The 57,671-nt window shown below is 63.5% G+C and carries 44 protein-coding genes and 1 tRNA gene (2 of these 45 cut by a window edge); 3 read left to right on the top strand and 42 right to left on the bottom strand.

Features of this window, described 5'->3' with window-relative positions; translation table 11 throughout:
* The 13 genes from AOBCEHNH_RS07580 to htpG form a co-directional block, all read right to left on the bottom strand.
* A protein-coding gene (locus tag AOBCEHNH_RS07580; protein ID WP_226803358.1) for a ComF family protein crosses the window boundary here: on the bottom strand, nucleotides 1–336 show its 5' portion. The gene continues 276 nt to the left of window position 1, outside the view; only the first 336 of its 612 coding nucleotides appear in the window; its start codon is at nucleotides 334–336; its stop codon lies beyond the left edge, outside the window.
* A gap of 225 nt (nucleotides 337–561) precedes the next feature.
* Nucleotides 562–2,175 carry a regulatory iron-sulfur-containing complex subunit RicT gene (locus AOBCEHNH_RS07585; protein WP_152063790.1) on the bottom strand — a complete coding sequence of 538 codons (1,614 nt, stop codon included), beginning with the start codon at nucleotides 2,173–2,175 and terminating at the stop codon, nucleotides 562–564.
* Nucleotides 2,166–3,311, bottom strand: a complete 1,146-nt coding sequence (locus AOBCEHNH_RS07590; RefSeq protein ID WP_152063791.1) for a DNA polymerase III subunit — start codon at nucleotides 3,309–3,311, stop codon at nucleotides 2,166–2,168. The genes AOBCEHNH_RS07585 and AOBCEHNH_RS07590 overlap by 10 nt, the downstream gene beginning before the upstream one ends.
* Nucleotides 3,312–3,313: 2 nt before the next feature.
* The gene (gene tmk, locus AOBCEHNH_RS07595; RefSeq protein ID WP_152063792.1) at nucleotides 3,314–3,994 is read right to left on the bottom strand and encodes a dTMP kinase; all 681 of its coding nucleotides are present in this window, start codon (nucleotides 3,992–3,994) and stop codon (nucleotides 3,314–3,316) included.
* 3 nt (nucleotides 3,995–3,997) lie between these two features.
* Entirely contained in the window at nucleotides 3,998–6,610 is a 2,613-nt protein-coding gene (locus AOBCEHNH_RS07600; protein ID WP_152063793.1) for a DNA topoisomerase I, read from the bottom strand.
* Between the two features lie 460 nt (nucleotides 6,611–7,070).
* Nucleotides 7,071–7,865 carry a twin-arginine translocase subunit TatC gene (gene tatC / locus AOBCEHNH_RS07605; RefSeq protein ID WP_193221226.1) on the bottom strand — a complete coding sequence of 265 codons (795 nt, stop codon included), beginning with the start codon at nucleotides 7,863–7,865 and terminating at the stop codon, nucleotides 7,071–7,073.
* Nucleotides 7,865–8,437, bottom strand: a complete 573-nt coding sequence (locus AOBCEHNH_RS07610) for a Sec-independent protein translocase subunit TatA/TatB (RefSeq protein WP_193221227.1) — start codon at nucleotides 8,435–8,437, stop codon at nucleotides 7,865–7,867. The genes tatC and AOBCEHNH_RS07610 overlap by 1 nt, the downstream gene beginning before the upstream one ends.
* Nucleotides 8,438–8,561: 124 nt before the next feature.
* Complete coding sequence (locus AOBCEHNH_RS07615; RefSeq protein WP_039910744.1) at nucleotides 8,562–8,876, bottom strand: STAS domain-containing protein; 315 nt, start codon at nucleotides 8,874–8,876, stop codon at nucleotides 8,562–8,564.
* Between the two features lie 39 nt (nucleotides 8,877–8,915).
* Entirely contained in the window at nucleotides 8,916–9,713 is a 798-nt protein-coding gene (locus tag AOBCEHNH_RS07620) for a tetratricopeptide repeat protein (RefSeq protein ID WP_152063795.1), read from the bottom strand.
* The gene (locus AOBCEHNH_RS07625; RefSeq protein ID WP_152063796.1) at nucleotides 9,714–11,018 is read right to left on the bottom strand and encodes an aspartate aminotransferase type Ic; all 1,305 of its coding nucleotides are present in this window, start codon (nucleotides 11,016–11,018) and stop codon (nucleotides 9,714–9,716) included. It lies immediately after the preceding gene.
* 927 nt (nucleotides 11,019–11,945) lie between these two features.
* Nucleotides 11,946–14,156 (bottom strand): YhgE/Pip domain-containing protein, encoded by a 2,211-nt coding sequence (locus AOBCEHNH_RS07630; RefSeq protein ID WP_152063798.1) that lies wholly within the window; start codon nucleotides 14,154–14,156, stop codon nucleotides 11,946–11,948.
* Nucleotides 14,157–16,718 carry a YhgE/Pip domain-containing protein gene (locus tag AOBCEHNH_RS07635; RefSeq protein ID WP_152063799.1) on the bottom strand — a complete coding sequence of 854 codons (2,562 nt, stop codon included), beginning with the start codon at nucleotides 16,716–16,718 and terminating at the stop codon, nucleotides 14,157–14,159. It abuts the gene before it with no gap.
* 225 nt (nucleotides 16,719–16,943) lie between these two features.
* Nucleotides 16,944–18,968, bottom strand: coding sequence for a molecular chaperone HtpG (gene htpG, locus AOBCEHNH_RS07640; RefSeq protein ID WP_152063800.1), 2,025 nt, complete (start codon nucleotides 18,966–18,968; stop codon nucleotides 16,944–16,946).
* 472 nt (nucleotides 18,969–19,440) lie between these two features.
* Between htpG and AOBCEHNH_RS07645 the strand changes: the two genes are divergently transcribed.
* Nucleotides 19,441–20,406, top strand: a complete 966-nt coding sequence (locus AOBCEHNH_RS07645; RefSeq protein WP_152063801.1) for a putative endonuclease domain-containing protein — start codon at nucleotides 19,441–19,443, stop codon at nucleotides 20,404–20,406.
* 233 nt (nucleotides 20,407–20,639) lie between these two features.
* On the opposite strand, the gene AOBCEHNH_RS07650 is transcribed toward AOBCEHNH_RS07645, so the two are convergent.
* The 8 genes from AOBCEHNH_RS07650 to AOBCEHNH_RS07685 all read right to left on the bottom strand — a co-directional run bounded on the left by AOBCEHNH_RS07650 (nucleotide 20,640) and on the right by AOBCEHNH_RS07685 (nucleotide 28,986).
* A complete protein-coding gene (locus AOBCEHNH_RS07650) occupies nucleotides 20,640–21,581 on the bottom strand; it encodes a transketolase family protein (RefSeq protein ID WP_152063802.1) in 942 nt (313 codons plus the stop codon).
* A gap of 4 nt (nucleotides 21,582–21,585) precedes the next feature.
* A complete protein-coding gene (locus tag AOBCEHNH_RS07655; protein WP_152063803.1) occupies nucleotides 21,586–22,407 on the bottom strand; it encodes a transketolase in 822 nt (273 codons plus the stop codon).
* Nucleotides 22,408–22,599: 192 nt separating this feature from the next.
* On the bottom strand, nucleotides 22,600–23,280 hold the full coding sequence (locus AOBCEHNH_RS07660; RefSeq protein WP_152063804.1) for a transaldolase family protein: 681 nt from the start codon (nucleotides 23,278–23,280) through the stop codon (nucleotides 22,600–22,602).
* A 177-nt stretch (nucleotides 23,281–23,457) separates the two neighbouring features.
* Nucleotides 23,458–24,849: a sensor histidine kinase gene (locus tag AOBCEHNH_RS07665; protein WP_226803359.1), complete on the bottom strand. Its 1,392-nt coding sequence runs from the start codon at nucleotides 24,847–24,849 to the stop codon at nucleotides 23,458–23,460.
* A 32-nt stretch (nucleotides 24,850–24,881) separates the two neighbouring features.
* Entirely contained in the window at nucleotides 24,882–25,595 is a 714-nt protein-coding gene (locus AOBCEHNH_RS07670) for a response regulator transcription factor (protein ID WP_118271855.1), read from the bottom strand.
* Between the two features lie 149 nt (nucleotides 25,596–25,744).
* Complete coding sequence (gene pstB, locus AOBCEHNH_RS07675; RefSeq protein WP_442340105.1) at nucleotides 25,745–26,638, bottom strand: phosphate ABC transporter ATP-binding protein PstB; 894 nt, start codon at nucleotides 26,636–26,638, stop codon at nucleotides 25,745–25,747.
* A gap of 173 nt (nucleotides 26,639–26,811) precedes the next feature.
* Nucleotides 26,812–28,188, bottom strand: coding sequence for a sensor histidine kinase (locus tag AOBCEHNH_RS07680; protein ID WP_118271854.1), 1,377 nt, complete (start codon nucleotides 28,186–28,188; stop codon nucleotides 26,812–26,814).
* Nucleotides 28,189–28,272: 84 nt separating this feature from the next.
* The gene (locus AOBCEHNH_RS07685; protein ID WP_039910684.1) at nucleotides 28,273–28,986 is read right to left on the bottom strand and encodes a response regulator transcription factor; all 714 of its coding nucleotides are present in this window, start codon (nucleotides 28,984–28,986) and stop codon (nucleotides 28,273–28,275) included.
* Between the two features lie 381 nt (nucleotides 28,987–29,367).
* Here AOBCEHNH_RS07685 and AOBCEHNH_RS07690 point away from each other — a divergent pair, with 381 nt between their 5' ends.
* A complete protein-coding gene (locus AOBCEHNH_RS07690; protein ID WP_152063806.1) occupies nucleotides 29,368–30,717 on the top strand; it encodes a D-alanyl-D-alanine carboxypeptidase family protein in 1,350 nt (449 codons plus the stop codon).
* Nucleotides 30,718–30,812: 95 nt separating this feature from the next.
* Here AOBCEHNH_RS07690 and AOBCEHNH_RS07695 read toward each other — a convergent pair whose 3' ends face one another.
* The 19 genes from AOBCEHNH_RS07695 to AOBCEHNH_RS07790 form a co-directional block, all read right to left on the bottom strand.
* The gene (locus tag AOBCEHNH_RS07695; protein ID WP_152063807.1) at nucleotides 30,813–31,172 is read right to left on the bottom strand and encodes a hypothetical protein; all 360 of its coding nucleotides are present in this window, start codon (nucleotides 31,170–31,172) and stop codon (nucleotides 30,813–30,815) included.
* Nucleotides 31,165–32,103 (bottom strand): TatD family hydrolase, encoded by a 939-nt coding sequence (locus AOBCEHNH_RS07700; protein WP_306437548.1) that lies wholly within the window; start codon nucleotides 32,101–32,103, stop codon nucleotides 31,165–31,167. The genes AOBCEHNH_RS07695 and AOBCEHNH_RS07700 overlap by 8 nt, the downstream gene beginning before the upstream one ends.
* A 5-nt stretch (nucleotides 32,104–32,108) precedes the next feature.
* Nucleotides 32,109–32,993: a 16S rRNA (adenine(1518)-N(6)/adenine(1519)-N(6))-dimethyltransferase RsmA gene (gene rsmA / locus AOBCEHNH_RS07705; RefSeq protein WP_152063809.1), complete on the bottom strand. Its 885-nt coding sequence runs from the start codon at nucleotides 32,991–32,993 to the stop codon at nucleotides 32,109–32,111.
* A gap of 142 nt (nucleotides 32,994–33,135) precedes the next feature.
* On the bottom strand, nucleotides 33,136–34,737 hold the full coding sequence (metG, locus tag AOBCEHNH_RS07710) for a methionine--tRNA ligase (protein ID WP_118271848.1): 1,602 nt from the start codon (nucleotides 34,735–34,737) through the stop codon (nucleotides 33,136–33,138).
* An 81-nt stretch (nucleotides 34,738–34,818) separates the two neighbouring features.
* Entirely contained in the window at nucleotides 34,819–35,742 is a 924-nt protein-coding gene (rsmI, locus tag AOBCEHNH_RS07715) for a 16S rRNA (cytidine(1402)-2'-O)-methyltransferase (RefSeq protein ID WP_152063810.1), read from the bottom strand.
* A gap of 3 nt (nucleotides 35,743–35,745) precedes the next feature.
* Nucleotides 35,746–36,810: a glycoside hydrolase family 5 protein gene (locus tag AOBCEHNH_RS07720; protein WP_118271846.1), complete on the bottom strand. Its 1,065-nt coding sequence runs from the start codon at nucleotides 36,808–36,810 to the stop codon at nucleotides 35,746–35,748.
* A 147-nt stretch (nucleotides 36,811–36,957) separates the two neighbouring features.
* Nucleotides 36,958–37,030 (bottom strand) — tRNA-Phe (locus tag AOBCEHNH_RS07725).
* 481 nt (nucleotides 37,031–37,511) lie between these two features.
* On the bottom strand, nucleotides 37,512–38,006 hold the full coding sequence (locus AOBCEHNH_RS07735) for a hypothetical protein (protein ID WP_006723709.1): 495 nt from the start codon (nucleotides 38,004–38,006) through the stop codon (nucleotides 37,512–37,514).
* A complete protein-coding gene (locus AOBCEHNH_RS07740) occupies nucleotides 37,954–40,023 on the bottom strand; it encodes a hypothetical protein (protein ID WP_152063812.1) in 2,070 nt (689 codons plus the stop codon). Before AOBCEHNH_RS07740 ends, AOBCEHNH_RS07735 begins: the two co-directional genes overlap by 53 nt.
* 58 nt (nucleotides 40,024–40,081) lie before the next feature.
* The gene (locus tag AOBCEHNH_RS07745) at nucleotides 40,082–40,579 is read right to left on the bottom strand and encodes a TadE/TadG family type IV pilus assembly protein (RefSeq protein WP_039910749.1); all 498 of its coding nucleotides are present in this window, start codon (nucleotides 40,577–40,579) and stop codon (nucleotides 40,082–40,084) included.
* A 183-nt stretch (nucleotides 40,580–40,762) separates the two neighbouring features.
* Nucleotides 40,763–41,311 carry a hypothetical protein gene (locus AOBCEHNH_RS07750; RefSeq protein WP_152063813.1) on the bottom strand — a complete coding sequence of 183 codons (549 nt, stop codon included), beginning with the start codon at nucleotides 41,309–41,311 and terminating at the stop codon, nucleotides 40,763–40,765.
* Nucleotides 41,312–41,322: 11 nt separating this feature from the next.
* Nucleotides 41,323–41,508, bottom strand: a complete 186-nt coding sequence (locus AOBCEHNH_RS07755) for a Flp family type IVb pilin (protein WP_152063857.1) — start codon at nucleotides 41,506–41,508, stop codon at nucleotides 41,323–41,325.
* A gap of 110 nt (nucleotides 41,509–41,618) precedes the next feature.
* Complete coding sequence (locus tag AOBCEHNH_RS07760) at nucleotides 41,619–42,053, bottom strand: type II secretion system F family protein (protein WP_226803360.1); 435 nt, start codon at nucleotides 42,051–42,053, stop codon at nucleotides 41,619–41,621.
* A 260-nt stretch (nucleotides 42,054–42,313) separates the two neighbouring features.
* Nucleotides 42,314–43,057 carry a type II secretion system F family protein gene (locus tag AOBCEHNH_RS07765; RefSeq protein WP_152063814.1) on the bottom strand — a complete coding sequence of 248 codons (744 nt, stop codon included), beginning with the start codon at nucleotides 43,055–43,057 and terminating at the stop codon, nucleotides 42,314–42,316.
* Nucleotides 43,021–44,388 (bottom strand): TadA family conjugal transfer-associated ATPase, encoded by a 1,368-nt coding sequence (locus AOBCEHNH_RS07770; RefSeq protein WP_039910689.1) that lies wholly within the window; start codon nucleotides 44,386–44,388, stop codon nucleotides 43,021–43,023. The genes AOBCEHNH_RS07765 and AOBCEHNH_RS07770 overlap by 37 nt, the downstream gene beginning before the upstream one ends.
* Entirely contained in the window at nucleotides 44,385–45,866 is a 1,482-nt protein-coding gene (locus AOBCEHNH_RS07775; RefSeq protein WP_193221229.1) for a nucleotide-binding protein, read from the bottom strand. Before AOBCEHNH_RS07775 ends, AOBCEHNH_RS07770 begins: the two co-directional genes overlap by 4 nt.
* 8 nt (nucleotides 45,867–45,874) lie before the next feature.
* Complete coding sequence (locus tag AOBCEHNH_RS07780; RefSeq protein ID WP_152063816.1) at nucleotides 45,875–46,555, bottom strand: SAF domain-containing protein; 681 nt, start codon at nucleotides 46,553–46,555, stop codon at nucleotides 45,875–45,877.
* A 405-nt stretch (nucleotides 46,556–46,960) separates the two neighbouring features.
* Nucleotides 46,961–48,109 carry a ribosome small subunit-dependent GTPase A gene (gene rsgA / locus AOBCEHNH_RS07785; RefSeq protein WP_152063817.1) on the bottom strand — a complete coding sequence of 383 codons (1,149 nt, stop codon included), beginning with the start codon at nucleotides 48,107–48,109 and terminating at the stop codon, nucleotides 46,961–46,963.
* Between the two features lie 3 nt (nucleotides 48,110–48,112).
* Nucleotides 48,113–50,791 (bottom strand): cation-translocating P-type ATPase, encoded by a 2,679-nt coding sequence (locus AOBCEHNH_RS07790; protein WP_006723721.1) that lies wholly within the window; start codon nucleotides 50,789–50,791, stop codon nucleotides 48,113–48,115.
* Nucleotides 50,792–51,122: 331 nt separating this feature from the next.
* Between AOBCEHNH_RS07790 and pyk the strand changes: the two genes are divergently transcribed.
* Complete coding sequence (pyk, locus tag AOBCEHNH_RS07795) at nucleotides 51,123–52,592, top strand: pyruvate kinase (RefSeq protein WP_152063818.1); 1,470 nt, start codon at nucleotides 51,123–51,125, stop codon at nucleotides 52,590–52,592.
* 142 nt (nucleotides 52,593–52,734) lie between these two features.
* Here pyk and AOBCEHNH_RS07800 read toward each other — a convergent pair whose 3' ends face one another.
* The gene (locus AOBCEHNH_RS07800) at nucleotides 52,735–53,592 is read right to left on the bottom strand and encodes a DUF4430 domain-containing protein (protein ID WP_152063819.1); all 858 of its coding nucleotides are present in this window, start codon (nucleotides 53,590–53,592) and stop codon (nucleotides 52,735–52,737) included.
* A gap of 12 nt (nucleotides 53,593–53,604) precedes the next feature.
* Nucleotides 53,605–57,671 carry the 3' portion of an outer membrane protein assembly factor BamB family protein gene (locus AOBCEHNH_RS07805; protein WP_193221230.1) on the bottom strand. 526 nt of this gene lie beyond the right edge of the window, so the window shows 4,067 of its 4,593 coding nt (coding positions 527–4,593); the start codon falls outside the window, past its right edge; its stop codon occupies nucleotides 53,605–53,607.

The raw sequence follows: 57,671 nt of genomic DNA on the forward strand, positions 1-57,671 counted from the left end.
TTCCATGTGGTCGAACCCGCGACGACGGAAGGCCGCAGCCGTGGCGGGGACGAACACCACCGCGTCCGCACGGACAAGCAGCCCTCCATATCGCCCGGGCGCCTCGCGCTGCGCTCGCACGGCCGCGCCGAGCATGATGCGGCCGATCTCGGCGGCCAGGCGGCGCTCGCCCCCGTCCTTGTACGCGCGGACGATGCGACCGACCGGCCCATCGAACACGGCGGCAGCCAAGCAGCGATCGAGATCGGTCTTCGCTCCCGCGCATTCCGTGCACACCATGGCCCCGAAGGGCGCGCCGCAGTGCAGACAGGAGCGAGCAGGGTCTATGATCTGCATGGCATTCTCGCATGCCGAGCAGATGAGTTCTCCCGGTCGCTCGCAGCCGGCGCACCTCGTGGGCGAGATCAATTCGAGGGCGGCCTCAATCAGCGCCCCGACGGAACCGCGACCTGTTTTTTCTGCCCCATTTCCAACCGACGTGAAAAAGCCCCTCCCCGCAGATGCGGGAAGGGGCTCGACGTCCGATGCGGATGCGGCCTGAAAACGAGGCGCGCGCACGGGCTACTCGGCGGACGCGCCGGCGTCTCCGCCGTCCTGCTTGGGTTTGCGGTTGCGACGACGGCGACGCTTCTTGGGAGCGCCCTCGGTATCATCGGAACCGGAACGGGCAGGGCCATCGGTCGCGGGACGCGACTTGGCACCGCCACCGTCACCCGGGCGACGACGCTGGATCTTGACCTCACCCTCGGCGATCTGGTCGGCGACAGAAGGCGTCTCGGGCTTGCGGGGACGGGAACGGCGCTTGCCCTCGCCGGATGCGGCCTCCGTGCCAGAGGGGGTGTGCTTGCGGCGACGGCTCTTCGCCGGCGCGTCTTCGGCAGGAGAAGCAGCCCCATGCGGGGTGCCGGCTGTGGGCGCGGGGGCCGCGCCGGCGCGATGACGGCGGCGGCGCGAGGGCTGCGCGGGCTCGAAGTCCGCATCCGTGCGCGGGGCCTTTGCCTCGGCGGCCTGCGGCACCGCCTGCTCGGCAGCGCCGGCGCGACGACGATGACGACGCGACTGCTGCGGCGCCTGCTCCTCCTCAGCGTCCTGGGAACGGCCCTTGGAGGGAGCGCACTTGCGACTACGACGGCCGGAGCCGCCCTGCTCGAACTTGGCGGCCTCTTCCTCGCGCATGCGCTTGCGGCGCGGCGTGGGACCGGAGGCGACGATGCGATCGGCCGTGTCCAGGCCGTCGCCCACGTCGACGCCGTTCTTGCGGTCGAGCTCCATGAGGGCGAGGGCGAGCTCGGGCGACTCGAGACGCTCGAGGACATCGCGCGTCACGCAGTCGGGACGGCAGGAGCACCCTTGTGCCTCACAGCGCTGCTTGTTCTCCTCGGTGCTCGTCATATCGGCAAGGTCGACGCGGAAGATCTTGCCGTTCTCCAGACGCAGCACCAGCTGCTCGCGCGGGGTGTTGTACTCCACGATGCGGGCCTTGCCCAGCGGCGTGTCGATGAGGGTCTTCTTCTTGGGGGCACGGCTCTTGAAATCCTTGTAGGCCTCAAACTCATAGCGAAGGCAGCACATAAGGCGACCGCACACGCCCGAGATCTTGGCGGAGTTCAGCGGCAGGTCCTGCTCCTTGGCCATGCGGATGGAGACGGGCTCGAACTGCCCGCCGAAACGGGTACAGCACAGCTCCTGGCCGCAGGTGGCGTAGCCGCCCTGCAGGCGGGTCTCGTCGCGCACGCCGATCTGGCGCATGTCCACGCGCACGTGGAAGTGGGCGGACAGGTCCTTGACGAGCTGGCGGAAGTCCACGCGGTCCTCGGCGGCAAAGTAGAAGACGGCCTTCTCCCCGCCGAACAGGTACTCAACGCCCACGGGCTTCATGTCCAGACCGTTCTTCTCCACCAGACGGCGGAAATCGAACATGGCGTCCTCGCCGGCGTCGGCCAGGTCGTCGGCACGATCGAGGTCGGCGTCGGTGGCAATGCGCACGACGGGCTTGAGCGGGGCGGCGAGCTCCTCGGGATGCACCTCGAACGGATCGGCCGTCACGAGGCCGATCTCGGTGCCGCGCTCGGTGGTGCAGATGGCGTGATCGCCGGCGAGGATGTCCAGGTCGCGTGGATCGAACCACAGCTCGTGCGCGGCGAACGCAAATTTGACAGGTACGACTACGGGCATTGCAGTGCCTTCCTGATATCGAACAGCATGACCTCGATGGCCAGCTGGGGTGTGACGTTTCTGGCGATGCGGGCCTCGGCGCTCGAAACGGCATCGAGCGCGCGGGCGACGCCGGTCACCGTGGCGCGGGCGGCGATGCGCTCGACGACGTCGGAAACGTCCTCGTTCACGACGGGCTCCGACTCAGATGCGAGGCGAACCAGGGCATCGCGCAGCAGGGAGCGAACGCTCGCCAGAGCCTCCATGATACCCGAACGCTCACGGGCGTTCAGTTCGCGCTTGTTGCGGTCTTCCAGCTGCTTTAAAGCACCACGGGAGAGATAGTCCTGATTTTGCTCCAGGACCGCCTGCTGGGTCGATTTAACCTCGGCGAGCGGCGCCTTGATCGCACCCATGAGGTCCTTGGCGGCGGCCAGGATGTCGGCCTCGTCGGCATGGGCGAGCAAGTCCACGGCGCGCACCATGGCACGGCGGGCTGCCTGGCGGTCGCCGCTCTTGAGGAACTCGACCGCGCGGGCGGGACTGCCGGCAACCGCGACGGCCATACGGCATTTGCCCGCGGGCAGGCCGGTGGCGTGCTCGACGGCCGTGGCGGCGTCTTCGAGCGAGAGCGGGCGGAACGGCACGCACTGGCAGCGCGACACGATCGTGGGCAACATGACATCGGCACTCGAGCCGAGCAGGATGAACGTCACTCCGGCGGGCGGCTCCTCAAGCGTCTTGAGCAACGCGTTAGCGGTGTTGGCGCGCAGCTGCTCGGCGCGGTCGACGATATAGACCTTAGCCTTGGCACGGATGGGCGCGAGCGCCACATCCTCGAGCAGCTCGCGCGTCTGCGCGATAAGGTAGCCCGTGGCGGATTCGGGTGCGAAGTAATGCACGTCCGGGTGGGTGCGGCGGGCAACACGGCCGCAGTCATCACAGGAGGCGCAGGCACCCGAGACGCCATCTTCGCCGCACAGAAGCGCCTGGGCCAGCGCCCAGGCGGCATCGAGCTTGCCGGAACCCGGCGAGCCGAGGAACAGATAGGCGTGGCTCGCACGGCCGCTCATCACCGCACGAGCGAGGAAGTCGCGCACACGCGGCTGCGTATCGAGCTTGGCGAGCAGGCTGTTGGGGGCGAGGCGGTCGAGCATGGCTAGCACTTCCCCTGACACGTCTGCAGCGCCGCGGCAGCATCATCCTCGGACATGGACAGGCCGGCCGATCGGAGCTCGGCAGCAACACCGGAGAACACCTCGGCAATGGATTCGCCGGCATCGATCAGCTTCACGCGATCTGGCTCATCGGCGGCAACCGCGCGGAAACCCGCGGCAACGCGCTCTTGGAACTCCAGACCCTTGAGTTCGAGGCGGTCCTCGGCTTCACGGCCGGAACGGCGGCGCAGGGCGTCCTCGACCGGCAGGTCGAACACGAGCGTGAGGTCGGGACGGCAACCGTCCACCGCGAGCTCGTTTGCCTGAGACACCATGTTGCGGTCCAAGCCATCGGCAAAGGCCTGGTACGCCGTGGTGGAATCGTAGAAGCGGTCGCAGACCACCGTCTTGCCGGCGGCGAGCGCCGGCCTGATCACCTGATGCACGAGCTGGGCGCGGGCGGCCTCATACAGCAGCAGTTCGCACACATCGCCCATCTCGGCGTTTGCGGGGTCGAGCAGGATGGCACGGATCTGCTCAGAGATCTTGACGCCACCCGGTTCGCGCAGGCGCAAGACGTCGTGGCCCGCAGCCTCGAGCGCCGCCGCGATGAGCCGCGCCTGCGTGGACTTCCCGCAGCCGTCGATCCCCTCAACCGTTATGAACAGGCCTCGAGAACTCATGTTTTACGCCTTCTCGGTCGCGGTCTTCTCGGCGGCAGCCTTCTTCGCCGTCGTCTTCTTCGCAGTCGTCTTCTTCGCAGTCGCCTTCTTGGCAGTCGCCTTCTTGGCAGTGGTCTTCTTGGCCGTCGAAGCCGTCTTCTTCGCGCCCGGCTTCGACGCGGCCTTGCCGCGGACGGGCTTCTTCTCCTTGCCGGGGCAGTCCATATTCACGCAGATGCGCCACGGACCGCGCGCGGTCTCGACCACCACCACGGGAGCGCCGCAGTGCTCGCAGACCTCCCCGGTGGCGGAGAGCTTGCCGCGAGCGGGCAGCGGGTAGCTCACACCGCAGTCGTCGTAGTTGGTGCAACGGATGAAGCGCTTGCCGCTCTTCTCGCTCTTATGCGCAATCAGATCGCCGTGACGGCCCGCCTCCGCGCAGACGCGGCACTCGCCCACCTTGAGGTCGGGTTCGTAGTTGGTGGGGCACTTGGGATTCACGCACTGCTCGTAGGCCTTTTGGCGGAACGGCTGACACTTGATGCGCGGCGCGCCGCACTCGGGGCATACGGCGGCCTCGCCCTCGAGCGGACTCACCTTCACGCCGGAGGGCACGGGATAGGTTACATCGCAGTCGGGCCAACCCATGCAGCCGATAAAGCTGCCGCGCGTCTTGGCGCTCGTCTTCATGACGAGGTCTTTGCCGCACGTGGGGCAGGCGCCCACGCGGGCGTCGGCGGTGACGGCGTCCGAGATCGCCTCACCCAGATCGTCCTTGTGCTCGATGAGCGCGTCGAGCATGCCGGCGAGCAGGGCGCGGGAGTGGTCCACGACGTGCTCCTGCGTGTCGGCGCCCTCGGCGACCTTGGTCATGTCGGCATCGAGCTCGGCGGTCATGTCGGGCGTGGTGACGCGAGGCGCGAACTCCGAGAGCGCATCGATGATGGCGATGCCGAGCTGGCTCGGCTCGATGGGATCGTTCTTGAGGTAGCGCACCGCATAGAGGCGCTCGATGATGCTCGCGCGCGTCGACTTGGTGCCCAGGCCGCGCTTTTCCATCTCCTGGACGAGCTTGCCCTGGCTGTAGCGCGCGGGCGGCTCGGTCTGCTTGGCCTCGAGCTTGATGTCGCGCACGTCGATGACGTCGCCCTCGGCCAGCGCGGGCAGCTGCTCGTCGCGCTTGAGGCCATACGGGTAGGCCTCGCGGAAGCCGGCCTCCACCAGCACATCACCGCTGGCGGCAAACGGCTCGCCGCCGACATCGATGGACAGCTTGGTGTTCTCGATGGTGGCGGGCCCCATGAGCGTCGCCAGGAAACGGCGGGCGATGAGGTTGTAGAGCTTGAGCTGGCCGCCGTCGAGCGTGGTGGGATCGCCCTGGCCGGTGGGATGGATCGGCGGGTGGTCGGTGGTCTCGACCTTGCCGCGCGTAGGTGCGAGCGGGCCGGCGAGGATCTTCTTGCACACGGGCGCGAGCGCCGGGGTGCCGGAGGCCAGGCCACGCACGATGCCCTCGATGTCCAGCGTCTTGGGATACACCGTGTTATCGACACGGGGATAGGAGATGAAACCGCTCATGTAGAGGGACTCGGCGATGCGCATGGTGCGCGCGGGGCTGATGCCCTCGGCCGCCGCTGCCGCCTGCAGCGCGGTGGTGTTGAACGGCACCGGAGGCTGCTGCTTGCGACTGCGCTTGGCCACAGCGGTGACGGTGCCGGTGGTCTCGCCCTCGACGTGCGAGAACGCCGCCTCAGCCGCCGCCTTGTCCGTGAAGCGCGCCGTGGTGTGGGCGACCTTGAACTCTTGGTCGGAAGCCTCGCCAAGCCCTCGGATCTGCCAGTAATCCTCAGGCACAAAGGCCATGCGCTCACGCTCGCGCTCAACCACCAGGGCGAGCGTAGGAGTCTGCACGCGGCCGGCGGAGCGCACGTTGCCAAAGCCGCCGAACTTGGCGAGCGTGAGATAGCGCGTGAGGACCGCGCCCCAAATGAGGTCGATGTACTGGCGGGACTCGCCGGCGTCGGCCAAATCCTGATCGAGCTCGACCAGGTTGGCAAAGGCCTCGGTGACCTCGCCCTTGATGAGGGCGGAGTAGCGGGCGCGGCGCGCGGGCAGCTCAGGGGCCACCTCGCGAATCATGTTGAGGGCGTCAGAACCGATGAGCTCGCCCTCGCGGTCGAAGTCCGTGGCGATGATGACCTCGTCGGCCTTTTTGGCGAGGTTCTTGAGAACGCGGATGATCTCCTTCTCCGCGGGGTTCTTGATGATCGGCGACCACGTGAGGTACGGCAGGCTCTCGACCTTCCAGCCCTTGATGTTGATGCCGTTGGCAAGAAAGGGCTTGCGCTTGGTGTCGTACGGCGGGCGGGCAAGGCCGTCGGGCACGCCGGCGGGCAGGACCTCGCCGTCCTCGGTCAGGCTGTACCAGCCCATCTTCTTATCGAACAGGATCTCGTCGGGAAAATCCGGCGCGAGGATATGGCCGGCCAGGCCCATTGAGACCCAGTCCTCGCCGTCGACCTTGAAACGGTAGACCTGCGTGTTATAGACCTTGTCGTTCTTCGGCGCGCCGGCGTCGGCCAGCAGCTGTGCGATCTTTTGCGCAGCGATGTTCTTCTCTGCAACGACGAGCTTCACAAGGGCTCCTTTTCGTACGGCGCGGGTGCGCCAAACGTATTTATATATAGTGTGGGTCAGTGTACACGAGTTCTACCCTTCACGCTAAAAGCCCATGCTGCGGCAGAGGGATCCACCTCGCACCACTCGCGAACGCCCTCGCTCGGCCGCCTTTGCCTCCATCGGCCGCTTTCGCATTGCTCGGCCGCCCCCGCGTCACCGAGATGCAACCAAAGTCACGATCGAGCACCCGATTTTGTGACTTTGGTTACATTTCGAGCTGTGACTTCGGCTGCATTTCGAACACGGAAAAGAAAGTACCCGGGATCCTCATCCCGGGTACTTGGCATCATTGCGATTGTGCTTCGGTCGAGCTTGTGCTTCGGTCGAGCTTGGACCGTTCGGCTGGGGGCGCGCCACGTGCCCGGGTGCATCCTGCCCATCAGGGCATATGCCACCCGCCTGGGCGTGTGCCGTGCGACTACTCGTCGTCGTCCTCGTCGTCGCCGAAGAGGCCCAGACGGCTCTCGGTGAGGCCGGCCTTGCCGTCGCGCGCCACAACCACAAAGCGTGTGATCATGAGCGAGACCTCGTACAGGGACAGCATGACCGCATACATGAAGATCAGCGTCACGGGCGAGGCATCGGGCGTGATGGACGCGGAGACCACGAGCATGATCACGTAAACGTAGCGCCATGCCGCACGGAAGCTGGCATAGGGCACGATGTGGAACACGGCCAGGTAGAACACGATGAGCGGAAGCTCGAACGAAACGCCAAAGCCGATCATGAGCAGAAGCTCGGTGTTGATGAAATCCTCGAGCTGGGGCATGGCGGCGCCGATGGAGCGGGTCTCCTCGAGCAGCCACTCAAAGGCGGCCGGCGCGATGAAGGCATAGCAGAAGATGACGCCGGCGAAGAACAGCATGGTGGCGACCAACACCGTGGGGACAACCCAGCGGCGCTCATTGGGGCGCAGGGCTGGCAGAAAGAACGCAAGAATCTGCCAGATGATCATGGGCGTGCACATGGCGAGCGCGACCTTGATGGCGATGTTGAACTTGATGGAGAAGCCGCCGAGCGAGGTCATGACGGAGAGCTGCTCGCCGGGCTGCAGGGAACCGTTGATCGGGTCCTTGAGGATGTCAACCAGCGTGGGGGCTGCAAAATACATGAAGACGGTGGCGGCGAGCACCGACACGACGACGATGGTGAGGCGACGGCGCAGCTCACCGAGATGGTCCATGAGCGGCATGCGCGCGGGTCCGATGGGCATTACTGCTCCCCTCCCTTCGACTCATCCTCGACAGGTACGGCCTCGGCCTCCACAGCAGGAGCCGCGGCGCGCTTGCGCGGACGGCGGGCGTACAGGTCCTCGGTGGTCAGCACCTCGGGTTCGGAAGCCTCCTCGGCCACCTGCTCGGACTCGGGCTCAGGCTCGGCAGCGGGAGCATCGTCTGCAGGAGCATCCTCGGCGGGAGCGCTCTTGCCGTCCTCGGCGTCGCCCGCAGTGGCCTCGGCCTCCTTGGCGGCGCGCTCCGCGGCCAGGCGGGCACGGCGCTCGGCAAAGGTCTCCTTGCGCACCGGGGCCTCCTCAGTTGAAGCGGAGCCCTCGGCGTCGGCATCCTCGTCCTCCGCCGCAACGGCCACCTTGGGGGCCTTGGCAGCAGCGGCCATGGGGTCCACAACCTCGGTCTGGACGACGGCGGTCAGCTTCTCCTGCGTCTCACGGAACTGACGCAGGGCACGGCCGATGGTGCGCCCCATCTGCGGCAGCTTGTCGGGACCGAACAGCAAGAAGCCAAAGACCAGGATGATGACCAGCTCGGTCGATCCAATTCCTAGCACGGGATACCTCCCAGTTTCCTCAAATGTCCATGCGGCGCTCCGTGCGCCGTCCAAAGCGGCAATATTCCAAGTATAGCGCCGCCGTACGCCACGCCCCGCGACGAGTCGCCGTACGGATAAAGCCTTACGCTGCGCTGATGCTGATGTCCTTATCGACGCCCAAAAGCTGCGCGACGCGCAGGACGTTCGGCTGGGCGCCCGTGATCGACAGGGCGCGTTCACGCTCAGAGGCGCGGCGGGCGGCGCCGACCAGCACGCCGATGCCCGTGGAATCGATATAGGGAACCTGGGAGAAATCAAGCTCGACGCGCTCAGTGGGCTGCTCAAGGGCCAGATCGATTGCGTTGCGGAGCTTGTCGGCGTTCGAGATGTCGATCTCGCCCTCGACGACGATGAGGTAGCGCTCTGCACTGGGATGCGTGGTGATGGCGAGTTCCATATCCATGCCTTTCGATTGAGTCGCGCTCGGCGCGATCGTTTACTTGCTCAGCGCCTCGAGGCGCTCGCGGGCGTAATCGCCCACACCGTAGGTATCGTCCTCGGCGGCGGTGTCGACGGCCTTGCGATAGGCCTTCTCGGCCTTGTCCGCATCGCCGTGGGATTCGTAGAACATGCCGAGGTTCGCCCATGCGGGCGCGAACGTTGCATCGCGCGCGACGAAAGCCTCGAGGTCCGCGATGGCCTGCTCATGCTCACCGGCGTAGAACACGCAGATGGCGCGATCCACCTCGGCCGCCGGAGAGGCGTTGTTCGCAAGGTACTCGTCGTAGTGGACGATGGCCTGCCTGAAGACGTCCCGGGCCTTCAGCTGGTCCTCCTCGCTCTTGGCGCCGTTCATGGCGGACATGCCCATATCGAAGAAGTTGTTGGCCAGCGTGAGCGGGTCATTTGATACGGGGGCGGCGGAACCGTCGACCACCTTGGCGTTACCCTCATCATCAAGCTCGATGTCGGGATGGCCCTCGGGCATCTCGACCGAAGCATCCTCGGAGGCGGCCTCGGGCTCGCGCGAGCCCAACTCGTTGATGGTCACCGTGGTGCCCACGAGGTAGCCGATCACCACGCCGAGCACCAGCGAGATGCCGGCGATGGCGAGCACCATCCAAAACGGCGGGGACTGACGCTGCGGGCGGGCGGGATCGGAGTTGGCCGGAACGGCGGGCTCGGAAGACGGGCGACGCACATCCGCCTCGGCGACGTTATCGGATGCGGGCTCGGGCACGGACTCCGCCTCAGCCAGCTCGTCGTCGAAGAACTCGTCGAAATCGTCGGTCATTTAGGCACGCTCCTCGAGCGCGAGCTGGGCGCTCACGAGCTTGACGGCCAATATGAGCACCTCGAGCGCGGAAGAAAGATCCTCAACGCTGGGGTAGCTCGGGGCGATGCGGATGTTGGTATCGTGCGGGTCATCGCCATAGGGCCAGGTGGCGCCTGCCGGGGTGAGGGTGACGCCCATCTCGCGGCACAGGGCGCCCACACGCTTGGCGGAGCCCTCGGGGCCGTCGAAACTCACGAAATAGCCGCCGCGCGGATGCGTCCAGGTGGCGCAACCGATGCCGTCCAAGCCCTCATGCAGCTTGGCATCGACGCACTCGAAGCGCGGGCGCATGAACTCGGCATGACGACGCATATGGGCGCGCACGGCGTCCAGGTCGGGCAGGAAGCGCACGTGACGCAGCTGGTTGAGCTTGTCGGCGCTGATAAGACCGGCCTGCAGATGGTGCGCGATCTCCTTGATGACCACGGGAGAGGCGGCAACAAAACCCACGCCAGCACCGGGGAAGGTGATCTTGGAGGTGGAGGCGAAGGCGATCACGCGATCCTCGTTGCCGGCCTCGCGCGCGGCGTCGAAGACGTTAAGGAGCTCGTCGCCCTCGTCATACAGGTCATGCACGCAGTAGGCGTTGTCCCAGAAGATGCGGAAATCGGGGGCGGCCGTCTTCATCGAGGTGAGGCGACGGACCGTCTCGTCGGAGTAGGTGTCGCCCGTGGGGTTGGAGTACTTGGGGACGCACCAGATGCCCTTGATGCCCTCGTCGGCCGCGACGAGGCGCTCAACCTCGTCCATGTCCGGACCGTTCTCGGTCATGCGCACGGGAACGTTCTCGATGCCCAGATCCTCGGTGATGCCGAAGTGGCGATCGTAGCCGGGCGCGGGGCAGAGGAACTTGACGCGCGCGCCGTCGTGCGCGGCGGAGAACTCGGACCACGGGGCATGGCCGCACGTGCCCTTGAGCCAGCACATGGCCACGGAATCATGCTCGATCAGCAAACTGGAGCTACCGAGCACGAGCGTCTGGGACGGATCGACGCCCAAAAACTCCCCGGCGAGCGCACGAGCGGAGGGGATGCCCTCGAAGCAGCCGTAGTTGCTGCAGTCCACGCCGCCGTCGGTAAGGTCGGAGTCAGCGCTGAGCAGGTCGAGCATGGGGCGAGAGATGGCCACCTGCTCGGGCGACGGCTTGCCGCGAGCCATATCGAGCTTGAGCTCGCGCTCCTTGACCTCGGCGACGCGCGCCTCGAGATCGTCGATGGCGGCGGCCAGCTCGGCGTCGTTCATCGTTTGATACATCGTCTGCATGACGGTTCCCTTTCTCATCGCGAAACGAGAGGGGCGTCACCGCGACGACCCCGCTACGCTGCATCGCTTCGCATCGAAACAGTATACGTGGTTTACCAGGCCCCACTCCATAGCCGCACAGAATGTGTAGAGTCTCATGCCCGCCTCAGATGGGGCCAGGGTCTCAAATGGGGCCAGGTACGAATTGGGCACCTTCGATGCCGGGCCGACGGCAGGCCCGGGCAAAGCCTCGGTTTGCACCCATCCCAATTGGAGCGCCTCCCCGTCGCTTCACAATTCCACAACAGGGCTGCCATAGAAGCACCATGGTGAACGGTCGATTTCTTAAGGTGTACGTAAGACGCGACGGAGTCCATGGGGGCCAATTTCCCCATTTATTGCTTTTGACCTCGCATTTCATCGCTCGGGCAAAGTCTCGTAAGACTTTCTTATGCGGATAAGACGGGCCGCACTGGCAATAATGATGACAGCACCCGAGGGCCAGCAGCGAGGCCCAAAGGCGCCCGTACCGGTGGATGACGAGGAGGCCCGAGCATGCCGTCGTTTTACGATGTCCAGCGCGCCCGGACCCCCCGGCCGCAGCTCAGATGTGCGAACCATTTCTCCTTCCCCCCGACACAGAGAAAGGGCCTCCTCGAACCCACCACCCGTACACGGTCGAGCAACCAGCGAGTCAACCTCCTTCGCTCGTACAACGACCTGCTCGACGCCCTCGACGTGCCGCAATTGCAGCAGTCCACGGCATAACCGCAGCACCAACAAACAGACTCGGCGAAAGGGCCTCCGCAAGGAGGCCCTTTCCATGTCGCGATCCGCCGCGATCGTCTTGATCGCCCCACACAAAAGCAGGCGCCCGCCGGCGCATCTGCGCAGACGGGCGCCCGAATCCCAGGGGGGGGCAATTTGTACCTGTCGCCAATTGAGACGCTACATGAGCTTGGTTTCCTCGAGCTTCTCGATGATCCAGCGGTTGGCGCGAATCACCGGGCGGCGAAACACCAGGCCCAGGGCCAAAGACGGGATGAGGTACAGCGAAAGCGTGCCGAGCTCGATCCAGAATTCCATGCCGTACGCCCCCGCCATGGCGGCATGCATGGCGTTGATGGCGTGCGTGAACGGCAGGAACGGGTAAACAGCCTGGAAGAAGTCGGCGGTCATCTCAATCGGGAAGGTACCGCCCGAACCCGCGACCTGCATGACCAGCAGCACGACCGCAATGGCCTTGCCGATATCGCCGAAGCTCACCGTGAGCGTGTAGATCATGTTGCTGAACACGAACCCGGCGAGCCAGCCCACGAGCATGAACTGGAAGGGATGCTCGCACTGGATGCCGAAGAACAGCAGGTCGCCGGCGCACACAAGTGTGGCCTGCGCAAATGCCAACAGCGCGAAGAACGCATAGCGACCGAGGTAGAGCTCGTGCAGGCGCGGGTTGCCAAGGGCCTTGACGTCGGCCTCATCGACATTGGCCTTGAGCATGGCCGCCAAGACGATACCCGCGACCCAAATCGAAAGCGTGGTGTAGAACGGAGCCATCGCGCTGCCGTAGTTCTTGATGTGATACACGGCCTGGCGGTCGAGGGCCACCGGCGCGGCGAGGGCGTCGGCGAGGGCCGCGGGGTCGGAACCGATGAGCTCGCGCACGCGGTCGAGGTCGCCTGAGGTCACTGCGGTGTCCAGGCCCTCCTTCAGACGCTGCAGGTCATCGGCGGCGGACACGAGATCGGCAGACGCATCGGCGAGAACCGCATGGGCCCCGGCCAGGTCATCAGAGAGCGCCGATGCGGCATGGGACAGGTCGGTCACAGTCGCGCCCAGGTCGTCGGCCATATCGGAGCCGCGACGGGCGACATCGGCCACGGCATCGGAAAGGTCGCTGATCTGCTGCTTGAGAGTCGCATTATAGGAATCCTTGACGCCGCCGATGCTCCCCTTCGCCTCGGCGATGCCGTCCTTCACAGCCTGCGCCTTCGCCCGCGCATCGGCGGCTCCCGTCTCGAGCGACGCAGCCGCATCGGAGAGGTGTTTGGCGAGCAACTCTTGCTGGTTGGCGACGTTGCCCACGGTATTGGCGACGATATCGATCTTCTGCACCAGCTCGGCCTTGAGCTTCTCAGGCAGGTTGGACCCCTCGACATCACGCTCGACGGCGAGGATGTTGTCTTGCACGTCACGCATGTCGGAAGCCCGCTTGGCCACGTCCGCGGATGCATCGCGCAGCTGGGTGACAGTCAAAGACACGTGTGCGTCGGCGGCACCAAAGGCCTCGTCGATGGCCTTCGCGGCGGCGTCGTAATCGCCCGCGCCATCCTTAAGGGACTGGTTGATGGCCGCAACCGCGGCATCCAGCGCATCATGCATGCCGCTCAAGCCTGTTTTCGCGTCGCCCACAAGGGCCTCGGCATCCTCGTTCGCCGCACCGGCGCTCGCCAGCAAATCGCTCGTTGAATCGAGCAGGCCGGTGGAGGACTGCAACAGTCCCGCGAACTCGTCCACGCTTCCAGAGGCGTCACGCAAGGTCGTGATGGCACCGGCCAACGTGCCCGACAGGTTGCCGGCGTAGGCCGCGATCTGATCGCCATCCATGAACTCAAGCAAGCTCGAAGTGGTTGCCAGGCCAACATCGCTGATGGTCTTTGCAAAGGTCTCATCGATCTGCTGGCGCACGGTACTCGCAGCCTTATCGGTCACGCGCGGAGCGATCGCATTCGCCTTCTGATTCTCGTAGTACACGATCTCGGCATGCTCCGCATCGCTGGAGAACACGGTCATCATGCGCGAGCTGAAATTCTCGGGGATAACCACCGCGGCGTAGTACTCGCCCGAGCGGACGCCCTCCACGGCGTCGGATTCGCTCACGAACCTCCAGTCCAACTGGTCGTTCTCGCGCAGGGCGGACACCACCGTGTCTCCGATGTTCACGCGCACCGGGATGAGGTCGCTCATGTACCCGTTGTCGGAGTTTGCCACGGCCACCTTGAGGTTGCCGGTGTTGCCGTAGGGGTCCCAGCTGCCGGCGATGTTGAACCACGCGTACAGCGTGGGAACGATCACCAGACCGACCGCCACGATGAGCGCGACCACGCTTCCACGAATGCGGGAGAGATCCCGCTTGAGAATGGCGATGATGTTCCTCATCTACTCCTCGCCTCCTTCCTCATGCACGCAGGGCATGGTACGGCCCAGCTCACGGCGCATCTCATCGGCGGGCAGGCCGCTCATATGCACCTGGTCCCTCAAACTCCGGCGCAGATATTCGACGAAGATCATGTACGCGTCGGCACCGATCACGGCGACGATCCACAGCAGCAGCATCACGAGCTTGCCGTCGATGTCCAAATCGAGCGTTGCCGTAAGGATGAACAGCAGGATGGGCAGGCCGAACACGAGACAGAAACCCGTCTTGATGAGGGTGGGATAGCGACGCTCGAAACGCGCGGCGCGCTCGACCACGTCGCGGCGATACGCCTCGGTATCCAACAGTGCGCGCACGGTGGAGCGGAGCGAGAAGTGCTCGCGCGCCATATCATCGTGCTCGCAGATCATCACGCCCGTACCCGTGAGCTCGCGGTCGAAGAGCAGGTTGAGATTGAGCAGCTTGGGCCTCAGCCACACGCCCACGAACAGGGCGATCAGCAAAAATACACCGAGGGCGACGAGGTTCATCAGGTAATCCATGCCGTACATGCCGCCGATGGTCTCGCGCATCGCGTTAATGCCATACGTAAAAGGCAGCAGAGGATGCAGCGCCTGGAAGAAGCCGGGCATCATCTCGATGGGGTACATGCCCGAGGAACCCGGGATCTGCACGATCACGAGGATGACTCCGATGGCCTTGCCGATATGTTTGAACGAGATGGCCAGGGCGTAAATGATGTTCACGTACACGAACGAGGTGAATACGCCGGCGAGCATGAACAACACCGGATGCTCGCACTGGATGCCGAGGGCAAGATCGCCCGCGCACACGATGATCGACTGGACAAAGCCGAGCAGGACCATGAGCATCCAACGACCGAAGTAGCCCTGGTTCGCCGTGAAGCGACCCAAGCCCTCGTGATCGACCTCGAGCTTGAAGATGGCGATGAGCACGAAGCCGCCAACCCACAGCGCGAGATTGGTGTAGAAGGGCGTTACGCCGGAACCGTAATTGGCAACCGGGTAGACCGGCTCCGTGCGCAACGTCACGGGAGCGGACATGAAATCAGACATGTCCTCCGGATCCATGTCGAGAATGGTGGCGAGATCGGCCGTTGCCTCGGAGCTGCGGAGAGCGGAGAGGTCGGTCGCGACGCTTCCGAGCGTCGTCTGCAAATCGGCCAGGGTCTTATCGGAGCTGGCAAGCGCCTGACGGGTCTGGTCGAGCATGGCGTCGAGCTGGTCGAGCATCGAGATTGACTGGCCGATGGTCGGCGTCAGGCTCCGCACCACGCCGACGAGGTCGCCGGAGACGCTTGAAAACGCATCCAAGCCATCGCTCAGGCGAGGCATGACCTCTTCGTTGATGCGCTTCTGGGTCTTGCCGAGTCCCTCGACGCTTCCCTGAATGGCATCGTTCATGGCACCCGAGGCCTTATCGAAAGCTGCGGCGTCGTTGCCCAGGGCATCGCTTTGGCCCTGCAGGCCGTCTTTGACCTGCTGCAGCCCCTGGTTCTGGCGCTCGAGCTCGCCGATCGCGACATCGAGGTTGCCGCCGTTGCCCAGTTGACCGTTGATCTTGCGCAGCGCCTCGATGGCGCGCGTATTGGCGTCGATCACGGATTGGAAGTCGATAAGGGAGATGTCGATCTTGGTTTTTGCCGAGCTCGCCGCGCCGGCGATCGCGCCCACCGCGCTGTTCGCGTCGGAAGCCGCAGTGCCCAGATGCATGGCACCGTTTGAAAGCGCGCTCGAAAGCGCCGTGTGGAAATCGCGGGCGGCAGAGCGCGTGGTTCCCAACAAGGCGTCGCCACGCTGAAGCGCCTCGACAAGCGAGGGGGCCTCCTCGTCCATGCCGGCGAGGGCCGACTTCGCATCGGCGGCGGCCTTCTTGGCCGCGTCGATCGTGGCGTTCATATCGGACAGGCCCGAACGAACCCGGTCGAGCGCATCCAGCGAATGAGCCACATCGGCCATCACGCCAACGTGCGCGCTCTCCCCCGCCGCATCGATATCCACGCCGAGTTTCTTCGCCTCGGTCACGAGCGTGCTCGTGACCGTGCCCACAAAGGTCTCGTTGAGCTGGGTCTCGATGGTCTCGGCACCGGTATCGGTCACCTTCGGGGCGATGGCGTTTTTCTTCTCGTTCACGTAATACGTGAGTTCGGGCTGCTCGAAATCGCCCGTGAGCATGCTCGTGAGCTTCTCGCTGAAGTCGTGCGGAATCACGATGGCGGCGTAGTAATCACCGCGCCGCACGCCCTCCTCGGCCTTCTTCGCATCCGTGAAGACCCAGCCCAGGTCGTGGTTCTCCTTGAGTTTGTCGATCGTCTGCTCGCCGGCGTTGAGTTTGCCCGTGAGTTCGGTCTCCACGCCCGCATCCTCGTTGGCGACTGCGATCTTGACGCCCTCGGTGCTACCGTAGGGGTCCCAGTTCGCCTCGATGTTGTACCAGGCGTACAGGGACGGAATGATGCACACACCGATGGTGATGACCATCGCCACTGGATTGTGCAACAAGCGGAGCACATCGCGCTTGAAGATCTCCCATGCTTTTCTCACGCTTGTCTCATCCTTTGACCTCGAGATTTATTGTTCGGTGCAGAACTATACTACGCACGTTAGTAAAACAACAGTTGTAACGGTATCTGACGTACGTCTTAATACTTTCTGCAAACTACCAGGAATCCGTTATGAGTCCCCACCATGAAAAAGCCGGGGCGCCCCGTCTGGAGCGCCCCGGCGGATCGGCCGGCATATGGGCCGGCATATCGTTTTCGAGCTCGCCTACATGAGTTCGCAGACGCTCTGGGCGAAGGCAACCGGATCGGCCGGCAGAATGCCCTCGACGAGCAGCGCCTGATCGTAGAGCAAGCCGGCGTACAGCGCGAGCTTGTCCTTGTCGCCGGCATCATGTGCGGCCACGAGCTTGTCGAACACGGCGTGCTTGGCGTTGAGCTCGAGCACGCGCTGGGTCTTGGGCATCTCGCCGCGATCGGCCTCGGGACCGCGGGCGAGGACCTTCTCCATCTCGAGCGACAGCGGGCCCTCGGTGGTAATGCAGGCGGGCGCGTCGGTCAGGCGAGCAGAAACCGCGACTTTCTCGACCTTGTCGCCCAGCGCCTCCTTCATGGCGTCGAACAGGTCGCCATGCTCCTTGGTGGCCTGTTCGGCATCCTTCTTCTCGTCCTCGGTCGCCAGGTCGAGATCGCCGGTCGCCACGTTCTTGAGCTCGAGGAAACGGTCCTCGGTCTCCGGCTCGGCACCATCGGCCACGGCCTTGGCGGCAGCTTCGCGGGCAGCGTCGTCCTCGTAAACCTTAGGGCAGTTCTTGGCGGTGTACCCGCGCATTGCCTGGAAGGTGAACTCATCCACGTCCGTCGTGAGCAACAGCACGTCATAACCGCGATCGAGCACGCCCTTGACCACGGGCATCTTGGCGAGGCGGTCGCGGTCGTCGCCGGCGGCGTAGTAGATGGCCTTCTGACCCTCGGGCATGGCGGCGGCGTACTCGGCCAGCGTCACCATCTTGTTCTCGCGCGCGCTCCAGAACAACAGCAGATCGCCCAGCTCGTCGGCCTTCATGCCGTAGCTGGAGTAGATGCCGAACTTGAGGCCGCGGCCGAAGTTCTCGAAGAAGGTCTCGTAGTTCTCACGATCGTTGTCGCGCATCTTCTCGAGCTCGCTCGTCACGCGCTTCTCGATGCGCTTGGCAATGGCCTTGAGCTGTCGATCGTGCTGCAAGGTCTCGCGGGAGATGTTGAGCGAGACGTCCTGGGAATCCACCACACCGCGCACGAAGTTGTAGTAATCGGGCAGCAGCTCGGCGCACTTGTCCCGGATCAAGACGTTGGAGCTGTAGAGCGCGAGACCCTTCTCGTAATCCTTGCTGTACAGGTCAAAGGGAGCACGGCTGGGGATGAACAGCAACGCGTCATACTCGAGCGTGCCCTCGGCATGGAAGCTCACTGTGCGGGCCGGGTCCTCGAAGTCATGGAAGGTCGACTTGTAGAACTCGTTATAGTCCTCATCGGACACATCAGAGCTGCGCTTCTTCCAAATCGGGGTCATGGAGTTGATGGTATCGAGTTCCTCGTAGTCCTCATACTCCGGCGTATAGTCATCGCCGGCATCCTCGGGGCGCTCCTTCTCACGACTCTTGGTGACCATCATCTGAACCGGGTAGCGCACGTAGTTGCTATAGCGCTTGATGAGGTCCTTCAGGCCCCACTCGGACAGGAAGGTATCGTAATTCTCTCCGGGCTCGCCGTTCTCGCCCTCGATGTTCTCGCGAATGGTGAGGATGACGTCGGTACCATGCTCGGAGCGCTCGCCTTCCTCGATGGTGTAGCCCTCGAGGCCATCGGACTCCCACACGTGTGCGACGTCCTCGCCAAAGGCGCGGCTGACAACGCGAACGCGCGATGCAACCATGAACGCGGAGTAGAAGCCCACGCCGAACTGACCGATGATGTCCACGTCGGAACCCTGGTGCTCGGCGTTGGCCTGCTTGAACTCCTGGCTGCCGGAATGGGCAATGGTGCCGAGATTGTTCTCCAGGTCCTCGGCGGTCATGCCAATGCCGTTGTCAGATACGGTGAGGGTGCGGGCATCGCGATCGAAAGAAACGCGAATGGCGAGGTCCTCGTCGTCCAGCTGAATGCTCGAGTCGGAAAGGCTCTTAAAATTGAGCTTGTCCACCGCGTCTGAAGCGTTGGAGATGAGCTCGCGCAGGAAGATCTCCTTGTTGGTGTAGATCGAGTTGATCATGAGGTCCAGGAGCTTCTTGCTCTCCGTTTTGAATTGCTGCATGCTCGAAATGCCCTTTCTGCCGTTTGCAGGCCGGCTCGCGCCGACCGATACGCCCAAGACCGGCGCATCGCTGTTGAACGTCTTCCATGGTACCCACAATTGCACTCATAAAACCTAAGTCATAATCACTTAGATTCAGATGACACAATTGTTTTTCATGAGTCATTCCACAAGTTGTCGACCGTGCAGACCCGCAAACCCTTCTGCCAACTATTCATTTCGGCGACTTCGGTCAAATAAGTCATTCATACAGTAGTCTGATCTTGTGAAACCTCCTGCGCGCGAGCGCATTCCCCCACGAATCGCAACTCTCGGCAAAACTATGACATCCATGAGCGGCATAAGGCGACTTTCACCCCGATGCGCTCGGCGCGTTTCCCCCTATTCGTCGCTCTAAACACTGTATAAGGCTTCTTTTTGACCACTCTTACAATTATCGGCCAGCATGGCCAAAAGGATGTATCGTCTATGCATGGAAGGAATTGTTTGCGCGTGCGGCGCCTCCGCACTTGAGCTATATCGGTCGAGCAAGCGCCTCATCCCGACGCTGCTCGATAAGCCGAGGACCGGCAAGGTCGCCGGACTCATGGTCCCGCCGCGACAATTTCTGGAAGACGACATGACCGCACGCGGCGTCGCCAAGCAACCCTACCATGTCCTGGTCGATGGCAACCACGGATACAACCCACGACGGGACATCCATGCCGTCGCTTGCTATCACCCGCTTCCGCCTCGATCGCTCATTAAAATCGACAAAGGTTTTTGGGTAACGAGCCCCGAGCTCACCTTCATTCAGATTTGCGCAGATGAAGATCTGAGCGATTTCGACATCATTTGCTTGGGATATGAGCTTTGTGGAACCTACGTTCTCGACGATTCATGGGACGGCCTCACGTGCATCGATGAGCCTCTCACATCAACCGAGAAAATCGGAAGGCTCATCAATTCCATCCATAGAGTCCCCGGAATCAAACGGGCTAGAAACCTGATAAAGCATGTACACGACCTATCGAATTCCCCCATGGAAACCATTCTGGCCATGCTCGTTTCCCTGCCGACCACGAAGGGTGGTCTTAGCCTTGGCCCCATCTCCCTGAACCACCCTGTTGCAACCCCCGTAGGGCAAAGACGCGTCGACATCGGCTTCCCCAGACAGCGTGTCGGACTGGAGTATCAAGGCAAGGAATTCCACTCGATCGAAGCGGTGGGACGCGACGCGCGAAGGCAGAATAAGATCGTCGGATCGGGCTTCACGATACTGAACGTTTGGTATGAAGATCTGATTGATGAGCATCTCTTCCAGCAACTCGTCACCGATCTGTTTCGCGCATTGGGAATCCGGAAGCGCATTCGGGTCACCGGATACCACACGCTTCAAAAGCTACTGCGCATGCAACTCATGCCAGCCATCAAAGCATACGGCAGCAACGAGTTCTAACAATCGTGCAAAAAGCCATCGAGCACCTGGAGTCGGTCGCGCCAAAAGCCCATCGAGAGCCGCTTGTCCCAAGGCCGGCCGTCCCAAAGCCACCGCAACCTCAGCGGCAGGTCCGGCGTGCGGCCGCGAACGCAATGCTTTCACTCGCAATGCTTCCCCCTATGGAAAACGCGGCGTCGCAATCAAAGCGACGCCGCGTTGCATTGCATACCGCGAACAAACTGAAGAAGCCGCTAGGCCAGCACCTCGCGAACGGCGGAGGCGACGCCCTCGGCGTTCAGGCCATACTTGTCCAGCAGCTCGAGCGCGGGACCGGACTCGCCGTACACATCCTGCACGCCCACGCGACGCATGGGGACGGGACTCTTCTCGCACAGAACGGCGGCGCAGGCCTCGCCCAATCCGCCGATAACGGAATGCTCCTCGACCGTGACCACGTGGCCGGTCTTGGCCGCGGAGGCAAGCAGGGTGTCCTCGTCGAGCGGCTTGATGGTGTGCATGTTGATAACCTCGACGGAGATGCCCTCGGCGGCGAGCGCGTCGGCCGCCTCGAGCGCAGCGGAGACCATGAGGCCACAGGCGACGACGGTCGCGTCGGTGCCCTCGCGCATCACGATGGCGCGGCCAAGTTCGAACTCATAGTTCTCGGGGTCGTTGATCACCGGCGCGGCCAAGCGGCCAAGACGCAGGTAGAACGGGCCATCGGTGGCGTAGGCGCAACGCGTCGCAGCACGGGCCTCCACGTCGTCGGCGGGGACGACCACCGTCATGCCGGGGATGGTACGCATGAGCGCGATGTCCTCGTTGCACTGGTGCGTGGCGCCGTCCTCGCCCACGGAAATGCCGGCATGAGTCGCGCCGATCTTCACATTGAGATGCGGATAGCCGATGGAATTACGAATCTGCTCGTAGGCGCGGCCGGCGGCGAACATGGCAAAGGTGCTCGCAAAGGCAACGCGACCGGTGGTGGCGACGCCCGCGGCGAGGCCCATCATGTTGCCCTCGGCGATGCCGGCGTTGTAGAAGCGATCGGGGAAGGCGGCCTTGAACTTGGCCGTCTGGGTCGCAGCCGCGAGGTCGGCATCGAAGACCAGGAAGTCGTCGTGCTCTGCGCCAAGCTCGACCAGGGTCTCGCCGTAGCTCACGCGGGTGGCGATTCTCTTCTCGTCTGCCATAGCTTTAAGCCTCCTTCGCGAGCTCGGCCATGGCCTGCTCGAACTGCTCGTCGTTGGGGGCCTTGCCGTGCCAGCCCACCTGGCCCTCCATGAAGGAGACGCCCTTGCCCTTGACCGTCTCGGCCACGATGCACACCGGCTTGCCGGTGATGGAGCGGGCCTCCTCGAAGGCCGCACGGACCTGAGCCATGTCATTGCCGTCTGCCAGCTCGATCACATGGAACTTGAACGCAGCGAACTTGTCGGCGATGGGCATCGCGGAGTTGACCTCCTCGATGCTGCCGTCGATCTGCAGGCCGTTGTGGTCGACGATCAGGCAGAGGTTGTCCAGCTGCTGGTTGCCCGCGAACATGGCGGCCTCCCAGACCTGGCCCTCCTCGATCTCGCCGTCACCAAGCAGGCAGTAGGTGCGATAGGCATCGCCCCAGTGCTTGGCGGCGAGCGCCATGCCCACGGCAGCCGAGACGCCCTGGCCCAGGGAGCCGGTGGACATGTCGACGCCCGGGGTATCGTTCATGTTGGGGTGGCCCTGAAGGTGGCAGCCGACATGGCGCAGGGACTCGAGGTCCTCCTTGGGGAAGAAGCCACGCTCGGCGAGGGCCGCATACAGCGCGGGAGCGCAGTGGCCCTTGGAGAGCACGAAGCGGTCGCGGTCGGCGCGACGTGGGTCTGCCGGGTCGACGTTCATCTCCTCGAAGTAGAGGTAGGTGATGATGTCGGCGGCGCCGAGCGAACCACCGGGGTGCCCGGACTTCGCTGCGTGCGTGCCGATCACGACCCCCCTCCTGACCTCATTGGCAACCTGGATGAGTTCCTCATCGCTCATGGACGATGCCTCCTTGTGGGTGAGCGGTGCATAAATGTACGCGACAATCATAGCGGGACAATCGGCGAACAGGGCGCTCGCAGACGGTAAATTCAAAACTATTTTTTCGCAGACAAGGGTGTTTACCTGCGATAAAGCGCTTTACCACAACTGGGTCACCAAACCGGCGAGGCACTTTACCGACCCCTCGTCTCACGCGTTTGCGACGCGCTCCCAATCAGCCTCGAAGGCCGCAATGCCGGCATCGGTGAGCGGATGATGGAGGCATTTCTTGAGCGCCTTCATGGGGACGGTGGCGATATCGGCGCCCAACAGGGCAGCTTGGACCACATGGTTGGCCGTGCGCACCGAGGCGGTGATGATCTCGACCACGCCGTCCGGGTTCTTGCCGGACCAATCGTAGTTCTTGATGCAAGTGATCACGTTCGCGAGCTGCGAGATGCCATCCAGCGCGATATCGTCGTAGCGACCAACGAACGGCGAGATATAGCGGGCACCGGCGTTGGCGGCCAGCAACGCCTGAGTCGCGGAGAAGATGAGCGTCATATTCACGCGAATGCCTTCATCGGCCAGAATTCGGCATGCTGCCAGACCGGCCTCGCAGATGGGCAGCTTTATGACGATATTCGGAGCGAGCGCGGCGAGCCGTCGCCCATCGGCTACCATGCCATCGACCGTCGTCGCCGTGGTCTCAGCCGACACTGGCAGACCCTTGCAGAGCTCGGCGATCTTTTGCATGTGGGGCTCGAAGTCGGCGAGGGCGCCGCCCGTCTTGGCGTACAGGCTCGGATTGGTGGTGACGCCGGCCAGGCATCCCCAGCTCTTCGCCTCGGCGATCTCTTCCAGGTTCGCGGTATCGATGAAGAACTTCAAGGCAGACCCTTTCTCACGCTGTGCCACAGGGCCAGTATACGCACGGAGCCACAAGGGACCGCATCGGGCGGGTAAGGGCTTCGAGCTGAAACGTGTTAGCCTCCACCCAACGGTAGCAACCCGCGCGCAAGCGGCATGAACCAGCCCACGGGGCGGGCAACGGTCGCGCATACCGGCTTAAGCCTCGATCTGCTCCTGGGCAGGGAACCGCACGGTGATCGTGGTGCCGCGGCCGAGTTCGCTCTCGAGTTCGATGCGGGCACCGTGGTACGACGCGGCGTGTTTCACGATGGCAAGGCCCAAGCCGGTGCCGCCGCGCGCCTTGGAACGGCTCTTGTCAACCCGGTAGAAGCGCTCGAAGATCTTCTCCTGCTCCTCGGGTGCGATGCCTATGCCCGTGTCGGCAACCCGGATGAAGGGCGTGGGGCAATCGCAATCCGGCGTAGCCTCGACGCCGCACGAGAGGGTCACCGACCCGCCCGGATGGTTGTATCGAATGGCGTTGCTCGTCAGGTTGTAGGCGAGTTCGTCGACCAGGCGGGGCACGCCGGTCACCATAGCCGGCGCGCAATCCAGATCCAAATCGATCTCCGAACGCGATGCGACCTGTTCGAGACGCTGGACGATTCCGTCGAGCATGAGCGGGAGGTCGATGGGCTCCCGTGCGCCGAGGGCCGCCGCAGCCGAGTCCCCTTCGGAGCGCTCGGCCTCGTCGAGGTTGGAGAGAGTGAGGATGTCGTTCACCAGCGAGGTGAGACGCCCCGCCTCACTGTAGATGCGCCGTCCGAAGTCGCGCAAATCCGCCTCGTCGGTCACGAGACCGTTGGCGATGAGCTCGGCATATCCCGAGACCGTGGTGAGCGGGGTCTTGAGTTCGTGCGTGATGTTGGCGGTAAACTCGCGGCGCATGCGGTCGTTATCGGCCAGCACGCGCATCTGGCGCTTGAGCTCCTGACGCTGGCTCTCGATACGCTCCAACATGGGCTCCATCTCGGAATAGGCGTTTTGGACATTGCGGCGCGGATGATCGAGATCGACCTCGAGCAAGGGCTCGATGATGCGATGCGATTCGCGCCGCGCAACGACGACGGCAACAACGGCGCCACCGACGACCATGAGGACGACGGGCAAGGACAGCGTTCCCAGGATGGCCAGGTATCCCGCTTCTCCCTCGGCAATGCGCACCACACTGCCGTCGGCAAGGCGCACCGCCTGGTAGAGCATGACCTCGCCCAGCGTCGTGCTCGAACGCTCGGCGGAACCGTAGCCTGTCGAGATTGCCTGCTCGATCTCGGGACGGTCGGCATGGTCCTCCATCTTGCTCGCGTCGGTATCGCTGTCGAACAGGACATCGCCCTCGGGATCGACCAGGGTGACGCGGATGTTCTCCAAATGCAGTCGACGCAGCATGGTGAGATGGCTGGGGGCGCTGTTGAGCGAAGCCGCGACCACACGGGCCTCGTCGGCAAGCTCGGCGCTCGTCGCATGGACGAGCCGCTGCTGCACGATCAAGGTAAGGGCGAGGGCGAACACGATGATGGTCGTGAGCGACATCCCCAGGATGGTCACGAATACGCGCCTCGACAGCGACTGATGGCTGCTCATTCGGCGGAATCCGCAACGGCCTCATCGGCCGCGGCACGATCGACCAGGCGATAGCCCACGCCGCGAACCGTCTCGATGCGATCGGCATGCGAACCGAGTTTCTGGCGCAGGGTCTGAACGTGCACGTCGACGGTGCGCGAACCGCCGTCGAAATCCCAACCCCAAACGCTCTGGAGCAGCGACTCACGCGTGAAGACGACACCGGGTTTGCGCATGAGGTACTCAAGCAAATCGAACTCTCGCAGGGTGAGCTTGAGCTCATGGCCGTCCACGCGAACCTCGCGGTGGCTCGGCGAGAGCTCGATGCCGCCCACGCTCAGCATCTCGGGGGCGGGACGGCTCATCATGCCGCCGCGGCGCAGCAGGGCGCGGCAGCGGCTCGTGAGCTCCATGAGGGAGAAGGGCTTTGCGAGGTAGTCGTCGGCGCCGCCGTCGAGGGCGACGACCTTATCGAGCTCCGAGTCCTTCGCGGTGAGCATCATGATGGGCACCGTCGCGGTCGCCTGATCGGCGCGCAAGCGGCGCATGATCTCGAGACCGTCGGTATCGGGAAGCATGATGTCGAGGAGCACGGCGTCGGGCACACGGCGGGCGACGGCGGCCTTGAACTCGCTGTCGCAGCTGAAACCCTCTGCCTCGATACCCTGCTGGCGCAGGGCGTACAGGGTCAGGCCCCTGATGTTGTCATCATCTTCGACGTAATAAATCATGCGAACGATACCTCCTCGACCGTTTCGACAATTCTACCCACTGGACGGCACCGCTGAGCGGTCTTGACCGTCCCGCGCCGATACAACGGCGTACGCCCCGCACACGGCACCAGGGCACCGCATGCGGGACGCACGTCCGGCCTGCCCGATTAACCGAAACGACCGGTAAGGTAATCGGCGGTGCGCTGATCGCGCGGAGCCTTGAACATCTGCGTGGTGGGCGCGTGCTCGACGAGCTCGCCCAGCAGAAAGAAGGCCACGGAGTCGGAGATGCGCGAGGCCTGCTGCATGTTATGGGTAACCACCACGAGCGTGTAGTCGCGCTTGAGCTCCATGGCGAGCTGCTCGACCTGGACCGTCGAGATCGGGTCGAGCGCAGAGGTGGGCTCGTCCATAAGCAAGACCTCGGGCTGTACCGCGATAGCGCGCGCGATGCACAGGCGCTGCTGCTGGCCGCCGGACAGGCTCAGACCGGAATCCTTGAGCTTGTCCTTGACCTCGTCCCACAGGGCGGCGCGGCGCAGGGAATCCTCCACCAGCGCATCGAGTTCGCTGCGGCTCTTCACGCCGGCGCCGCGCGGTCCGTAGGCGACATTGTCGTAGATGCTCATGGGGAACGGATTGGGATGCTGGAACACCATGCCCACGCGCTGGCGCAGCAGCGTGGTGTTGTAATCGGCGTAAATGTCACGGCCGTCGAGCTTGATGGAACCCTCGACACGGCAGTCCTTCACGTAATCGTTCATACGGTTCAGGCAACGCAGCAAGGTCGACTTGCCGCAGCCGGACGGCCCGATGAACGAGGTGATCTCGCGCTCGGGAATATCGATCGAAACGTCCTTCAGCGCATGATGGTCGCCATAGTACAGGTCCACGTTCTCGACGGAGATACGCGTCTTGTGCACAGGGGCGACCTCGCTCCCCGCACCGGCGGGGACCATGGGCACGTCACCCCGCTCGCGCAAGGCAGCCTCCTCGGCCGCGCGCGCCATCGCCTGGGCGCTATCCTCGGGCGTGTAGTCCACCTTCGAGCCTCCTCGCATTCTTGCTCATAGCTCTCAGCATGGTACGACCCGCACTTCAGGCACCCGTGAACCACATGTAAGGTGCGTGTAAGCCCGAACTCATCAAACGGCGCCGGCATATCAAACGCTGACAAAGCAAAACCTCAATTGAGGGACAGTCCCCAAATTGAGGTTTCGCAATCGGGCTTTTGTCACGCGGGCACGACGATGGTAAACACGGTGCACTCGGGGGTGGACTCGCACGCAATGGTTCCGCCATGTGCGGTCACGATCTCCTTGGCGATGGCGAGGCCCAGGCCGGCGCCGCCGCGGTTGGTCGCGCGCGCCGCATCGAGGCGATAGAACTTCTCGAAAATCGTCCCAAGCTTGGCGGCGGGAATCGGGTCGCCCTGGTTCTCGAAGCGCACGGTCACCGAGCCCTCCCCGCGCACGGCTTCGATGCGGATCGTCGAACCTTCGTAACTGTAGGCGATCGCATTCTTCATCACGTTGTTGAAAACACGGGCCATCTTGTCGCCGTCAACGAGGACCGTGAGATTCAGCGGCGCGTCGACCTCGACGTGCTTGCCCTGTTCGGCGAGGGTGGGATAGAACTCGTCCGCAACCTGCGCGAGAAGCAGGGAAAGATCCACGTAGCCACGCGTGAGCACGATGTCGTGGAAGTCGAAACGCGTGATGTCGAAGAATTCCTCGATGAGCGCGTCGAGGCGATGTGCCTTGTCGAGCGCGATGCCGGTGAAGCGAGAGCGCTGCTCCACGGGCAGGTCGGGAGCCTCCTGCAGCAGCGAGAGGTAACCCACCACGCTGGCGAGCGGCGTCTTGAGATCGTGGGCGAGGTAGGTGACCAAATCGTCCTTGCGGCGCGCCTCATCGCGCAGGGCTTCGGCGACCTGGCGCTCCTGGTCGCGCACGCGGCTGATCGCACCCTCCACCTCCAGGAAGGTTCCGTCGAGGTTGTCCACATCCTGTGGGTTGTCGATCAGGCGGTCGACAAGGTGGCCGGCGATGACTCGATCCGCGGCAGCCTGCCCGCGGTCGTAGCCGGCATAATACAGCGCACGCCCCACAAAGAAGACGCCGCACACCGCGCATGCGAGCAAGAAGCCGCAGAACATGAACAGGTAATCTATATCGACGAACAACGGTCGTGCACGAGCCGTGAGCAGGGATCCGAAGAAGATCACGGAAAACCAAGCGGAGCCACCGAGCGTCACCGCGCGGCGGACCGTCACAAAGCGATCCGTAAGCATGTAGCCCACGACAATCGCGATGAGGAACGCGATGAAGCTCTCGCGCGCGATGACCGCAAATGAGAGAAGCACCAACACGACCAAGGAAAGCAGGCGGCTGTCGAGCAGGATTCGCAGCTTGGCGATGACCTCGTCGATCGAATCGTTCGAGGTCGTGAAGAAGCGCTCTCCGACGGCAGGGGCAGCCGAGGCATCGATATTGGGGGCATCCGCGGCGCCCGCCTGTCGCGGCGCTTCCGAACGGTCATTGGGCAGCCCCGTCATGGGGTTTACCGGCGCGTGCTGCCGCCGCGCCGATCTCTTTTTCTCAGTGTTCATCTACCCTGCTTTCGCCTCGATTTTGAGATGTCTCGGGATACGGGCACGACGATTATCCGCGAAGCGGTAGCCCCCAATCGGAGCCTACTTCTCGATGGTGTACCCGACGCCCCAGATGTTCTTGATGAAGCGTGGGTTCTGGGCGTCGTCGCCCAACTTCTCGCGCAGGTGGCGGATGTGCACCATGACGGTGTTGTTCGAACCCGCCATGAACTCCTCGTCCCACACAGCACGGAACAGCTCCTCGACTGGCACCACATGGCCGCGATGCTCCGCGAGATACAGCAAAATGGAGTATTCGAGCGGGGTGCAACGCACGGACTTCTCGTCCACGGTGACCGTGCGGGCATCGCGATTAATCTCGAGCCCGTTGAAGGAGATGATTGGGCCCGCATCCTCAACGGGGGCCGCCTGCTCGCGGCTGCCGTACCGCGTGTACCTGCGCAATTGCGCCTTGCAACGCGCCACGAGCTCGAGCGGGCGGAAGGGTTTGACCATGTAGTCGTCCGCGCCGAGGGTGAGGCCCTCGATCTTATCGGACTGACTGTCGCGGGCGGTGAGCATGATGACGGGATAGGTGCGCTCGGTGCGGATGGTGCGGAGCAACTCGAAGCCGTCCACATCGGGAAGCATGATATCGAGCACAGCGAGGTCGAACTCCCGCTCCAAGATGAGACGGGCGGCATCGGCGCCGTTATACGCCAGCGTCACATCGAATCCCTCATTGCGCAGGTAAATTCCCACGAGGTCGGTGATGGTCTTCTCGTCGTCCACGACGAGAATACGAGGCGTATCCACGATGTGCTCCTTTCCGTCTCGTCCATTATGGCGAAAAGACCACGCCGACGCACCTCCTTGCAACCGCGTTAAGCATAAGATAAGTACTCTCTCATCGAATTGATGGTCATAATTCAACTTCATACAGTCGCACCGTCTTAAGGTGACGAACCCTGAACTCTCAACTTGCGTTCGCCGCGACCGCAAAGACGTCACTCCGCCCCCTTATGCAACGCCGCATCCCGAAAATAGACGTCCCAAGTCACTCGCATACAGCCTCACATACTGTATGGATTAAGTTTTTGACCACAGTCGTAAAAATCGAGGCACCACACGACGCGAAATGATGTCCCAACGCCACGAGGCGTATACTGCATTCAATTCCCCAGACAGAAGGAACACATGAACAAAGCTCTTCCAGCCGCGCTCGGGACAGCCCTCACCACCGCATTCGTCCTATTCGCAATCCTCGTCGAACCCGCATACGCCGATGTCCTCTTGACCGACCAGGTCCTAGGAACTTCGGCGCAAGAGCGCGGGCTCGCCATCGAGGAGATGCCTAACATCTTGGCGACTCACGCCATCATCATGCGTCCCGATGGATCCGTGTATTACGAGCGCGAAGCCGATTCCCCCATCAAGATCGCCTCGACCACCAAGGTCATGACCACGCTCGTCGCACTCGACCACTGCGATCCATCCGAGACCCTCACCGTCGATCGCACCGCCGCGACGGTGGGCGAATCCTGCGTGGGCCTCAAAGAAGGCGACACCCTCACGCTCGAACAGGCGCTTACCGGCCTCATGGTCATGAGCGGCAACGACGTGGCCACCGCCATCGCCACGCACGTCGGCGGCAAGATCGACCCCGCCAGCGCCGACCCGTACGGGACCTTCATCAAGGCCATGAACGACCGCGCCGCCCAACTCGGCTGCACCGATACGCTGTTCGAGAACCCCCACGGCCTCGACTTCGGCGCCTGGGTCGGCAATCTGCACAGCACCGCGCACGACCTCACGCGCATCTGGGCCGAAGCATGGCGCAATGAGGCCTTCCGCTCCTTTGCCTGCAGCGGCGCCACCGAGATGCACGTCACCTCAGCCGACGGCAGCGCGCGTTCCTTGCCCCTCACCGTGCGCAACAAGATCCTCGGGCGCGATGGCAACCTTGGAGGCAAAACGGGCAGCACCTACGAGGCGGGCGAGTGCTTCGTGTGCACGTTCTCGCGCGAGCCCGAGGGCGAGGTGTATATCGCACTCTTCGGCTCAAAGGGCGACGATGGGCGCTTCAACGATACGCTGACTCTCGCAAACTGGTACTACGGGCACTTTGCCAACCTGCCCTTTGCCACCAGCCCCAAGCAGGTCGGGGGCGTGCCCCTGGCCGCCGAGGCGGCCTGCGTCGATTGGTCCGATAAACTCATGGACCTCACCTTCGCCGACGCAGACGCAGCCGCGCGCGTATTCACACTCGGCGGACCCATCGAACAGAAGGTCGAAGTCGACGAGCTTCGCGGCAAACACGCGGCGGGAACTGCCGCGGGGTCGGTCACCTACACCCAAAACGGCGAGACCATCGGGTCCGTCGAGCTCACAACGACCAACGAACTCGAACCCCCCAATCTTCTCGAGTGGCTTGCCGTCCAACTCGATCGCCTCGTGCGCCTCTTCGAGGGCAAGCCGCCCACAGCTGAGGAACGCATATACGCCACCATGCCCGACCCGCTCTCCATCGACGGATGGAACGCGTAACAGGGCAACGGCGCCCATACCTTTCAACAAGCGGGCCGGCCAGGGAACGAACATCCCCGACCGGCCCGTGCATGAAGAAGATTCGGCAAGCGAACTTACTCGCCGCGCGCTTCCCTCGTGAGTTTCTTGGCCTGATGACGCGAAACGAACCACACGATGAACGAGGCGAGGAACAGCAGCGTTGTGGCGATGCTCGCGAAGCTTTCCAAACTGGAATTACCCAGGTAGACACCCAGACGCGACACGGCGTAGGCGAACACAGTCGAAGCGACCAACCCATATGCGACCTTTGCGAGCGGCAGCTCGCGATGGAGTCTGTTGTCGATTGGCGCGGGGCCCTGCACCGCCTCGCGGCGGGCACGCAGCTCCCGGGCGACTTCCATCGCGCGCTCGTCCTCTGCCTTGAGCTCGGCGAGCTCCTCGGGGGTCATATCGCGTTTCGATTTCCTACTCATGGCGACCTCCAAATAGGGCGTTCGAGGTGTCCCAAATCGCAGTAGCGACCGCGTCGGGCAACTCGCCCGTGCGGTCGGCGCGGTCATATATGAGGACATCGGCAGTCTGGGCAATCATCGCCGGCTCGCACTCCAGGCCGCGAATGGGCTCGGGCGCCATATAGGGGCAATCGGTCTCCAACAGCAGGCGGTCAAGCGGACAAGCGGCGAACGCCTCCCGCACGGCGTCGTTGCGTTTGAACGTCGCGGCACCGCCGAAGGCGATATGGCACCCAAGCGCAAGAAAACGCTCCATAGTCGCTCGATCCTCGCCAAAGCAATGCAGCACGCAGCCCGCGGTGGGCACGCCCACGCGCTCGAGCACGGAGATCGCATCGGCATGGGCCGTGCGAGCCTCATCGCCGTAGTCGTTGCGCAGATGCAGCTCAACAGGAACGTTGCGCTCGACGGCAAGCGAGAGCTGACGCGCCATGACGTTCATCTGCGCAGCGTGCGGAGCCGCCTCGATCTGGTCATCTGCATCAAAGTGATAATCCAGGCCGATCTCACCGATACCCGCGCACAGAGGGTCATCCAGCGCGGCTGCGACCTGTGCATGCAACTCGTCGGTATAATCGAGCGTCCCGTAGGGATGGACGCCCACCAAGTAGCGAACGCGTACCTCGGCACCACGATCGGCGGCGGCATCGATCACCCCATGCAACCAACGGGAGAACGCCAGGGCATCGGGAGTCTCCTCCGATTTATCAGCGATGGGGTCGAAGATGGTCATCAACTCGCGCACGCCCGATTCGTGCGCGCGGACGAGCACTTCGACGGGATCTTTATTCTCACCCCAAAACGATCGCAGGTGAGCATGGGTATCGAACAGAGGCGCATGCACTGGCGGCAGCGTGAACACCTTGTTCTTCTTGGTGAACGAGATCGCCACGAGCCTCACTCCCCGCTCGGCGCGCTCGTCAGCGAGGCGGCGAGCGCGATGAAATCTTCCGTGGTAAGTGCCTCGGCTCGGGCGGTCGGCGAGATTCCGCACGCTTCGAAGGCGGCGTCGAGCGCGTCTTTGTCAAAGCCGTTCGAGCTCATGGAGTTGCGGATGGTCTTGCGGCGCTGCGCGAAGGCAGCATCGACCACACGCGCCACGGCCGCGGCATCGGCGGAAGCCGCTCCCTCATCCTCGGCATCAGAAGCATCCACGCGGTCGATTCTCACAACGGCGGAATCCACATGCGGCGCAGGCATAAAGCAGCGCGGAGGGACCTCGAAGCGCCCCGTGACCTCGCCGTACAGCGAAAGCTTCACCGTGTAAGCGCCATAGGCCTTGGTCCTCGGCACCGCGGCGATACGATCGGCAACCTCCTTTTGAACCATGACGACGGCACGGCGAAGCGACGGCATGGTCTGGAAGAACTGCAGGATGATCGTGGCAGCCACGTTGTAGGGCAGGTTCGCCACGAGCAGCTCGGGCTCGCCGTCAAGCGCCTCGGCAATCGCCGCAGGCGGCACCGCGAGCGCGTCCCCCATGATGAAACGGAAGTTGGAGTGGTCCATGGCGTGCGCCGAGAGAACCGGCTCGAGTTCGGTGTCCATCTCGATGGACGTCACGCGGGCAGCTTCCTGCACAAGTGCGAGCGTCAACGTGCCAATGCCCGGCCCCACCTCGAGCACGCGCTCGGAGCCCGTAAGCTCAGCCAACGCCATAATGCGCTCGATGACATGATTGTCGATAAGGAAGTTCTGACCCAAGCGGTGCTTGGTCGCCAGGCCGAACGCTTCGAGCATCTCGCGCGTTGCCGTGGGGTTCGCAAGCGGGGATGTGGTCATACGCGCTCCATTCAAAAGCTCAACAAAGAAACCGACCGCCCAAAGTGCCCGAGGTTGCCGTAAGAGGGGCGCAGCGTGCATAAGGCACGCAAGCGGCGATCAGGCGGCAAGGTCGGGCGCCTCAGGTGGTCGGTCGGGTTCATTAACCCAGACGGGGGAAGAGGGCCTCGCCCTTCTCGACCGGCAGGCCAGCGGCCAGCTGGCCCCAGACGCAAGATGCGTCCATGTCGTCAGTCGCGGCCTCACCCTCACAGCCGATGCGGCGCAGGGCCTCGGCGCTGGTGCTCGGCATGAGCGGCATGAGCAGGTGGGCAGAAATGCGGATAGCCTCCAGCAGGTTCCAAATCACGTTGGCGAGCTCGCCGGCCTTAGCCGGATCCTTGGCCAGCGTCCAGGGCTCGGAATCCTCGATGTAGTGGTTGGCGGCATGGATCAGGTCCATGATCTCCTTGGCTGCATCCCCGTAGGCGAATGCCTCCATCTTGGCGGCATAGCGCTCGAAGATGCCCTCGGCGGCCGAGGCCAGCGGGTTCTCGGCGTAGCCGGCGGCATCGGCGGCGCGCTCGGGCGTGGCGCCCTCAAAGTACTTGATGCACATGTTGGTCGAACGCGAGATGAGGTTGCCCCAGCTGTTGGCCAGATCGGCGTTATAGACCTGCTCCATACGGCCGAAGCTGATGGCGCCGTCGGTACCGGGGGTGACGTCGGTCATGAAGTAGTAGCGATAGCCCTCGACGCCGAGCTTCTCGATGACCTCGCGCGGGGCGATGGCGTTGCCGCGGGACTTGGACATCTTCTCGGCCTTGCCGGTCTCCTCGTTCTTGACGGTAAGGAAGCCATGGGCAAAAACATGCTCGGGAAGGGCCTCGCCCAGCGCCATGAGCATGGCGGGCCAGATCACGCAGTGGAAACGAATGATGTCCTTACCCACGATGTGAGTCTGAGCGGGCCAGCGGTAGGCGAAGTCGGCAGCGGCCTCGTCGCCCTCGGCGCCATAGCCCACGGCGGTCATGTAGTTGGTGAGCGCGTCGAACCACACGTAGGTGACATGCTCGTCGTCGAAGGGAACCTCAATGCCCCAGTCGAAGGAAGTGCGGGAGACGGACAGGTCGTTCAGACCGCCCTCGACAAAGGAGCGAACCTCGTTCATGCGGAAATCGGGCTGGACGAAATCGGGATGCTCGTCATAGAGCGCGAGCAGCTTGTCCTGGAACGCGGAGAGCTTGAAGAACCAGCTCTCCTCCTTGACGCGCTCGAGCGGGCGATCGCAGTCGGGGCAGAGGTGCTCGCCCTTGGTGCCGCGGGCCTCGTCGGCCTTGTCGACCTGGGTCTCGGTGAAGAAGGTCTCGTCCGGCACGCAGTACCAGCCATCGTAGCTGCCCTTGTAGATGTAGCCGGCCTCCTGCATGCGCTCCCACAGGTACTGCACGGCGCGCTTCTGGCGGGGCTCGGTGGTGCGGATGAAGTCGTCGTTCGAGATCTCCAGCTCCTCCCACAGCTCATGGAAGTGAGGAGCCTGAGAGTCGCACCACTCCTGCGGGGTCATACCGTGCTTTTCGGCGGCCTCGGCGACCTTCTGACCGTGCTCGTCCATGCCGGTGAGGAATTTGACGTTGTAGCCGGCGGCACGGCGGTAGCGCGCCTGGACGTCGGCGATGATCGTAGAGTACGCGGTGCCCAGGTGCGGGTCGGCGTTCACGTAGTAGATGGGTGTGGTGATGTAGTAGGACGGCTTCGAGCTCATGACGCGCGGCTTCCTTCCCTCTTTGGTTTTGATGCAATGCTTCATATTAGCAGGTTGGGCGCATGAACCGCCACCCGGCCCTTATACCTCTTGCTGCGCTTCGAGCACCAAGTTGTACACGTCGCGCTTCTTGCGCGAGTACTTCTGCGCCAAGCGCTTGGCCAGCGCGTTTGCCGAATCGCCGGCGGCGAGGCCCTCGGCGATATCCGAACGCAGCAGCTCCTCGGGATCGACGGCAGCACCTTCATCGACACCAGACGAAAGAACGGCCTGAAGGCGCTCGAGTTCCTCCTCACTCGGTGGCGCCACCACGATGACCATCTCGCCCTTGAGCTCGCCACGCTCGCGCAGCCGCTCGAGCAGAACCGGCGCCTCATCACGCAAAACTTCCTCGTGAAGTTTGGTGAGCTCACGGCACAACGCAACCACGCGCCCCGGGAACACCTCGGCGATCGCCTCGAGGGACGCCTCAGCCCGATGCGGGGACTCGTAGAACAGCAACGCGCCGGGGATGGATGCGAGGCGACGCAGACGCTTTACCCGTTCTCCATGTTTGCGCGGCAAAAAGCCCTCGAAGAAAAACTGGTCGCACGGAATACCGGAAAGCACGAGCGCCGTCACACACGCGGACGGGCCCGGCAGGACATCGACGCGCGCGCCCGCCTCGCGAGCCGCGTCGACCAGCACCTGGCCGGGATCGGAAACGCTCGGCATGCCGGCATCCGAGGCAAAGGCGATTCGCTCACCGGCGAGCAGCCGATCCACAAGCTCGGGAGCGCGCCGCGCGATCACGTTCTCGTCACAGCGGACAAGCGGCTTTGAAATACCCAGATATGCCAGGAGCTTCGAGGTCACGCGCGTGTCCTCGCAGCAAATCACATCTGCGTCGCGAAAAGCCTGCGCCGCCCGCGGGGTAAGGTCTCCCAGATTGCCGATCGGGGTGCCGACCATGGAGAGCACGCCCTCCGCGCCGGCGACAAGGCGCTCCGTGTTGTTCTCCGTCATCCGCTACTCCATCATCGCACGCTCGAGCGGCGCCAAGGCCACACGGGCATCCCATGCCGCAATGCGGCGCTCCGTCTTCCAGGTTTGGAAGAACCATCCGTCCGCATCGTCGAATGTCGCGAGCTGATTGGAGACGAACACGCGCTCATACGCACGGCGTCCCTCGGGTGTCAGGGAAGATCCGGCCAGCACCGCAGCGCCCGACCACTCGCCGACGAACACCGGGAACCCAAGATCGGTCGCTCGGCGAATCAGATCCTTGTTGCGCCCAAGCGCAGCGGCAAGGCCCCTCGGAGTGGTGATGTCTTGCGCGGTCTCGTCGCGGAAGTGATATAGGTGCAAATCCATCACGACGTTCTGGTATCGGTCGCCGGCCATGAAGCGCTTCCAGGCGCCAGGATGGCCAGAATCCGAAAAGACGATGACCTTGCGAGAGGGCATGTGACGGCGAATCGCCTCATACGCATCGCGATAGAAATTGCGTAGGTAATGGCTGGGAATGCCCTCGGTTACAGTGAACAGGTTTTTGCGGACGCTCATCACGGGCGAGTCGAGCAACTCGATACCGAGCAAGCCGTCCCGCTCGCCATAGCGCTCCGCCAAGCGCTCGAGCGTCTCGAGCGCGACGGCGCGGCCGCTCACAGACGAGTGCCAATCGCCGACGATATCGGGGGTCACGGAAGACCCATTCGCGTCGCCCTGCCCACCGGGAACGGTCGCCAAATCGAGCAGGACGCGCATCTCGTACTTCTCCGCCCACTCCAATGCGCGGTCGATGTAGTCGATACAAGAAATATAGGACTCGCGATCGGTCTGCGAACCAAAAACGTGCCACGGCAAGGGGATGCGCACCGCGTTGAGGCCCATGGCGGACATACGCTTGAAATCAGCTTCGGAGATAAAGGTCTCATAGTGCTCACGGACGCGCTCGTTATAGGCGACCGCACCCAGCACCTGCTGGAGCTCCCCGTCATTTGAAGCGCCGGTGGCGGCAAATAACGACGGTGTGACCCATGGTTCCAAGATGAACCAGCCGGACAAATTGACACCGCGGATCCTGTCTGACATCGGTGCTCCCCTCGAGTCTCGGTCGACGCGGCAAGAGTCGCCGCAATACAATCCTAATACCCCAAGCCAACTCGTCGCGATCGGACGGGCGTGGAACTGATACAAAAAAGACCTCCTGTTTCCAGGAGGTCTCTTCGATGACGAGGGTGGCGCGGAAGGGAATCGAACCCCTGACACGAGGATTTTCAGTCCTCTGCTCTACCAACTGAGCTACCGAGCCAAGTCATACTGTCGCTGACAGCGGTGATTACTATACCAAATTGAAAAACTCGGTCAAGCAACTTTTGAAAATAGTTTGGGCAATCCCTTTCCGCCACGCAACCGATGCCCCTCAGCACCCGCCATTCAGCTCATCCGACTCACTTCACGCACGGGCGACCGGCGCTCCAGCGCAAACCGCGCTCCGGGGCAGCTGACAACACGCCACCCGTCCACACCTTCGACGCACTTCGCGATTCTGCCGTCACCATCGGCAAAGGCGATATCAAGGTCGAATCTCATGCCGCAGGTATGCACGGACCCGCAATGCGGAAACACCAGCACACACGATTCGCCCCCTTCCCCGCTGAAATCGGAACGGCCAAAACCCCAAAGGCGGTCGAAAAATGTGCAGGCCCATCTCACCTCGCCCGACCATCCCAGCGCCTCGATTGCCCTCTCCACCGCATGGAAGTCGAATGAGCCCACATCCATCGGCACCATCACACAATCACCCCCGAACGCCACGGATCGATCGTCACGCACCGCTCATGCTCCATGAATAGCGGTGCACCGAGTTCGACACCCGCAATCGACCACCCCTGAGGCCATGGTCGGTATCGCATCACGCAGGTAACGTCTCTCAGCGGGCCCACAAGCCCGAGTACCCCTGAGCCATCGAGCCCACCCCGGCCTCCCTCGGAAACCTCCACCTCGATCTCCACCTCATAGCCTTCCATCGCACGCTCCAGCTCCCCTGCCACGGCATCGGCCACACCCCACGTCCCTGCCCCCGCATCGGATTCAGATGCCGGCGGAGAGCTTCCGTGCGCCAAGACGATATCGGGAGCCACGCGGTCAAATCTCGCCGTTGCGGATACGAAGACCATCATGTTGTAGGAGATCAACGCCAACACGACAAGAACCGGCGCCACCACCGCAAGCTCAACTGTCGCCTGGGCCCCTTCTTCGCACACGACCCCCTTCCGTGCCGACATTCCCCATCCCCCTTCCTTCCAACAGATCGCGTACCCGCAGCGTAATGGGCACGACCCTTCCGCTTGGCAGCCGCACTTCGGCCAAGATGATTTCAAGCGAGGTCATCCGCTCCCCCAGGTCATAGCCAACAGCCCGTGCCATTCCTTCGAAATCGAGATCGACCTTCGACAGCTCGCGCAATGCGGTCTGACCATCCACCAGGGCCGGCACATCGGAGCGTGCGAGCACGTCTGAGCTGTCAACAAGGACCGGCTTGCGAGGTCGCATGTCAACCGGCTGCATGTCAAGTGCACGCACCACGCCCGTCAACCGATCGCCCAGCCAGCTCCCAACAGAACCCAGCCCCTGGCTATCAAGGCCTCGCATGAGCTCGTCAAATGCCTCTTCCAGCCCCCGACCAGCGTCCCCATAAGAAACCAGCAACTTTCCCCACAGGTCCAGAACCCCGTCCATCAGTCCGACCACTCCGTCGGATCCAACACGCTCTTGAAGCGACGAGAAGAACCCGGACAGTACGCCACCGCCTTCGGAGATCCCATCCGGAGCGAGAACCGCAGCCGCCATGGCACCTCGCCGTGATACATCAGGACTGGCGGCAAACGATGTCTCAAGCGCATCGGGCGTCGCATACTCCGAAGACAATACGAAGGAGACGCACCCGAAACGGCCCGGGGGTGCAATGCGTGGGCGCTTCCCCTCAAGCGTCGCCATGGCCCGATCGAATGCATCTGCCGCCCGCTCGGCATCCCCACGCGCAGCCGCCTCGGCCTCATTTTGGCGACCCTTCGCTTCGAGATATTCCCGGAGTGCCTTCGTAAACGCCCGCAGGTGATATTCGAACCCGTTGTCGATCGACGTCGACGCGGCAGGCGCCCGGCCAAGATCATCGACCCCGAAACAGCACGTCGGGCACTCCAAAATCGCCCCATTGTCCAGTGAGGCGAGAGAGGCGGGCGCCCTAAGAGCCCCTCGAGCGCCTGGACACGATTCATCGAAGTGCAACGTTCTCCCGTGCTCTTCCATGCTCGTCGGCCATGCCTCCTCGGTGTAAAGCAACGTCCCCCTCACGTCATCGCTATTGCGCGGCAGAAATTCGAGCGTGGTGTACGCCTCCCCCCCGTCGTCAACCACGCGGGCGCCGTCGAGATGCCCGAGCGCATATCGATAGAATGCGCGACGGGCCGCCGCATCCGCACGCGCCTCCACGCTGCTTCCCTCGGGCTTATCGTTCTCGCACCTCCAACGGTAATAAGCACGGGCGCGCGCTAGCGCACACTCGGGATTCCACGTGATGCTCGAGGCGAAATCGGGATTCTCGGCAGCCGACAACCCTGAAAGGCTCCCCGCGCGCTCCTGCATGTTTCGTCCAGGAGCGCCGCAATCTGCAAGCCACGCCTCTTCCTTCCTTGTCGCAGCCTCCTCCGAGATTCGTTCGAGCTCGGCTGCCGTTTCCTCGAGGCCGCCGCACGCCTGCTCCAGGCCCTCTGTGTCGATCCCCTCCCCCTCCATCGCCGGAAACTCCGATGCGGACGTGGTCGGAACCGCAAAGGCGGTGCCTCGATACCCAACGCTTTCCGATCCTTGTGCATCGCAGGCACGCGCGGCATTCGCCGCGATTAAAAACGGCAGCGACCCCTCGACCCGCTTCAACCCGCTCGAGGCCGACGATATGAAGGAATCCCGCATATCGAACACGCGCATGGCGGCATCCAGCGTCTCCCGAGCGAGCCCCTGTCCGCCCGGAACAAACAGCCCAACCATCCCCGCTCCCGTCATCGTGAACCCGGCGAGCCCCAAGCTCAGCGCACATGCGTCCAGAACCGTCGCCGCGGTGTGATAAGAGCTCACAACGTTCTCTCCGGCCAACGCGGTCGCGTCGGCACCAACCTGGACATCGCCCGCCCGAGATGCGCTCCATATCGCCAAAGACGATGAAAAGAGTAGGGAAAGAACCACGAGCATCGCACAGGCGGACGCCACAGTCGTATAGGCGCCGTCCTCGATAAACAAGTCCATTCCCACTCTTTTCCCTGGAGGAGGAAGGATCCCGGCTCCACAACGCCCTCGCCGCCACCTATTCCCACACCGAAATCCAGTCCGCATAATCGCCCTCAACCCACGAGGGCCTTCCCTCATACGCAACGCGCACCTCCATCCGCACATCGCCATGATCCTCCCGCTCCCCAAACGCGCGGGCAAACGCCCCGATCACGGGAAGCGGAGTCACATGCCCGACGATTGCGACTTCAACCGAACCGCCCGTGCTCAAAGCCGGAACGCACTCGATATCCCAAGAACGCGGTCCCCCTGCATGAAAGATCGCCAAATCCGGCACAGCAGCCAGGCGCCTGTATGCAAAGCGTTCGTACACCTCCACCTCATCCGAGCCCGAAACCATGAGCCGGGCCGTCTCAGATGCGGCGGACTCCATAACGGAACGCGTATACAACAGGCACACCGGCTGCAACGCCAGCAACAGCAACGTGAGTAAAGCCGGGAACACCAATGCGCCCTCGACCGTCGCCTGTGCCCGAGATTCCAAGAACAGCTCAATACAGTGCGATATCGACATAGCCATCCCCTTCGAGTCCATGCGATGCCGCCTTTACGGCGGCGTCGGCAAGCCACCCCCGTTCAGCCACTCTCCATAACGCCGCCATACCCAAAATCAGGGCGAGCAGGGCGAGCACCGTCAATGCATACTCCACCGTCCCCTGTGCGGCTCTTTCTCTGACGATGCCTCGCACGCTCGGCATCAACGCTCGGGCAACACGCGCGTCACCCGAACGCGACTGACCGCATCGTCCTCCGTAGTGACCAGCAGCACATCGCACCACGTCGTCCCTTCCCTCAGCACCGCTCCCCACACGTTCCCCTTCAGGTCCAAATAGCCGCTCGCAACAAGGGAAGCTGTCCTCGCGTGCGCATATGCCTTGAGGACGTCCTCCGCAAGTGCAGGCAGCGAGGCGCGTTCCTCAAACTCCACCGACGCGCAAGGCCCATCGCCCATGCGCACCGCGTCCTTCTGCCATGCGTGGAGATCGTCCAAAAACCCACCGAGAGAACTGGCTCGCACATGTCCGGACATCACTGGGCCCAAACCCGTCATCAGGCCATCCATCGCCACCTCAACCGAACTCCCCGCATTTGCGCGAGCGTCCTCGGCAACCGCATCGCGAAGAGATCCCCGCTCCTCTGCAGATTCCAAACGCCCGCGTTCGCTCACCACGCACTGCGTCGCGAACACAAAAGCGGTCGAAAGCACTGTGAGCGCCAAAGGAAGCGCCGCCAGGCGCCAGTCCACGCGTCTCCCCCTCACAGGCTGTTGATCCCCTGTGAAATCGCCTCCCACAACGAGCTGACCTTGTCTCGAAACGCCACAATCGCCAGAATCGCTATCACCACCAGCACTCCGACGAGGATTGCGTACTCGGTCGTACCCTGGCCGCTCTCCTCGCGCAGGATCTGGCGGACCGGCCTGTCACCAGAGACGGTCCGCATCGGGCCATAGGACAGCAGCGGGCACGCAGCCGCAATGCCGAGAGCCGCCTCCCGCGCCTCCCTCAGCGCTTCCTCAACAAATACCGCGAGCTTGACCATGGCATCCTCCTTCACACCATGTCGGCAGCCGCGAGCAGCGGGCCGACTATCGACAACAACAATGCGGGCAGAATCAATGTGCCCGTCGGAATGAGCAGCTTCACGGGCGCGCGCTCGATCTCGCGCTCTACGTGCGCCCGGTGCGCAGCGCGCATTTCACGTCCCTGGCCCTCCAGGGTCTCCGCAAGCGGAGCGCCGAGCTCAAGTGCCTGGGACACCGCGGCGGCAAACGATCCGAGCGCACGCACCCCGGCATCCTGCGCAACGCGGTCGAGGGCCTCGTCCCTCGAAGTCACTCCCACCTGCCAACAAAACAGCGCCTTCTCCATCAGCTGGGCGAGTTCACCCGACCGTCCCTCGCAATACAGGGAGAGCGACGCATCGAAAGACAGGCCCGCGCTCAACCCAAGCCTCACGATGTCCGTCATCTCCGCCACCTCGCCCATGCCGATCCCTCGGCTCCGCGGGCACAGTATCTCGAGAGCGAGAGCACGCATCTTCCGAAATACCAATCCCCCAACGACACGCACGTGGGCACAGCATGCGCGAGCCATCTCGAGTGCCCCGTCCTCCGACCCCAACCACGCCGCAAGCCCACACAACACGCCGGGGCCGATCACCGCAATCACGGCGTCAGGCGTATCCGCAACCCATATTTCCACCAACTCAGCAAACTCCATCAACACACTCCCCTTGCATCCATCCCTCAGCAAATAGACCTCATGACCACCTTGATGATCGACCAGGCAATTCCATCCAAAAGAAGGGCGACCGCTATCGAGGCCGCACCGGGAACCGTCGCAATCCCCTCCCTGAAATCGGATGAGGCCGCCGCGAGGAACGCGACCATGGCAACGGGCATCCCCGCCACCAATCGCGCAGACATGCGCACCTGGGCCGTCCTCACATCCAGCTTTCGACGCAGCTCCACACGCTCCCTCACCAAACGCGCCGCCTCCCCGAGAACATCAGACAGCGGTGCGCCCGTGCGCCGCGAAACCTTGAGTGCAAGCGTCACGAAATCCAATCCCGGCGCGTGAAGACGCTCAACCAACTCGTCAAGCGCCTCGGTCATCCCGGCACCACACGCGACTTGGGCCTCGGCACGCAAGAACTCCGTGCGAACGGGTTCTTGCGCATGAGAGCCCACGTACCGCATCGCCTGCGCAAGCGAGAGCCCCGATGCCATGGACGCAGCAAGCGCTCCGAACGCCTCGACCATCGCGCCCTCCAATCGCTCTCGCTTCTTGCGCGAACCGGGCAGAGCTAGCCCGCGCTCTTCCGCGCGTCTAGCAATCGAGGCCCTCATACCGCGCGCCCGTGTGACCGCCCGGTCTCGGGTGCACCTGAGCTCATCCCAATCACTTCTGAGCTCCCCATCACCAGAGAGAATCAGCAGGGAGCTCGCGGCGCTTAGCAGGCCGATGCCGACCGACATGACGACCTCCATTCCCGCACCTCCCCCTCATCGAGCAAGCCCGACCGAACCGCCTCCTCGATAAACGGGGGCTCGTCAATCAAGGTCCATGCCTCCTTCGCCGGATCGAACGACACGTACTCGGTCAATGCCACACCACCGCCCTCCGCGCGCGACACACCGGTGAATGATGAGACGAACCGCCTACCGCCCGGCTTCCTCACCGACATGACCACGCCGTCCAAGGCCATCGCGATCTGCTCCTCAATCAACTCGCTCTGCAGGTCGATTCCGTAACGGGCGAGCAATGTGAGTCGCACAATCGCCTCTTGTGCGCTTCCCGCATGCAAAGTGGTAAGCGACCCATCGTGACCTGTGCTCATCGCCTCGAGCATGTCGATCGCCTCCCGATTGCGCACCTCGCCCACCACGATCCGATCGGGGCGCATGCGCAAGGCGTTTACCACCAGATCGTGAATTGCCACCTCACCCGCCCCCTCGATCGACGCCTCGCGCGCTTCGAGCCGCACGACATGCGGATGCCGGGAGAACTTGAGCTCGGCGGAATCCTCGATCGTCACGATTCGCTCCGCTTGCGATATTTCGCACGACAATGCGTTGAGCAGCGTCGTCTTGCCCGAGCCCGTTCCGCCCGCCACCGCCAAATCCATCCTGCACCGCACCGCATATCCCAACAGATGCGCGTACCAATCCGGGATCGACCCCAAATCGACCAGATGCGCCAGCGTGCTAATGCGGTCGGAAAACTTGCGAATCGTCATCGTGGGCCCATCAATGGCTATGGGCGGGATAACCGCGTTCACGCGAAACCCGTTGGGCAGACGGGCGTTGACCATCGGGCTCCGCTCATCGACTCGACGTCCCAACGGAGAGATGATGCGGTCGATGGTGATCCTGATCTGCTCCTCAGATTCGAATATCCTGCCCAGCGGGCAGAGCACGCCCCCTCGCTCGATATACGTCCGGTCGAGACCGTTGACCATGATTTCGGTTACCGAATCGTCCTCGAGCAGCGCCTGCAGAGGCCCCAAGCCGGTCATGTCGTCAAGCACATCGGCGATGAGCGCATTCCGCTCGTCGAAACCCAACCCGAGCGACACGTCGGCATTCAGAGCCGCCTCGAGTGCGGGGCGCAACTCCATCCGCGCCTGTGCAGCCGACCCGGCACGCACGATGCGCGCAACCTCGACATAGCCCACCCGCTCCATAACCGCATGCTTCGCCCGCACCCGCGCCTCGGACATCACGCCGCCGACCGATCGTGCACGAGCCCCCACCGAAGCCGCGCCGCGACCGGAGGAGACACCCCCGCCTCGAGCACGCATGCGCCCGTATACGCTCATCGATGCTCACCGGCCTTGCGCCGCCACGGAAGCCTGAAACGCGGCCTCCGCTCATGATCATCAGGGGCCGGTCCCATGAGTCTCTCATCGAAGGAACACCCGAGTTCGGTCAGCACCCGCGCCGTCAAATCGCGCACATCATGGGAAAACGGCCCCTCACCAGCCACAAGCGAATCCAATCGACCGAACCCGATGAGCCCGGCAACCTCCTCGCCCCCAAAGGAAATACGGGCACGAGACGCAAGTGATGCCCCCATCTCGAAACGCAACGCATCCTCTTCCGCACAACCCGGGGACCCCAGGCGATTGAACACACTCGTCATGCGAGTCGCGGGAACGCCCAGGCGCGTGGCCAGTCCAACCACCCGGGTGGCAGACGCACCGGCATTCGCACCCGCACTGCCCACGACTAAGCAGCGATCACAAAGAGCAACCACGGCCGCGACAGCATCGCCCCAATGCGTCGAAGTGTCGATGAAAATCACGTCTGCGACCTTGCGCAGGACGATGATGAGCCGCTCGACCGGTGCCCCGTACAGCTCCGCGCGTTCCGGTTCGATAAGTGGTCCCCACAGGGTGAGCCCCGGCCCCACGCGCATCGCGCATGATTCGATGTCCTCCTCAGCGAGCTCACCGTCCATAGCGTGCGTTTCGATGCCCTCGAGGCCCCTGAACGCATCGACGCCCAGAACCGACGGCAAATCGCCAAACATCAGGTCAACGTCTATCACGGCGGCCCGCAAGCCGGCGCGGGCCGCACAGGCGGCCATTGCCGCCACCAGCGTCGTCTTACCCGCGCCGCCCTGACCCGATACGACCGCGATTACTGGTGCACGGGGACCGCCGTGATCGGCCACTTCCCGCTCACGCACGCGTCGGACAACATCTCCCAAATCGACGATATCCCCGGTCTGCTCCGCAACGTCGCCGATGCAGGCAACGGCATCCCCATCCGGCTCATCCAGCGCATCCCACGTCTCCGTACTCCACGGGGGGACTTCATCGCCCCCATATCCCATGGGCACGAATGGATCATCCGGCACCAGGTCATCGCGTTCGGACGCGACCGTGCCACGCGTCGCGACTTCCGTTCCGATATCCATGTGCGCCGCTTCCGCATCTTGACCGTGCGCGTCCGCGCTTCCGGCCAACGACGCGTCCGTCGCGATGACCTCCTGTGCACCGGCATCGAAGAGCTCTGAGACGAGTCCGGCGTCCATCCCGTCGATACATGCGAGCACCGCGGGCGCCGCATGCCCCGCCGAACCGCCTCGCACCGCACGTATGACGTGCAGCAAGTCCGAAGCGTTCCCGGGACTCGCCCCCAACGCAATCCGAACGCCATCACCCAGTCCGTGCGCAAGCTCGACGAGCACATCAGCATCATCGATGCACACGATGCGCGCGTCGGGGCAGCGCAGACGAACTTCCTCGCGAACGCGCGCAGCCGCGCCGCCTCCGTCCCATATCAGCCACATAACGTCCATCACCCTTCGCTTCCCTCGTTATTCGCCCTTTCGGATCGAGCCGCCTCCCGCGATGCCGACGCCCCCGGCAACACCAAGGTCACTTCACCGCGCGTGGTCGCCGCCAGGACGTCACGCACAGCCGACGCGTCCACCGCCAGCGTCACCCAGCTCAAATCGCCACCGCCATCAGCCAAGACGCTCGTATCGAGCACTTCGGCGCGCGTCAGGCGATCCGCAACCGAAGCGTCTGCAACATAGACATCGACCTCGTCCCCACGGGCGAGCGAGCCGCCCACGGCGTGTTCCGCGTCACTTGCCACCGAAATCGCCACTGTGCCGCGCGGCACCTGCACGACCCTCTCATCACGCAGGAAGTGGGCCTTGGCGAGCGGGGTGTGGGCGGGAATGCGGGCCGTCGCAACTAGCCCAGACGCATCACCCATCGACGTCAGCGCATCCTCCGGCATGAGAGACGAAACCCATTCGACGATCTTCACATTGCCCTCGGAGATCTCGTCACCGGGCTCGATCTCCCTCAGGGCAACGCATACTCGCGTCACATCGCCTCCGTAGCGCTCAAGCGCCCGTCTCGATGCCTGCTCGGCTTCCGCATGCGCCCCGGCGACCGCCGACCATGCGAGCAGCGCGGCACTCAAACCCATCACCGCGCTCAGCCCCAACCTCACGGTCCTTTTCACCCAAACCCCCTCGCCTCAGTTCAATCGGCACCGCACACGTGCCGTGATTCGATTGTCGACGCGACACGGCAAGGAGCCTGGATCGACTTGGGAAAGTGCCTGGTCATCTATGCTTGCAGCTGTTCGCAATCTGCCCGTACCGGACAGGATGAGGGCAGATTACGGTCCGTTGCCGAAAAGGGCTGTGGAAAAGCAAACCGCCTGCACGAGGCAGGCGGTTGCAGCAGGCATATGAAGTTGTACGACTGAAGTTGCACGACGTTGGCCACAAGGGACCGCTCGACGTTTCCCAGGCCAAAGGCACAACCACGTAGGTCGCCGGCGCGTCAACCACGCCCCTTGCCCCATCTCCGGCGGCGCCCCATGCGACGGAAAGCCTATCGCGCATCCGCACGGACGATTGTCCTATAGGCGGATATCGGGGTCGAGGCTCTGCGCGCTCACTCTCATCTCCCGGGCGAGCGAAAGAAACGCATCCAAACGCGACTGTTCGATCTCACCACACTCCACACCCTCGCGGACGGCGCAGCCCGGCTCGTGGAGGTGCGTGCAGTCGTTGAAGCGGCAGGCGCGGGAAGCCTCGACGATTTCGGGGAAGCTCCGGGCGAGGCCGCGCTCGTGGCCCACCAAAGGCAGCGATCGAAGGCCCGGGCAATCGGCAATCACGCCGCAAGGCTCGGGGAGGGCCACCATGATGCGGGCGACCGTGGTATGCCGACCGGCGTCATCACGCTCGCGCACGGCGTTGGTCTCCAATGCCTCGGAGCCGAGCAGGGTGTTCAACAGCGTTGACTTACCCGCACCGGACTCGCCCAAAATCATGCCCACGCTCCCCTGCGGGATGCAAGAGCGGACCTCGTCCAGGCCCTCGCCGGTGAGCGAGGATGTCGCGATAACGCGCACACCCGTACCTGCCAGGCGACGCAGGGCGCCACACACGTCGGCCACTTCGGCGGGCTCGCAACGGTCGACCTTGGTGAGCACCACGACGGGGTCGGCCCCGCAGTCTCGTGCGAGCACAAGCGAACGGGCGACGCGGTCGCGCATGAGCGGCAGGGTATCGCGCTCGGCGCCCAGCGGCTGCACGATGAAGATCACGTCGACGTTCGCGGCGAGCACCTGACGCTCTCCGCGGTTTTTCCCTCGCCAGCGCTCAAAGCTCGTCCGGCGGGGCAAAACGCGCAAGATAACGCCCATATCGTGACCGGAGGTCACGCGGACCGCCACGACGTCGCCCACGCTCGGCAACATGCCGTCCACGCCGGCAGAAGAGGCCACCTCGGCATCGGCAGCGCGCTTCGAGCGCTTGCCGCGCTTACCCGGTTTGCCCTTGGCGAAGTCCACCGCATGCTCGGCACGCAACAGGACCCCGCTGCGCGTGGCGATCATGGGAAAACCGCGGTCCAGACGCACGACCGCGCCCAACTCAATCTCTTCCAGGGGGATATCGAGCGTCCCCGCAAGCTCCGAGCGCGCCGCTTCAAACGCAGAGACCTGCGTGTCATCGACACGCAGGTCCCCAAAGCTCGGAATATGATCCAAGACGTCAGCCACGCGTTAGTCCTGGTTCTTCTCGACGCGGCGCATAACGGCCTTGTAGATCTCCATCAGCGGGATGATCAGGAAGGCCAAGCCGAGGGCCGTGAACAGGGCGATCGGGTCGAGGGTCATGAAGCCGAAGACCTCGGCCAGGAAGTCGACCTCGACGGGCACGACCGTCAGCACGACGGCCAGAGCGGCAGCGCCCCACAGCCACTTGTTCTGCGTCTTCATGGAGAAGATGGAGGCGCGGCGGCTGCGCATGTTGAAGGAGTGGAAGATCTCGACCATGGACAGGGTGATGAAGGCCATGGTGACGCCCTCCGGGTCGGCGATGCCGTCGGTGAGCATGGACAGCTCGATGGCGCCGTTGTGGAAGTACATACCGGCGAAGAAGGACGCGAGCACCAGGATGGTGATGATGACGCCCTGGAAGGCGATGTCGATGCCCATGCCGCCGGCGAAAACGCCGTCGGAGGCCTTACGCGGCTTGCGCTTCATGACGTCGCCCTCGGCCTCTTCCATACCGAGCGCGAGCGCGGGCAGGGAGTCGGTAATGAGGTTGATCCACAGCAGCTGGACCGGCTGGAAGATGGTGAAGCCGATCAGCGTCGCCACGAACACCGAGAGAACCTCGGCGATGTTGGCAGACAGCAGGAACTGGATGACCTTGCGGATGTTGTCGTAGATACGACGGCCTTCCTCCACCGCGTTGATGATGGTGGCGAAGTTATCGTCGGCAAGGACCATGTCGGCGACGTTCTTGGTGACGTCGGTACCGGTGATACCCATGCCCACGCCGATGTCGGCGCGCTTGATGGACGGGGCGTCGTTCACGCCGTCGCCGGTCATGGCGACAATGTTGCCCAGGCTCTTCCAAGCGTCGACGATGCGGGCCTTGTGCTCGGGCTGGACGCGGGCGTAGACGGAAATCTCGGTGACGCGGGTCTTGAAGTCCTCATCGGAGATCTTGTCGAGCTCGGCGCCGGTGATGGCCTGGGAAGCGTCCTCGACGATGCCCAGGTCCTTGGCGATGGCGACGGCGGTATCGATGTGGTCGCCGGTGATCATGACCGGGCGGATACCGGCCTCCTTGGCCTCCACGATGGCCGCGGTGACCTCGGGGCGGACCGGGTCGATCATGCCGGACAGGCCGCAAAACACCAGATCGTGCTCGAGGGCCTCAGGGGAGAAGTCGGTCGGGGCCTCGGCGTAGGTGCGGTTGGCAAGGGCCAGGACGCGCAGGGCCTGGTCGGCCATGGCCTTGTTGGCGGCGAGAATCTGCTCGCGGCGCTCGTCGGTGAGCTCCACGACCTGGCCGTTGTCGTACACATGGGTGCACAGGCCGATGACGACGTCGGGAGCGCCCTTGGTGAACTGCTCGTAGTCGCCATCGACGTCCTTGACCACGACGGACATCATCTTGCGGCCGGAATCGAACGGGGCCTCGCCGATGCGCGGACGCTGCGAGTCGAGGTCGGTCATGCCAGCCTTGGCGGCGTCGTTGACGAGGGCGCACTCGGTGGGCTCGCCCACGGCCTCGCCCTTCTCGGCGTCGTACTTGGCGTCGGAGCACAGGGCCATGCCCGCAAGGAACTTGTCCTCGTCGGCGGCGAGCTCGTGCTTGACGACGGTCATCTTGTTCTGGGTGAGGGTGCCGGTCTTATCGGAGCAGATGATCTGGGTGCAGCCGAGGGTCTCGACAGCGGTCATCTTGCGGATGATGGCCTGGCGACGGGACATCTTGGTGACGCCCATGGAGAGGACGATGGTCACGACGGCGACCAGGCCCTCGGGGATGGCGGCGACGGCCAGGGACACGGCGACCATGAAGGTGTCGAGCATCATGGCCGGGTTGGAGCCCAGCTCGCCGAAGTGGCGAACGATATCCACGGCGAAAATGATCACGCAGATGGCGAGCACGAGCTTGGTCAGGATGCCGGAAAGCTCGTTGAGCTTCATCTGGAGCGGGGTAAGTTCCTTCTTGGCGCTGGTGAGCGCGGAGGCGATCTTGCCCATCTCGGTGTTCATGCCGGTGCCCACCACGACGGCGCGGCCACGGCCGTACACGACGGTGGAGCCCATGTAGCACATGTTCTTACGGTCGCCCAGCGGCACATCGTCGGTGCCCTCGGCGAGGGAGATGACGTCGGCGTGCTTCTCGACCGGGACGGACTCGCCGGTAAGGGCGGCCTCCTCGATCTTCATGGAGGCACTCTCGATCACGCGGCAGTCCGCAGGCACGGAGTCGCCGGCCTCGAGCAGGACCACGTCGCCGGGGACGAGCTCGGAGCTCGCCATATGGACCATCTTGCCGTCGCGGATGACCTTGGACTGAGCCGCGGACATCTCCTGCAGCGCCTCGAGGGCCTGCTCGGACTTGGCCTCCTGGATCACGCCGAGGACGGAGTTCAGGATGACGACGGACAGGATGATGGCGGCGTCCGCCCACTCGGGCTCGCCCTGGATGAAGCCGGTGATGACGGAGATGGCGGCCGCAACGAGCAGCATGATGACCATCGGGTCGCCCATCTGCTCGAAGAAGCGCTTCCACATGGGAGTCTTCTCTTCCTCATCAAGCTTGTTCGGGCCCACGCTCGCCAGGCGCGACTGCGCCTCAGCGGCCGTCAGGCCGGAAGCGGCACTCGTGGACTGCTCCTCGAGAACCTCCTCAGCCGAAGCCAAGTACTCTTTCAATCTAACCCCTCCCGGAGTATGCCAAGCGGGACGCAGGCGCGCCGCGCCCCAATCCAACAGTCTGACACCCGATTATAATTCCCGGAATCTGGGCAAGGGCTTGTCAATGGTCGATATGGTACCCAAGCTTTCGGGCCCCATGCCAGCTGGGGACGCGATTCGGCGCAATGCACACATACCGGAACGATAGGCAGTGCTCGAAGCAAGTTCAATATGAATTGAATCGGCACACGGTTGATTCATGTCGATAAGCGGCGTAGGTTTTCCTATAATGACTCTTGCATACGTATTCGCCCACAACGCCTATCACTGACATCAGATGGAGGTCTGAATGCAGCAGAAACTGAAGCGCACCAAGATCGTTTGTACCATGGGCCCTGCCTGTGACAACGACGAGACTATCTGCGAGATGCTGAAGGCGGGCATGAACGTCGCCCGCTTCAACTTCTCCCATGGCTCCTATGAGGAGCATCAGGGCCGCATCGAGCGTGTGCGCCGCTGCGCCGCCAAGGTCGGTAAGCCCGTCGGCATCCTGCTCGACACCAAGGGCCCCGAGGTCCGCACCGGCCTGCTCGAGGGCCACGCCAAGGTCGAGGTCCACGCCGGCGACAAGATCACCGTCACCGCCCAGCCCACCAGCGAGGACTGGCTCGGCAACGCCTCCCACATCTCCCTCGACTACGAGAAGCTCCCGTCTGAGGCTGAGAAGGGCTCCATCATCCTGATCGACGACGGCCTGATCGGCCTCGAGGTCGAGTCCGTCGACGGCCAGGACATGCACTGCGTCGTCCTCAACAACGGCCTTATCGGCGAGCGCAAGGGCGTCAACATCCCCAACGTCGACATCTCCCTGCCCGCCGTCACCGAGCGCGACCGTCAGGACATCCTGTTCGGCCTCACCCAGAACATCGACTACATCGCGGCCTCCTTCATCCGCAACGGCAAGGCCGTCGAGGACATCCGCCAGCTGTGCCGCGAGAACGGCGGCGAGCACGTGACGATCTTCCCGAAGATCGAGTGCGCCCTGGGCGTCGAGAACTTTGACGAGATTCTCGAGGCTTCCGACGGCATCATGGTCGCCCGTGGCGACCTGGGCATCGAGATTAAGCCCGAGCTCGTTCCGCACATCCAGAAGGAAATCATCGCCAAGTGCAACGCGGCCTACAAGCCCGTTATCACCGCTACGCAGATGCTCGACTCCATGCAGCAGAACCCGCGCCCGACGCGCGCCGAAGTTGCCGACGTCGCCAACGCCATTTATGACGGTACCGACGCCGTTATGCTGTCCGGCGAGTCCGCTGCCGGTAAGTACCCGGTCGAGGCCGTCAAGATGCAGGCCTCCATCGCCATCGAGACTGAGAAGCACATGGCCGTTCACGCCGAGCTCGCCATGCCCGAGGGCGCTTCCGGTACTCGCGTCGTCAACAACGTCGTGGGCATGTCCGCCGTCCAGATGGCCACCGCCGTGGGCGCCAAGTGCATCACCGTGCCCACCACCACTGGCCGCACCGCCCGCCTGATCTCCCACTTCCGCCCGAACATGCCCATCCTGGCGTTCTCCCGTCACGAGTGGGCTGTCCAGCAGATGATCATGTACTGGGGCGTCATTCCGCGCCAGGCCGAGATTACCCAGGGCACCGTCAACGGCACTATCGTGAAGGCCGTCGAGACGGCCAAGGAGCTCGGCTTCGTCGAGAAGGGCGACCTCACCGTCGCAACCGCCGGCGACGCCCGCCTCTCCGTCCAGCTCGAGGGCAAGGTCTCCTCGACCAACCTCGCCTACGTGGCTCAGGTCCGCTAATTCCAACAGCGCACCCATCGCGTACGCAAAAGGCACCGACTTCGCGTCGGTGCCTTTTTTTCATGTGCGGGGGAATTGCGCGCCCGCGATATAAACATACCCCGAGCCCGGACCATCGTCCAAGCTCGGGACTTTCGAAAACCTATCCCGTCACGTACACCCATACGACGCTATCACCGTCGTGCAGCTCGTGCACACTCGCAGAGTGATTTGGGAACGTGCCGTTGACCTTGTACTTCCAGCCGCTTCCCCCACCATGGTCGAACTCCGACAAGCCGCCAATACCCGCGACGTACACACCGAAGGCCGAATTGCGGGAATTGACGGAGAACCCAGTTGCGCACAGGGCGTCATACGCCGTGGACGAGGGCGCGAGCGCAACCGTGGTATTTGCCGAAACAGAGCCTCCCACCGACGAGGAGTCGACCGTGACGTTCACACTGATCGTAGCCGGGGCCTGCGGAGATGCAGCCTGCTGACCCGATGAGCCCGATCCCGACCCGCTGGGAGCCCCCGGTTTGCCGGCGGCCTGACCATCGGAAGAGCCGGAAGAACCCGATGAGCCGGAATGTGCAGCGGACTGCCCCTGAGCGCCCTCGGCAGGCGCAGCGGAACCACCGGACGGGCCATCCGCCTTGTCGGCGCCGCCACCCGTCGAAGCCGAGGCTTTTGCCCCGTCGCCCCGGTCGGGGTCGGCGTCGGAAGACCCCATTTCGTCGTCCGCACGCGCATCATCCGCATCATCCACATCAGCCGCAACGACCGCCGATCCGGCTTGCTGAACCTCAGGCGCGGGACTCGGACGGAGCGCGAAGTATGCCCCGGAGCCGATCACCAGTACCAGAGAAACCGCAAGCACCGCTCGTGCGAGGATCTGAGACCGGGATGCTCCGGGTGCTCCGTCAGATGTCTCGGCACCGCCGTTTGCTCCTTGAGAGGGGGCACCGGGGTACACTCGCTCATCAATCGACTCGCGTATCTTCTTATCTGCATCTGCCATATGGCTGCCTTTCTATCGACGACGACGGAATGCGCTCACCGCAAGCCAACCACCTGCCGCCGCCGCACCGACAACGCCGACAACCCCGGCGGTCGCCATGGCCCGTTCCATGACTGAGGAGGCACGTGCGGCGCCCGCAGCTATACCTGCAGACTCTGCGTCGCCTTCGGGCTGCTCGCTCCCTGTTTGCTCGGATGTTCCTTCGCCCTCGGTGCTCTTTCCGTGCGCATTCGCGGACTTGGCCGCGGCGGTCTTGCTGGGCCCCTCAGCCGGTTTTGCCGTACCGCCCGCCTGGGGCGCCGCGTGCTGAGGTCCGGTCGTCGGCCGCTCCTGAGAGCCGCCCGCTTGCTGTCCGGCCGACTCGCCCTGGTCAGACGGCGGGATGACCTCGGGGGCCGTTCCGTCATCTCCACCGGGCGCAGTCGTGCCGCCATCCCCATCGGAACCGCCACCCGGCTGCTCCACCTTGCTCCACTTGGCATACAGAGTCGTATCCCCCGCGATGGCTTCATCGGCATCCCACGGACGCGTGAGCTGCTCGTCGACGAACCAACCTTCGAATGTATAACCTTCGCGCACAGGCTCGACCGGAGCGGGAAGCTTCGCACCGCGTCTTACATACACCTTGGTGCGTCGCGCGCCGTTATTCGGCTCAATGGTGACCGTCCATGAGGGCGCGCCCTTAAGAGCGAAGAGCTTGCCCGAGTCATTCTTGTAGTACAGCGAACCATCTGGACCGGCGATAACGGAGTTCAAACAGTATTCCTGGTTTGCGTCGCTAGGCGTGTACAGCTCGTCTACCGCCTCATCGCCGATGCGATAGCGATACAGGGAGCTCGGTTTCCAATTCACCGTGAAGTAGACGTACGCCCCGTCGTCCTGGACGGACACGAGTGGGGAGGATTGCGAGTACATCGTGGGCAGCGCACCGCCGTTGGTGAGCTTGCACACCTCGCGCTCAACCCGCATAGTCTCCGTGTCGATCACGAACACCGCGGCGTACTTCATATATTTACTCGGACCCTGAGTGGCAGATTGCCCGCAGAGCACGATCTTGCCGTCCACGATGGCAGGTGTCGACGTATTGTACTTGCCGAACGTGACGCTTGCCACCTCATTGATCGACCCATCGGCGGACATCGAGAGCTTGTGCAGCGTTCCCTTGTAGTCCGCAACGTACAGGTACGAGCCGTCCGTGACGACGGTGGATCGGACCTGAGCGCCCGCGTTGAACGGGGTACCCACCGTCTCGCCCGTAGCGGGATCGAAGGCGTAGACCAAACCCGCATCGTCGCCGACCACCAGGTAATCGCCAAACGCACAGGCTCCGGCCCAGTAATAACCGCCCTTGGCCTCATGCTGCCAGCGCACGGCGCCGGTCTGCAGGTTCACGCACATCAGGTAGCCCGAACCCGAACCGTCATAGCTGCCATCCGTGGTGCCCGTGTACACGTAGCCATCGCGCACCGTCAGCGTGCCGAGGGACTGCTGGGGCCTCGAATCGTCCGACGCGGACGTCACCGGCTGGGTCACCCAAACGGTGGTGAGCGCATCGGCAGTCAACGCCTGCAGACGACCGCCGCCCAGAGGAACGACAATCAGGCCCTCCGCGTACACCATGCGAGATGTCGAATCGATCGGCACGAGCAACTGGGCCTCGCGCACCGTCTCGCCCGTGGCGGGGTCTTTCATAAGCAGCTTGTCATTCGACGCGATGTAGAGGTAATCACCCGCAAGGATGGGGTCGGAGATACCGGGGGCCTGTGAACCGCCCTCCCCCACGCTGACGACCCACTTCTCCTCCGCCGCCTCGACGGGCGTCAGAGACGACGTCGGCTTGTTCGAAGTAGTGAAGCTCGGCCAGGAGCTTTCCCAATCAGGACGTGGGGCGGCCGGATCGATCGCGATGTCCTGCTCGGGAAGCACGGCGCCCGAGTCATCCTCGTACACAAGCTCAATCACATCGCCATCGGCGACCTGGTACGCATCCGGATACACCTTGGCGTCCTCACCGTTGACGACGAACTTCCAGAAGCGCCACGGCGCAGAAGACGACTTCGCGAGCGTGCGCTCGCCGCCAGGGGTCGTGATGGAGAACGGCACGCCCCCTTCGAGGCTGTAGGTGTAACCCGACTGGGTCAGAATTCTGGCAAAGAGATCCCATGCCGTTGCGGCCTCATCGGGCTCGACTGTCAGCTCGGTCAGAGGAATCCACGTCTCCCGCCGCACGCCCTTGTCGGTCTCGGGGGCCACGCCCACCACACGCGCGGAAACGGCGAGCGCGTGGGCGGCATTCGGGTCGTCCTCACCCGTCGTGCCGCGCACAACGAAGGTCGCAGAGACTTCCTGACGGCTCAGCGCACGATACTTCTCGAGGACGACGGGGCTGATTGACGGATCATCTTTGAGACGCTCGTAATAGTCGCCGTACTTCTCACTCTTCAGGCAACTCGTGATGGTCACGCGCGTGTTGTACGTCGGCGCCTTCAGCATGTGCAGCGTCTCGGACTCGATCACCGAAGGAGCGCTCGACTTGAACTTGTCCCACTGCTCGCTCGGATGAGAAAGGTCGATGGAATCGGGCACGATGCCGGTGCCAGAGACCTCAGCACGGGTTCGCGCCCACACGAGATTGCCAGATTCGTCTAGACGGGCTTGCATGAAGTAGCGAAGGTCCTTGGAAACCGCGCCCGGGCGGGCGTTGTCGCCCAACAGCGCCTGAGCATAGCCGTCCTTCACCTGCTGCATAAGAGCGAGCTCGCGATCGATATCGGCGGTGTCCGAGGCCTTCACGGTCAGGTCGATCGACCGGGTGCGAGCGACATTTCCGCTCCTCACCGTCACCACGAGGGTATCGTGCGCATCGGGGTAGCCGGGCGCCGGTCGCGTCACACGCAAACGGCTCCCATCAACCGTGCACGCGCCATCCCCGCCGGATTCCACCTCGTACTGGAGACGGTACTTCCGCGCGGTAATACCGAGGTCCCTCTTGATGGGAAGCTGGATATCGCCCGTCACGGCCGCCGGGTCGATTCGCTCCTTCGAGCCGAAATCCTTGAGCTGCACTTTGCCAAGCGCGGCATCGAGACGATCCTCAACCGTCGGATCAGTGGCAATCGACTTGACGATGACTTTGAACGTCTTGTTGACCGTAGGCGATTGCTCTCCGTCTGTGGCGCCGGTGAAACGAAGCGTCGCCGTCAGCTCGGCCTCGACATCCTCGGACTGCTTGCGCGCAAGCTTGCCCTGGGCGTCGATCACGCCGCTGTCGCTCGTCTGCCAGCTGAGCTCCACCCAGTCGGGCAGAATCGGATCGAGGTCCAAATCCTTGCGCGCCTCGACCGTATTCGAATCGTCATGTGCCTCGCCGCCCTCAAAAACCAGGAGGTCCGAAGCCTTGAGCTTATGCCCGGCAAACTCCTCGAGGCTTTTGCGCACGCGCGCCATATCCCAACGGATGGTGATATATCGCGTCCATGTCGCCGTGGTACCGCCCGCAGCGATCTCGAAAACGACCTTGACACTCGCAGAGCCAGCGGGCTTGTCGACCTTTGCCAGATCCTCGAAATAATAGGTGACGTCTCCGTTGCCCTCGCCCTCGGCGGCACTGACCGTCGCATCGCCCTTACCGGCCTCAGCTGACACTACACGCGCAGTCGCATGGGTGAACCCAAGCTCATGGAGCTTATCTTCCACGAGCTTGCGCACGTTATCGCTCGTTCCATACGCGGGGCTCGGCATGAAAGAAGCACGATCGAGGGCGGCGATGGCCGCCTGAGCGGACTGGGAGCCAAGCACAGGGGCGGCAGTCGCCTTGACCTCGTTGTAGCCACCGGCCGTCGCCGTAACTCGGATCTTCGCTCCGACCATGGACGAATCGAGCTTCAACTCCTGCTTTGTGGCGCCAGCGATCTTCTCATACGAACCCGTGGCGGTGCGATCGATCCACCACTGGTAGGTCACACTCCCCTCCGGCGGAATCTTTCCCGCCGTGAGCACAGGCCTTGCAACCAGTGTCGCCTGGTCGTCGACGGTTCCGCCATCCTTGGCCGCAATCGAGATGTTCGCCAAACGCAGCG

The organism is Collinsella intestinalis, assembly GCF_902501455.1.
Taxonomy (GTDB): domain Bacteria; phylum Actinomycetota; class Coriobacteriia; order Coriobacteriales; family Coriobacteriaceae; genus Collinsella; species Collinsella intestinalis.

Excerpts from the sequence above, each read along its gene's own strand:
- AOBCEHNH_RS07585 (WP_152063790.1), bottom strand. The coding sequence starts at position 2,175 with ATGCCCGTAGTCGTACCTGTCAAATTTGCGTTCGCCGCGCACGAGCTG.
- AOBCEHNH_RS07590 (WP_152063791.1), bottom strand. The coding sequence starts at position 3,311 with ATGCTCGACCGCCTCGCCCCCAACAGCCTGCTCGCCAAGCTCGATACG.
- tmk (WP_152063792.1), bottom strand. The coding sequence starts at position 3,994 with ATGAGTTCTCGAGGCCTGTTCATAACGGTTGAGGGGATCGACGGCTGC.
- tatC (WP_193221226.1), bottom strand. The coding sequence starts at position 7,865 with ATGCCCATCGGACCCGCGCGCATGCCGCTCATGGACCATCTCGGTGAG.
- AOBCEHNH_RS07615 (WP_039910744.1), bottom strand. The coding sequence starts at position 8,876 with ATGGAACTCGCCATCACCACGCATCCCAGTGCAGAGCGCTACCTCATC.
- AOBCEHNH_RS07620 (WP_152063795.1), bottom strand. The coding sequence starts at position 9,713 with ATGACCGACGATTTCGACGAGTTCTTCGACGACGAGCTGGCTGAGGCG.
- AOBCEHNH_RS07625 (WP_152063796.1), bottom strand. The coding sequence starts at position 11,018 with ATGCAGACGATGTATCAAACGATGAACGACGCCGAGCTGGCCGCCGCC.
- AOBCEHNH_RS07630 (WP_152063798.1), bottom strand. The coding sequence starts at position 14,156 with ATGAGGAACATCATCGCCATTCTCAAGCGGGATCTCTCCCGCATTCGT.
- htpG (WP_152063800.1), bottom strand. The coding sequence starts at position 18,968 with ATGCAGCAATTCAAAACGGAGAGCAAGAAGCTCCTGGACCTCATGATC.
- AOBCEHNH_RS07645 (WP_152063801.1), top strand. The coding sequence starts at position 19,441 with ATGGAAGGAATTGTTTGCGCGTGCGGCGCCTCCGCACTTGAGCTATAT.
- AOBCEHNH_RS07650 (WP_152063802.1), bottom strand. The coding sequence starts at position 21,581 with ATGGCAGACGAGAAGAGAATCGCCACCCGCGTGAGCTACGGCGAGACC.
- AOBCEHNH_RS07655 (WP_152063803.1), bottom strand. The coding sequence starts at position 22,407 with ATGAGCGATGAGGAACTCATCCAGGTTGCCAATGAGGTCAGGAGGGGG.
- AOBCEHNH_RS07670 (WP_118271855.1), bottom strand. The coding sequence starts at position 25,595 with ATGATTTATTACGTCGAAGATGATGACAACATCAGGGGCCTGACCCTG.
- pstB (WP_442340105.1), bottom strand. The coding sequence starts at position 26,638 with ATGCGAGGAGGCTCGAAGGTGGACTACACGCCCGAGGATAGCGCCCAG.
- AOBCEHNH_RS07680 (WP_118271854.1), bottom strand. The coding sequence starts at position 28,188 with ATGAACACTGAGAAAAAGAGATCGGCGCGGCGGCAGCACGCGCCGGTA.
- AOBCEHNH_RS07690 (WP_152063806.1), top strand. The coding sequence starts at position 29,368 with ATGAACAAAGCTCTTCCAGCCGCGCTCGGGACAGCCCTCACCACCGCA.
- AOBCEHNH_RS07695 (WP_152063807.1), bottom strand. The coding sequence starts at position 31,172 with ATGAGTAGGAAATCGAAACGCGATATGACCCCCGAGGAGCTCGCCGAG.
- rsmA (WP_152063809.1), bottom strand. The coding sequence starts at position 32,993 with ATGACCACATCCCCGCTTGCGAACCCCACGGCAACGCGCGAGATGCTC.
- metG (WP_118271848.1), bottom strand. The coding sequence starts at position 34,737 with ATGAGCTCGAAGCCGTCCTACTACATCACCACACCCATCTACTACGTG.
- rsmI (WP_152063810.1), bottom strand. The coding sequence starts at position 35,742 with ATGACGGAGAACAACACGGAGCGCCTTGTCGCCGGCGCGGAGGGCGTG.
- AOBCEHNH_RS07720 (WP_118271846.1), bottom strand. The coding sequence starts at position 36,810 with ATGTCAGACAGGATCCGCGGTGTCAATTTGTCCGGCTGGTTCATCTTG.
- AOBCEHNH_RS07735 (WP_006723709.1), bottom strand. The coding sequence starts at position 38,006 with ATGTCGGCACGGAAGGGGGTCGTGTGCGAAGAAGGGGCCCAGGCGACA.
- AOBCEHNH_RS07740 (WP_152063812.1), bottom strand. The coding sequence starts at position 40,023 with ATGGACTTGTTTATCGAGGACGGCGCCTATACGACTGTGGCGTCCGCC.
- AOBCEHNH_RS07745 (WP_039910749.1), bottom strand. The coding sequence starts at position 40,579 with ATGTCGATATCGCACTGTATTGAGCTGTTCTTGGAATCTCGGGCACAG.
- AOBCEHNH_RS07755 (WP_152063857.1), bottom strand. The coding sequence starts at position 41,508 with ATGCGGACCGTCTCTGGTGACAGGCCGGTCCGCCAGATCCTGCGCGAG.
- AOBCEHNH_RS07760 (WP_226803360.1), bottom strand. The coding sequence starts at position 42,053 with ATGGGCGAGGTGGCGGAGATGACGGACATCGTGAGGCTTGGGTTGAGC.
- AOBCEHNH_RS07765 (WP_152063814.1), bottom strand. The coding sequence starts at position 43,057 with ATGGAGGTCGTCATGTCGGTCGGCATCGGCCTGCTAAGCGCCGCGAGC.
- AOBCEHNH_RS07770 (WP_039910689.1), bottom strand. The coding sequence starts at position 44,388 with ATGAGCGTATACGGGCGCATGCGTGCTCGAGGCGGGGGTGTCTCCTCC.
- AOBCEHNH_RS07775 (WP_193221229.1), bottom strand. The coding sequence starts at position 45,866 with ATGTGGCTGATATGGGACGGAGGCGGCGCGGCTGCGCGCGTTCGCGAG.
- pyk (WP_152063818.1), top strand. The coding sequence starts at position 51,123 with ATGCAGCAGAAACTGAAGCGCACCAAGATCGTTTGTACCATGGGCCCT.
- AOBCEHNH_RS07800 (WP_152063819.1), bottom strand. The coding sequence starts at position 53,592 with ATGGCAGATGCAGATAAGAAGATACGCGAGTCGATTGATGAGCGAGTG.